The organism is Pseudomonas sp. NBRC 111133, from assembly GCF_001320605.1.
Lineage (GTDB): Bacteria > Pseudomonadota > Gammaproteobacteria > Pseudomonadales > Pseudomonadaceae > Aquipseudomonas > Aquipseudomonas monteilii.
The window spans coordinates 1-57,671 of the sequence record NZ_BCBJ01000068.1 but is presented as its reverse complement, the minus strand read 5'-3'; the positions used below and the strand labels follow the sequence as shown (position 1 = coordinate 57,671).

Here is a 57,671-nt window from a genome sequence, read left to right as displayed (position 1 = left end):
GACGCCTTTGCGCCATCAGCAGCGGCTCCACTTCCGGGTCGTAGGCGCCATTGCGCTGCTTGACCAGGTCGATCCACGGGTAGGCTTCGCAACGCGCTTCCACCCGTTGGATCAGCTGTTCGGTGGTACAGATGAATTCAGCCGGGTTGCCGCCGTAGACAGTGCCTGGCGGTACATCCTTAGTCACTACCGCGCCGGCAGCCACGATCGATTCCGGCCCGATGGTCACACGGGGCATGATGATCGCACCGTGGCCGATGAAGCAGTTGTCCTTGATATCGATGAACCCGACTGAATCCAGGTGCTTGCCGAAGCGATGCTCGATCAGCAATACCACCCCGTCATGACCGATCAGCGTGCAGTCGGAAAGGCCCACACTATTGCCAATGCGTACCAGCGACGGGTCGAGGAACTTGCAGCCTGTATTGACAAAGAAGTTGGTGCCGACCGAGTGAAAGTTGCCCCAGCGGGCGAGGTAAGCGCCCCATTCAAGCCCTGAAGGCCTGCAGAACCGCCTGTAGAACGTGCCGCCCCGCCCGGTTGCATGGGCATAATGCGCCACTGCCTTGCGTATCCATCCCTTCATACTGCCTGGCCTCGCAATCAAATCCGTCTGGAATGTCCCTGAGGCGTTCCGGTCTCGTTCTTCTGGTTGCTGACCGCAGCGCTCTCAACCCGTGTACAACTAGCGTCACGCCACGGCGCCTCTGGCCGCCGTCATCTTGGCATTGAGGTGGTCGGCCAGCCGCACGGCAAACTGCAGCAGCGGCATGGTCGGGTTGGAGGCGCCGCCCTTGGCGAAAATACTGCTGCCGGCGATGTACAGGTTTTCGGTACCGAACACCTTGCAGTTGGTATCGACCACACCGTACTGCGGCGACGCGGCCATGCGCGTGGTGCCCATGTGATGGGCATGCGGGGCCATTTTCAGCGCGATCGACGTGTCGTAGACAAAGTCGTTGAGCTTGACAAAGCCCAGGTCCATGTCGGCGAACTGCTTGGCCAGCTCGCTGCCAATGCACTTGATGGTGTGCCGGTCATCGGCAGTCAGTGCCCAGTTGACATTGACCTTGGCAACGCCCAGTGCGTCCTTCTCGTCCAGCAGCGAAATACGGCTGTGCAGGTTGGGGAATTGCTCGATCATCGTACTGATCACGCCATCACCGGGGCAGCTGAACTTGGCAACGAACGCTACCTTGCTGGCGAAGCCCCAGTCACAGGCCAGGTTTTCGAGAAAATGTTTAACCTCGGCGGTACGCCCATAGGTTTGCACATCGGCCAGCAAGGCGGCGGTGACGTTGCCTTTGCCGGCCTTGTACTCATCGACGAAGGCATCGGTGGTGTAGTACTGGCGTGGCTCCGGGTCCTGCCCGGACTTGAGGATGAAGGTCCCCAGGTCGATGTTCAGGTGCTCCATGAAGCACCCGCCAACCAGCCCGTCCTTGTTCACCACGCCCGCGCCCACCAAGGTTTCACTGTTGAGCAACTGCCGGGCATTCTCGATGGCACCGGTGGCCAGAATGAAGTTGCTTGCCACCAGGCGCTGCCGATTGCGTTCGTAGTCGGACAGGATCACGGCGGCCAGGTGCCCGGACCCCTTGTCGAACTCCAGGTCCACGCAGTTGCAATTGATGAACACGTCCAGGCCTTTGGTCTGTTCAAGGGCCGTGGCGTATTTCTGCGCAAAGCGCGTGGGTGTGCTCAGCAGGAAACGATCGGGTTCGAAATCGCCACCGTTGAGGCCGGTATTCATGGCACGAAAATCCGCCCCGGCCGGCAGGTCGACGATATCCATGGCCGCAGGCAGGTAGCCTTCGATCTCCGAATAGGCGATGGGCCAGCCAGGCAGGTCGCCTGGCGGGGGGATAGAAAAGTCGGAGGGCGTAAAAGGACGACAGCGGCCAGCCCAATGGTTGGATGTACCGCCCAGGTAACGCAGGCGGGTTTCCTCGGCGTACAGTTCAAGGCCCGTGGACGCGCAGGCATACAAGCCTTGCGAGTGCGGCGCATACTCACGCCCGCCGCCCTCGGCGAGCAACACGCTCCAGCCCGCGGCGGCCAGGCGCAGGCCCAGGGTAATACCTGCCGGGCCGGCGCCGATGATGCAAAAATCGTAATGATCGCGCAGCACCTTCTGCTGCTGATAGTCCTTGATCATGCTGGCTCGTTCCGGAAGTAACGGGACGGCAATACCCAGCCGTTGATCACCACGAACCCCGGCTTTTCGACAGGTTTGCCAGCAACGGCTGCAGAAGCGCCGAATACGGCGCCACCGACGCCCAGCAAGACACAACTCTGGAGAAAGCCCCTACGCCCCAGTTGCGCATTACAAAAAATAAGCTTCCCCATGATCCCGTGACCTGTACCCATTGAATTTACACCCAGCACGCTGCATCACAGCCAGTTGAAAAAGGCCGTCAACAGCGCCCCGCACAGTGCCCCGACCAGTAGCATCGGCAGCACCACCAGCTCACGTTTGAGACTGAAGATACCTAGCTTGCAATTCACGTACACAACCAGCACCAGCGTGGGCACGGTATGTAGGGCAACACCCCAGATGGCCCATTCCACACCGCCAATCGCCAACAGCAACGGTAGCAGCCCCCACAGCGAGACTAGGCGGATGATGTTGTCCATGGCCTGATACTTGGTCAGGCCCAAGGCGATCCACACCTGATGAGCCAAGGTATAGCGCAATACGATGAACGACAGCGAAAGAATCGCCAGCATCGAGCCTGCCTCACTGTATCGCTCGTCGTACATCCAGCCGATCAGCAGAGGGCTGGCGGTCAGGAAGCCACCGCAGATGAACAGCACCAGCAGGTCGACCAGCAGGCGGAAGCGGTGATACAGCGCTTTAAGCCGCTCTTTGTCAGCGGCCCGGGCCGCTTCGCTGAAGGCAGGAAGCGCCACGGCGCCGACAATCTTCATCAGTGCGGTCTGCACCGCGCCCAGGATCAGCACGGCAATCGAATACACCCCCAGCTGCGCCGCCGACATGCTCGCACCAAACAGGATGCGGTCGCCGTACATGGCCAGCACGCCCACCATCGACGACAGCAGGATCCAGCGGCCAAACACGATCAGTTCGGTAAGCGCCGTACGGTCCCAGCGCAGGTGGTTGTTCGGCCCCTCCAACGCCGTGTGCCCCAGCACGGTCCAGGCCACGGCAGACACCAGGCCGGCAATGACCAACGCCCAGATGGAATGGGTCAGCAAGCCCAGCACCAGCATCACCACCAAGCCGGCTGCTTGGGACGCCAGGTCTACCAGTACCACACGCTTCTGTTGGAAAGTGCGTACCGCCACGTCTATCTTGGTGGACTGGAACCCCCAGATGACCGCCGACAGCCCGGTAACCGCCAGCACCATCGGCAACACGGGCGCGGCATAGGTGGAATCTGCCGGCCACAGTTCTTCGACCTGCGCCACCCAGGCACACAAAGCCAGCAACAGGGTCAGGCCGAACAGTACGAAGCCGCGGATGATCTGCACGGTCCATGCGGTATTGAGAAAGTCCGGGTCGTCACCCCGTTGGCTCTGGATGATGTTCTGGCGCAGGCCGACATCGGACAGCAGGTGCAGCAGTACCGAAACGGTGGTGGCAATGACCATCACCCCGAACATTTCCGGCAGCAGCAAGCGGGCCATGATCAGGTTGCCGCCAAGGCGCATGACCTGTGACGCCACCTGCGACACCAGGTTCCAGGACCCGGCCCTCATGGCCCGCTGACGCAGGCTTGCGGTGGCTGACACATCAATCGACGGCATGACTTCAATCTCTGACTGATTGGCTAAAAGTCACTATAGTTTCAATTAGCCACGATGCTAGCCGTTGCCCACCGAGGGAAAGGTGTACATAGCCGATGCCTGAACATTTTCGTGCGTTGATCGTCATCCTGTTTTTGGCGAGCGTGGTCTTCCTGCTTGCGCGGCGCCCTGCCACCGACCTGATTCCGCTCGCGGATTTCAAGCGCCGGCGCAACTTGTGGTTCCTGCTGACGGTGCTGGCTTTCGTCTCGCACAGCTTCTGGCTGTATCTGGGCGCGGGCGCGGTCATCCTGCTGATTGCCGGGCGCCGCGAACACAACCCCATGGCACTGTTCTACATGCTGTTGTTCCTCATCCCGCCTGCGTCAGTGCAGGTGCCCGGATTCGGCGTGGTCAACTACTTGGTCGACCTGAACCACATCCGCCTGCTCACCCTGTGCGTGCTGCTGCCCGCCGCGCTGCAGCTAAGCCGCCAGGCAGGCACCCTGCGCTTTGGCCGCACCTGGGCCGACAAGCTGCTGGCGGCTGGCCTGGTGCTGATGAGCGTGCTGTATTTGCGCGAAACCACCCCCACCGACACCCTGCGCCAGGCGCTGTACTTGTATGTCGACGTCCTCCTGCCGTATTACGTGGCCAGCCGCGGCCTGCGCCAGATAAGCGACTTCAAGGACGCCATGCTGGCCTTCGTGCTCACGTCCTTCGTCATGGCACTGATCGCCGTGGCCGAATATGTACGCCACTGGCTGCTGTACAGCGCCCTGGTCGATGCCATGGGCGTGCCTTGGAGCATGTCGGGTTACCTCAGCCGCGGCGGCGCACTGCGGGCCAGCGTCACCACCGGCCAGGCGATTGCCCTGGGCTATGTGATGAGTGTGGCGATCGGCCTGTTCCTGTTCGTCCAGGGCTATGTGCAACGCCCGCTGCACAAAGCCATGGGCGCCCTGCTACTGGCCGCCGGGCTGTTCGCACCGTTGTCACGCGGCCCGTGGATCGGCGTCGTGGTCATCGTGGTGGTGTTCATTGCCCTGGGCAAAGGTGCCGTCAAGCGCCTGGCGCTACTGGGCGCAGCCGGCATGCTGGCCCTGCCCTTGCTCACCATCGTGCCCGGCGGCGAAAAGGTGCTGGACTTGCTGCCCTTCATTGGCAACCTGGAAAAAGAAAACATCACCTACCGCGAGCGGCTGATGGACAACGCCTGGATCGTTATCCAGCGCAACCCGCTGTTCGGCTCGTTCGACTTCCGCAACACCCCGGAAATGCAGTCGATGATCCAGGGCGAAGGCATCATCGACATCGTCAACACCTACATCAACCTGGCGCTGCGGGTCGGGCTGGTGGGGCTCGGGCTGTTCGTGGCGTTCTTTGCCGTGGTACTGCGCGGGATCCGCAGGGCCATGCTCAGCTTCGCCGACAAGGATGATGAACGACGACAGCTCGGCCGGGTGTTGCTGGCGACACTGATCGGCATTCTGGTGATCATCTTCACCGTCAGCAGCATCACCTTCATCCCGGTGGTGTACTGGTCCATCGCCGGGCTGGGCGTGGCTTACATCCAGATGGTTCGCCGGCTGCACGACAGCCAGGCCATGGAACTGGCCGAACCCGGCCTACAACCCAGGTAATGTTCATGAACGTGCTTTCCCTGCGTCCTATCGTACGCCTTTCTGCCATTGCCGGCCTGGTCTTGCTGCCATTGGCCGGCTGGGGCTCCGGCTGGCAGGTCAGTGTCGACGAACAGAATGGGCTGCCCACCGTGACACACGGCGGTGGCCCGGTGATGAAGGCCAAGTTCGACTTCTGGGCCGCCAACTGGAGCTGGACCGGCTTCTATACCGACTTCAAGGTCAGTGGCCCCTATCAGTACACGCTGCGGGGCAAGAACAAAGAGCTGGACTTCGACCTGGCAGCTGATATCCGCAAGGAGCAAGCACAAACCCTGAGCTGGGCCTTCGACCTGGATGCCCATAGCCGGCAGACCGGGGTGATGGGTGGCGGCATGGTGTTCCAGTTCGACCCGGCGCAAATCGCCGGCGATATGGGTGCGCCCCAACTGCTGGCCGACAACCGCGGCTGGTCCTGGGGCAAGGCTGACCAAGGCCGGCGCATCGAGATGCGCTTCGACCCGCCGCTGGCCAAGGTGTATTTCGAGCGTGGCAACCCGTCCGAATTGCGTGCGTTCCTGTACAAAGACCTGATCAGCGCCGGCAAGCAACAACTCAAGGCTGTACTCAACGTGACCGGCGACATCGAGCTGGGGCCCACGCCCACTGAGCGCTTCGGCCTGGCCGACCCTGCCAGTTGGCCGGATGACCAGCTGGACTGGCGCACCTCGCCGGTGGACCTGTCGTTCCTCAACGCGGCGGAAAAACCCGCAGGCAAACATGGGTTCGTCAAGGCCGTGGGTGAACAACTGATGTTCGAAGACAACACCCCCGTGCGTTTCTGGGGCACCAACCTGTCTGCCTATTCGCTGTTCAAAAGCCCCGACGACGAAATTCGCCAACAGGCCAAGCGCCTGTCCGCCCTGGGGTTCAACCTGGTGCGCCTGCACCACCACGACTCGCCCTGGGTCAGCCCGAACGTGTTCGGCGACGGCACCCTGGTGCGCGACACCCAGCAGCTCAGCGCCGAGTCACTGCGCAAGCTCGACCTGTGGATCAAGGCGCTCAAGGACGAAGGCATCTACATCTGGCTGGACATGCACGTACAGCGCGCACTTACCGCCAACGACAACATTGACGATTTCGATGAGCTGCCCAAGAAGGATGACCGCGTCGACCTGAAGGGCTATGCCTATGTGAACAACAGTATTCAAGCGGCGATGAAGCGCTTTGCCGAGCAGTACCTGACCCATGTGAACGCGTACACGGGCCTTGCCTACAAGGACGACCCGGCCATCGCCGCCGTGCTGATCACCAACGAGAACGACCTTACCCAACACTACGGCAACGCCCTGATGCCGAACAAGGATGTACCGCGCCACAGCGAGCGCTACATGGCAGCGGCCAAAGCCTTCGCCAGGCAGTACAACCTGCCCGTCGACCAAACCTGGCACGCGTGGGAGCACGGCCCGTCGAAGCTGCTCCTCAACGACCTGGAACAGCGCTTCAACGCCGACATGATCGCTCACCTGCGCAGTGTGGGGGTAAAGGTGCCGATCGCCACCACCAGCACCTGGGGCGGCAATGGCCTGAGCGCATTGCCGGCCCTGACCGCAGGCGACGTCGTCGATGCCCACAGCTACGGCGCCATCAGCCAACTGGAGAAGAACCCGTTGACCAGCGACGGCATGATCGACTGGATCGCCGCCGCCCAGGTCGTGGGCAAACCGCTGACCGTCACCGAATGGAACGCCGAGCCTTTCCCACTGCCCGACCGCCACTCACTGCCGCTGTACGTGGCCGGCACTGCCAGCCACCAGGGCTGGGACGCGCTGATGCAATATGCCTACAGCCAGCAGGCCTTCAACCCGGGCTGGCGCACAGCGGACAACTGGCACGCCTACAACGACCCCGCGATGATCGCCACGCTGCCCGCTGCCGCCCTGCTCTATCGCCGTGCCGATGTGAAGCCTGCCACCACCCATTACGTATTCGCCCCGACGCCCGCCACCCTTTACAACCAAGAGATCACCCCACGAAACTCGCCTTTGTTGCGCACAGCCATGGAGAAGGGCCAACTGCAGATTGCCCTGCCGCAAACCCCGGAGTTGCCGTGGTTGAAACCGGCCGCCATTCCCGCAGGTGCGCAAGTGCTGCAAGACCCGGGGCAATCGCTGCTGGCCACCGATGCTACCGAGTCGGTAACCGACACCGGCGAGCTCAAGCGCAACTGGCAACAAGGCATCTACACCATCGATACACCACTGACCCAGGCCGCCACCGGCTGGCTGGGTGGCCGCTCGATCAGCCTGGGGGCCATTCAGGTGCAAACGAAAACGCCTTACGCCAGCGTCGCGGTACAGAGCCTGGACGGCAAACCGCTGGGCCAGTCACGGGAGCTGCTGCTGTCATTGGGTACCCGCGCCATGCCCAAGGCCGATGACAAGACGCCATTCAATGTCGAACCCTTCGAGGGCAGCCTGACCATCAAGGCGCCCGCCGGGCTGAAGCTGTTCGCGCATGATGCGCAGATCCAACTCAAGCCGCTGCCGGCAACGTACAACGACGGGCATTACGTCATTACGCTCGACGGCAACTACATGTCCAACTGGCTGTTCTTGAAATAGGGCATCTGGCCATCTACGCTCAAGTCACCTGTAGCTGGCCAATTCACCTGTACTGTTCAGGGACGGTTCACTGCGTCTGTAAATCAGCGGGTCACAGGAGGTGCGGATGAAGTTCCTGGTTGTCGGTGGCGCCGGCTACATTGGCTCGCACATGGTCAAGCACTTGATCGCTGCATGCCACGAGGTGGTGGTGGCTGACCTGGTTGCACCTGCACCTGGCGTCCAATGGGCCAAGCTGGATATCGCCGACGAGGCCGCACTGGATGTGTTGTTTGGCGTGTGCCGCTTTGATGCTGTCTTTCACTTTGCCTCGTTCATCCAGGTAGGTGAGTCGGTCAGCGCGCCTGGCAAGTACTACCAGAATAATGTCGCGGCCACCCTTAGCCTGCTGCAGGCCATGGTGAATGCCGGCATCAAGCATCTGGTGTTTTCTTCCAGCGCGGCCGTTTACGGTAACCCGCTCTATATTCCAATCGATGAAGCGCATACCAAGGGACCAATCAACCCGTATGGGCTGAGCAAATGGATGGTCGAGCAGATTCTCGAGGACTTCGACCGGGCCTATGGCTTGAAATCGGTTTGCCTGCGCTATTTCAATGCGGCAGGCGCTGACCCGGAGGGCCAGCTGGGAGAGCGCCACGAACCGGAAACCCACCTGATCCCGCTGATCCTTCAGGCTGCCTCGGGCCGACGCGAGGCGGTGACAGTGTTTGGCCGGGATTACGACACGCCGGATGGCACCTGTATACGCGACTACATCCATGTGGCCGACCTGGCGACGGCGCATGCACTGGCGGTGGACTATCTATTGGCGGGTGGCGATCGTACGGCGTTCAACCTCGGCAATGGCCATGGTTTTTCAGTGCAGGAAGTGATCGATACTGCCCGTGCGGTGACTGGGCGTGAAATCCACGTAATAGACGCCCCGCGTCGCGCCGGCGACCCGCCCCGGCTGGTGGCGGATGCCAGCAAGGCAATGAACGTATTGGGTTGGCGGCCGGAGTTTGTATCGCTGGAGCAGATTGTGCGGCATGCGTGGCAGTGGGAGTTGCAGCACCCCTGGACCCTGCATTAGGGCTGACATCCTTGGGGGCGCTGTGCGCCCCGAGGTCTTGAGCCTCAATAGTAGGTGCGCGGTTGCTCGTCAGCCTTGTTCAATACAGTCCCGATCAGGTTCACCTGCCCCAGGTGATGCAGGCAATCCTCGATTTCCTTCTTGTTGTTCATCCCGTTGGCCACCACCAGCAATACACAGTCGAACTTGGGTATCACGGTGATCGCATCATCAGAGCTAAGCAACGGTGGCAAGTCGAAAATACAGATGCGCGACTCGTAGCGGTTGCGCAAGTCGCTGATCAGGTTGTTCACCTTGGGCGACGACAGCATCTCGGTCGACAACGGCACAGGTACCCGTGTTGGCAACACGACAAAGCGCGGCAGGGTCGGGTTGACCAGGCACTCCTGCAGTTCGGCCTTGTCCGTCAAAAACTCGTTCAGCGCCTGTTCCATGGGCAGCCCCAGGCTGCTGCCGACCTTGGGCCGGCGCAAGTCGAAGTCCACCAGCAGCGCCGTCTTGGTGGTGTGGTGGGCGATGCTCATGGCCAGGTTGATCGCCAGCACCGTCTTGCCCGCCTCAGGTGTGGGTGAGGTGATGGCCAGGGTGCGCCAGCCGTTTTCGTCCATAAGCCTGAGTACCTGCGTGCGCAGCAGGTCGATCGGCCCATTCATGCTGGAGTTCTTGTTGTAGGCCACGATGCGGTGACGCTCAAGGTGCTCCGGGCGAAGCGGCACAACCTTGGTGTTCACGTAGTCGAACTGGCCAGGCACTTCCGCCAGTGCCGTCCCCGGGGCTGGTGACAAGGCCTGGGGAGTTCCCGGCGTCACCGGGTGAACGTTATTGCCAATAGCCGGCTTGATCCTGTCCATCACTGCTTTCCCTATGCAAACCGAGACATGACTTTGAACAACAGCACATCCAGTGGCATGTAGAACACGTGCACCAGCACTACCATGATAGCCGCCAGTACCAGCGCCGCCAGGATCAACCCGTTCCGCCAGCGTTTACGCCTGGCCACATCCGCTTTGGTATCGATGTACGGCACCGCCACCAACACGCGTTTGCCCAGCAGGTTTTCCAGGGCACCGACGCCGCGCACACGCTGGTTGAGCATTTCCAGCAGCATCACCAGCGCACCACCACCTGCCGGCGCCAGCACCAGCCCTAGGGCCGCGATTTTCTTGCGGTTGGGCTTGATCGGCTTCTCTGGCATCAACGGTGGCTCCAGCAGCACGAAGCGCTCGGCTTTGTTTTCCTGTTCCAGGCTTTCGGTAATCTTCGCGCCCATTTCCTTGGCGCGGATTTCTTCGTACTTCTTGCGGGCGTTGTCGTGGTCGCGCATCAAGGTCACCAGGCCACGTTCGACCTGCGGTGCTTCGAGGATCTCGGCCTCGTAGCCTTCCATCTTTTTGGTCAGTTCGCGCTTCTGATCGGCCAGCGAACTGATACGTTCCTGGGCTGCACTCATCTTGGCGCGCACGCGGGCAACGTCGAGGCTCACCGTGGAAGCCGCTGCCGTGCGACCACCCGTGGCTTCGAGTGCCTGAATCTTGCGTTTGATCGCCACCACATCCGGGTGAGCGTCTTTGTAGCGGGTCAGCAAGCGGGCGTATTCAGCCTTCAGGCTGGGCAGGTCCTCGGGCTGGTCGGCGCTCGCTGATTTACTGCCTTCGGTTGCCTTGGTGGCCAGGCCAGCATTGGCGGCAGACAATTCCAGCTCAAGGTAGCGCAGCTCTTCCTGGGCAGCCTTGTAGTCACGGTCGACTTCACGGAATTCCAGCTCCGAGCGTGACAGCATGTTCATGCGCAGGGTCTGGTGCTCGGGCAAGGCGTTGGCATGGGCTTGCTTGAAGTCGGCCAGCTGGTTTTCCAAGCTGGCCAACTCGGCGCCCAGCTTGTTGGCCTCCTGGGTGAGAAATTCGGTGGTTTCGTTGGCCCGCTCGGTGCGCTGCTTGAGGTTCTCGTTGAGGAACAGCGTCACCAGTTCGTCAGCCACTTCCTTGGCCACTTGCGCCTGCTTGTGTTCGAAGGACACATTGAACGCCACGGTGGCTTCACCCCGCCCGCGCACAAACGTGGTAAGGGTTTCGACCACGATAGCACTGCGCATCTGGTCGATCTTGTCGCTTTCGCTCAGGCGCTTGTCGGCGAACAGGTCGTACTTGCCGATGATGCGCAGCAGGTTCTCACGGGTCATCACCCGCTGGCGGATCACCTCGATGCGCTCATCGGCGAAGCTGGTGTTGTTGGTAGACACCAGCTCGGGTGAAATCTGCTGCGACTCCACCAGGATAGTGCCGGTCGACTGGTAGATCGGCGGCACCATCAACGCGACAGCCACGGTCGCGGCAAGAATGACTGCGGCACTCACCCCTAACACCAGGGCCCTGTCCTTGATAATGGCGATGTAATCCCTGAGGGAGAGTTCGTAGTCAGACTTCATGGGGCCACCTGCCTGAAGTTCAGATGTCGGGGTACCTGTACGTCAACGTCAAACCAACGATCGTCGCGGTTGCATCCGCTACATGGTCCTGCTGCCGTTCCTTGTACATCAGCGACAGGCGCAGGTCCCAGTACGGCGAAAACTGGCGGCTGGCCCATACGCTGTAAGTCTGCAACGTGTTGGGGCTCTGCCCCTTGCTGTCTTGCCAGGCCGCGTCCGCGCCCACCCGGTTCAGCTCGCTGACCGCGTAACTCCACACACCGCGTACCTGGTCCAGCTCGGCGAAGCCACCTTCGGCGCTGGCCACCGTGCTGCGTTCGGCAGTAAAACTGGCATCTGCGCGCACACCGGTGTACAGCAGCGATACGCCGCCCTCCCCGCGCCGGCCGCCTTCGTCACCGGATACTTCGTTGACGCCTACGTGCGCGTCGGCACTCAGGCGTTCCGAAAGCTGGTACTTGATCCCCACTGCTGGGGTGTAGCTATTGGAGGCTGTCGCGGTAAGGTCTTGCTCGGGCTCATACCGCCGCGCGCCGAAACGGGTGTAAAGGTCGGCCCGCTCGTTCCAGGCGTAGGTCCAAGTAAAGACGTTCGCCAATTCGTCGTAACCCGTCAGCGTACTGATGTCATAACGGGCACGGCTGTATGTGGTTTCGTTACTCAGGGTGCTGCGTTCGGTAACCGCCTGGCTCCAGTTGCCGGTCAGCGTATACAGCTTTTGTGTACCGTCGGTGGTGATCACACCAGTGTCCAGCACGGTTCCCGACAAGGTCGAGCTTTCGTTGTAGCGTGCCACCAGGCCAAAACGCCCACGCTCGGTCGTGCGCTGCCAGCCCAGGCTCAGGTCAGGGTCTTCCCGGTCCTTGACTATGTCCGTGTCGGATGAGCGCAACACATGCATGCCCAACCCCAACCTCAGTTCGTCACGGTCGAAGGTACCGATCAGGGTGTAGTCCGGCGCAATGATCGTGCGCGTTATGCCCTTTTCCCCCGACGTCAGCAACAAAGGGTTGCTGTCGTATTCGACGGATGTCGGTACCACCACCGTGGACTGCCAATTTGCCGCCAGGACCGCGTCCGTGAACGGCAACACCAGAATTGCCGTTGCAATGCGTGTTGTTTTAAGAAGAGGCATTAAAAGTTCTTATTAAAGGCAAGATCAAGGAACGACCAGCGTGTCGCCAGCCTGAAGTTGGATGTTGGTGGACATGTCCCGCCCAGACACCAGGTCCTTATATCGCACGGGCAGGATCTTTTGGGAAGCGCCAGTGCCACGGACCACCTTGATTTCGCTTTCGTCCGCAAACTTGTCCAGGCCGCCCGACATGCTCAGGGCCTGAAGCACCGCCGTAGGGCCTGCCATTTGCACCGGGCCCGGCTTGATCACTTTGCCTTGGACATAGACCAGGTTGCCGGCGATGCTCTTGACGACAACGCTGACGTTCGGGTCGGGGAGGAACTTTTCGAGTTTGGCAGCGACTTGCTTTTCAACTGCAGTGACATCCAGCCCGGCAACATCGATGCGCCCGGCCAGGGGGAAGGTAATACTGCCATCGGGAAGTACGGTGGCTTCTTGACGCAGGCTGTCTTCCTGCCACACCGAAACCATGACGACATCACCGGGGCTAAGCAGGTATGCCGCACTACTCGGGGCTGCGCTGCTGACGCCAGACCACACCGTCAGCATGCAGAATGCGGCAATCAATGAACGCTTCATGAGGGTCCCTCCGGCCAAATGGCCCGACAAAGAGCACTGAATGAGAACAGCACACCAACTCTCGCTCCGCTTCGCGACCGACATCCGCCGCGATGGCCCCTACCTTCCTGGAGGCCTTTACCTTGACGCTGTATACGCAGGCTGCAACGTACTGCAACCGTGGGCCTCATGGGCTAATGGGAATATAGCAACGGTTGGGGAATTCACAAGCCAGGCCCAAGGCTTGGGGCAACGCGTTGTACTTTATAAACGCGCCGATCAGGTTCAGATCTTTCTTCTGTTAGCCACCAGCACAAAGCCGACAACAGCAAACGCCAACAACCAGCCTGCGGTTGAAACAGGAATGATACTGTTTTGATTTACATACGAATCTGCTGCGCGAGCGGCACCACTCAGCAACACCAGCAAAAACATCGATTTGATAATCAGAGTCGTGCGCATACGCCCCTCCAAAAAACAGGAAAATCAATTAGTTATTGGCGTGGTGTGGCGGGAGTTGTTTCGCTGTTGAGTTGAGCTTATGGGCACAATGACACTACGTCAATGATCCGACACCATAATAAAATTCAATGGGAGATGGGCGATATCGTCAAAATATCGACACGCAGAATGTGCAGCGCCACGTTGTCGTAATGGCGGCTGTGGGTCACGGTCCAGAAGGCAGGGGGCCATGCCGCACGCCCGCTGCTGTTCATTCGTCCGCGTGGTGAACCACGACCAGCAACTGTGCCGGCTGCGCACTCACCGAGCGCAGCCGGTGGGGTGTCTGGGCGTTGAAATGCAGGGCATCGCCCTGTTCCAGCAGCACCCGCTCGTTCATGAAATCCACCTCGACCTGGCCGGCATGCACGAACAGGAACTCCTCGCCCTGATGCTCCTTGAACGTGGGGTCACTGAATTCGGAAGGCGGCTGGATCAGAAACGGCAACAGGCTGCGCTGCCCCACCTGGCTCGTGAGGGCCGCATACCCCGGCCCTTGCCCATCGCCGACCAAAGCCTGGCGTTCGCCATGGCGCACCAGGCTGTAGCGGCTCGCCCCTGTCTGTTCTTCGGCGAACAGCTCTTCAACATTGACGTTCAGCGCCCGCGCCAGCTTCAACGCGGCTGCGATCGAGGGTGTGTTGAGGCCACGCTCGACCTTGGACAGGTAGCTTTTGGTCATGCCGGTCTTTTCGGCCAGCATTTCCAGAGTCATCCCCAGTTTCTTACGCAGCAGTTTCAATCGGATAGACATGTGACGCGGGTTTCCCAGGCTGAGGCAGCCATGATACGCGTCTGAAAGCTGACGCCAAGCCTGAGCGCCCCTTTAACTACGGCATTACCGGCGGCACGTACTGCAGCGTCGTACCCAGTGCCCACAGCAACACCAGCACCAACGGCACATGCACCAGCAACTGGACGAAGGAAAAACCGATCAGGTCGCGCGCCTTGAGCCCTAGCACGCCCAGCAGCGGCAGCATGTAGAACGGGTTGATCAGGTTGGGCAGAGCTTCGGCAGCGTTGTAGATCTGCACCGCCCAGCCCAGATGGTACTGCAGGTCGTTGGCCACCAGCATCACGTAAGGCGCTTCGATGATCCACTTGCCACCGCCCGAAGGGATGAAGAAGCCCAGCACCGCCGAATACACGCCCATCAGCACGGCATAGGTGTCATGGGTGGCTATCTGGGTGAAGAACAGCGAGATGTGATGCGCAAGGGTCTGCTCATCCACACCCTTGACCTGGGTAAGGATGGCGGCAATCGAGCCATACAGCGGGAACTGGATCAGCACCCCGGTGGTGGTCGGCACAGCTCTCGCGACGGCGTCAAGAAAGCTGCGTGGGCGCCAGTGCAACAAGGCACCCAGCATGATGAACAACAGGTTGTAGGTGTTCAGCCCGGAAATCGCCGTGATCGCAGGTTTGGTGGCGAACTCCTGGTACAGCCAGCCAGCGGCCAGGGCCACCAGCAGCAGAATCAGGATCGGGCTGTGCTCCAGCCACTCCCCCGGGCGGGTACGTTGCGGTGCCGGTGGCGCGGTGAAACTGGGGTCAACACCGCAGTCTTCGGCGCTGCGCGCACTGTTTGGGCCGGGGGCCGTGGCGTAGGCAATCACCAGCGACACCACTACCAGCGCCGCCAGCATTACACCGGATTGCCAGAGGAAAATGGTTTCGGTGAACGGGATGACCCCGGTAATCGACAGGATCGAAGGGGGCAGGCTGGCCGGGTTGGCTTGCAGTTGAGCAGCCGATGACGACAGGCCCAGTGCCCATACCGCGCCCAGGCCCAGGTAGGCAGCAGCACCTGCGGCACGGTAGTCCATTTTCAGCTCGGTGCGCCGTGCCAGGGCGCGTACCAGGAGGCCACCGAATACCAACGACAGGCCCCAGTTGAGCAAGGACGCCAACATCGAGATCAGTGCGACCCAGCACACTGCCGAGCGACCATTCCCTGGGATGCGCGCCAGACGGTCGATCAGCCGTGCGGCAGGCGGCGAGCTGGCCACCACATAACCGCCGATCACCACGAAGGCCATCTGCATGGTGAACGGGATCAGGCTCCAGAAGCCATCGCCAAAGGCTTTGGCGGTGTCGGTCGGCTTGGCCCCCATGGCCAGCGCGCCGATGCACACCAACAGCACCGCCAGCGCGGCGAACACCCAGGAATCGGGGAACCAGCGTTCCGCCCAGTTGGAACAACGCAAGGCAAAGCGGGCGGAGCGGCTGTCTTGGATTTCAGCGGCCACAGTTGAATTCCTTTTATTGGTTTTATGATGTGAAACCGTGTTGCCAGGCAACACAAAAACCTGTGGGAGCGGGTTTACCCACGAATGCGGCGGTGAATGTACCGACGCATTCGCGGGTAAACCCGCTCCCACAGGGTAGGATCGCGTGATGCCTTAGAAGGTCATTTCCTTCACATCATCCGGCACGATCAGCTTGCCGGCGGTTTTCTCGATGATTTCCTCGACGCTCACCCCTGGTGCGGTCTCGCGCAGGATGAAGGCGCCGTCTTCGATTTCCAGGTAGGCCAGGTCGGTCAGCACTTTGCGGATGCAGCCAGCCCCGGTGAGTGGCAGGCTGCACTGCGGCAGCAGCTTGGACTCGCCGTCCTTGGAGGCGTGGGTCATGGTGACGATGATGTTATCGGCGCCAGCCACCAGGTCCATGGCACCGCCCATGCCCTTGACCAGTTTGCCCGGGATCATCCACGAGGCGATGTTGCCCTGCACGTCCACTTCGAAGGCGCCCAGTACGGTCAGGTCGACGTGGCCGCCGCGGATCATGGCGAACGACTGCGCCGAATCGAAAATCGAGGCACCGCGGCGGGCGGTGACGGTTTGTTTGCCGGCGTTGATCATGTCGGCATCAATCGTACTTTCGGTCGGGAATTCGCCCATGCCGAGGAGGCCGTTTTCCGATTGCAGCATCACATCCATGTCGGCGGGTACGTAGTTGGCCACCAGGGTCGGAATGCCGATACCCAGGTTCACGTAGTAGCCGTCCTTCAGTTCACGGGCGACGCGTTGCGCCATCTGTTCGCGGGTCAGTGCCATGGTCAGGATCTCTTTGTTGTTCTGGTGGATGGCGCTCAGGCCTTGACGGTGCGCTTTTCGATACGCTTTTCGAAGGTGCCGACGATAACGCGGTCCACATAGATGCCTGGGGTGTGGATCTCGCTGGGCAACAGCACGCCTGGCTCGACGATTTCTTCCACTTCGACCACGGTGATCTTGCCGGCGGTGGCCGCCAGCGGGTTGAAGTTTTGCGCCGTGTTGCGGTACACCACGTTGCCGTAGTGGTCAGCCTTCCAGCCCTTGACGATGGCGAAGTCGCCTGTAATGGACGCTTCTAGGATGTACTTGCGGCCCTTGAACTCGCGCACTTCCTTGCCGTCGGCAACCGGGGTGCCGTAGCCGGTGGCGGTGTAGAACGCCGGAATACCGGCACCTCCTGCGCGCATTTTCTCGGCGAGGGTGCCCTGCGGAGTCAGCTCCACCTCCAGCTCGCCGCTGAGCAGCTGGCGTTCGAACTCGGCGTTTTCGCCCACGTAGGAAGCGATCATCTTGCGGATCTGCCGGTCTTCCAGCAGCACACCCAGGCCAAAGCCGTCGACGCCGCAGTTGTTGGAGACCACGGTCAGGCCTTTGACGCCGCGCCGCTTGATTTCGCCAATGAGGTTTTCCGGGATGCCGCACAGGCCGAAACCACCGGCCAGTACCGTCATGTTGTCGGTCAGGCCTTCAAGGGCCTGTTCATAGGTTGCAACGCGCTTGTCCAGTCCGGCCATGCTGATCCGCCTTTTGTAGTTGTTGAACCGACGAAGCTGTCGGTGAGCGTGTGCAGACATCTTCACCGCAAGCGACTGATTTGTTAATTTTGTTTTCGTCATCGATTGATAACTTTTACAAAACAAAAATAGGCCCGTCATGAACGTCAAGCAACTGCGTGCTTTTGTCGCCGTGGCCAAGTACCAAAGCTTTGCCCAGGCCGGAGAGCACCTGCATGTCTCACAGCCCGCCCTCAGCCTGACCATCAAGGCGCTGGAAGAAAACCTCGGCGGTGCCCTGCTCAGCCGCACCACGCGCAGCGTCAGCCTGACCGCCGAAGGCGAAGTGCTGCTGCCACTGGCACGGCGGCTTCTGGCCGATTGGGACGACACCGAGGAGATGCTGCGCCAGCGCTTTACCTTGCAACTGGGCCGCGTGGCGGTGGCAGCCATGCCGGCGTTCGCCGGCAACCTGCTGCCCCACTCGCTCAAGGTGTTTCGTCAACGCTACCCCAAGGTCAACGTCACCGTGCATGACGTGATCAATGAACAGGTGCAGGAACTGGTGCGCCATCGCCGCGTCGAACTGGGCATCGGCTTCGAGCCGGACAACATCGACGGGCTGGACTTCCACCCGTTGTACATGGACCGTTTCGTCGCGGTGGTGCCTGCCGACTCGCCCCTGGCACTGCTGCCCGAGGTGAGCTGGGCACAGCTGATGGCCGAAGACTTCGTCGCCCTGCAACGCCCTTCGGCAGTGCGCCTGCTGATGGAGCAGAATGTGGCACCCCAGCACGGCAAACTGGCCGTGGCCTTCGAAAGCCACCAGTTGGCGACCATCGGCCGCATGGTCGCCAGCGGCCTGGGGGTCAGTGCCGTACCGGCGCTGTGCATCAACCAGATGCAAGAGCTGGGCGCCCGTTGCGTAACTTTGGTGGAGCCCACGGTCGAGCGGCGCATCGGCGTGATTGCCCTTAGCGAACACAAGCTTTCCACCGCAGCGCAAGCGCTGCTTGAGGTTTTGTATTCCAATACCCGGATCCCGGAGGTGACATGCGTTACGTGAAACTGGCAGGCTCGAGCGTTCCGGCCATTGGCCAAGGTACCTGGTACATGGGGGAAGACCCTGGCCGCAAGGCTGCCGAGGTCGCGGCCCTGCAACAGGGCATCGAGCTGGGCCTGGCCCTGATCGACACCGCCGAGATGTATGCTGAAGGCGGGGCAGAATCCGTGGTTGGCCAGGCGATTGCCGGGCGGCGCGACCAGGTATTTCTGGTCAGCAAGGTGTACCCGCACAATGCGAGTGCTCGCGGCATGGCAGCTGCCTGTGAGCGCAGCCTCACACGCTTGGGGACTGACTGCATTGACCTGTACCTGCTGCACTGGCGTGGCCAGCACTCGCTGGAAGAAACGGTCGATGCCTTCGAGCGCTTGCGCGAGCAAGGCAAGATCAAGCGCTGGGGCGTGTCCAATTTCGACGTAGACGACCTGCGCGAACTGCACAATCCTGACTGTGCCACCAACCAGGTGCTGTACAACCCGGCTCAGCGTGGCATCGAGTTCGACCTGCTGCCGTGGTGCGAAAAACGTGCGCTGCCGACCATGGCCTACTGCCCGCTGGCTCAGGCCGGGCGCTTGTTGCAGCACCCCGTGCTGGCAGAAATCGCCGAGCGCCATGGTGCTACACCGGCCCAGGTCAGCCTGGCCTGGGTGACCCGCAACGACGGGGTGATCGCCATCCCCAAAGCCGTGACACCTGAGCATGTGCGGCTGAATGCTGCTGCGGGGTTATTGACCTTGAACAGTGAAGACCTGCGAGCGATCGACCGGGCGTTCCCGGCACCGACGCGCAAGCAGCGGTTGGCGATGGTGTAAGCACCCAGCCTTGAACATCTTGGGGCTGCGTTGCAGCCCCAATCACTTAATGGAAGTCGCGGCTGCGCACATCCAGCCCCTGCAACAGTGGGCTAACATCCTCCAGCCGCCGCGCAATCAGGTGCCTCACCCCCTCCTCCTGCTCCAGCCGCCCACTGACCTTCAGTAGCTGCGACCCCACCAGCGCCCGCCGTTGCCGCTCGGCAAGCTCCCGCCACACGACCACGTTGACCATCCCGTGCTCATCCTCCAGTGTGACGAAGGTGACCCCACTGGCAGTTTGCGGCCGCTGGCGGCCCACTACCAGTCCGGCCACCGCAATGTTGTCGCCATGCGCGACACCTTGCAGCTCACTCGAACTGCGACACCCCAACGCCCTCAGGCGTGAACGTAACAAGGCCAGCGGATGCGGGCCGAGCGTAGTGCCCAAGGTCTGGTAATCGGCCATCAGGTCCTCACCCACGCTTGGCACAGGCAAATCAACTGCGGCTTCAGGCACTGCTTCCACCTCTGCGAACAAGGGCAACTGCGGCTGCACCGCCGCCACCTGCCAGCGTGCCTGATGGCGGTCGCTGGCCAAGGTACGCAATGCCCCGCCATCAGCCAGACGGGCACGGGCGCGTTGGTCGAGGCCAGCACGCAAGCAAAGGTCTTCGACGTCGCGCCACGGCCGTTGCGCCCTCGCCTGCTGCACGCGCCTGGCATCGGCTTCGGCCAGGCCACGCACCAGCCGCAAGCCCATGCGAATGGCCAACACACCTTGAGCATCAGGTTCGAGGGTACAGTCCCAGTCGCTGTGGCATACGTCGACGGGCCGCACCTCGATACCTTGGCGGCGCGCCTCCTGCAGCAACTGGTCCGGGCTGTAGAAGCCCATGGGCCAGCTGTTGACCAGCGCGCAGGTGAAGATTGCCGGCTCATGGCACTTCAGCCAGCTGCTGGCATAACACAGCAAGGCAAAACTGGCCGCGTGCGACTCCGGGAAACCATAGCTGCCAAAGCCCTTGATCTGCTCGAAGATACGCTCGGCGAACGCCAGTTCGTAACCATTTCGCAGCATGCCTTGCAACAGCCGCTCGCGGTGCGGCTCCAGGCCACCGTGGCGTTTCCAGGCCGCCATGCTGCGACGTAGCTGGTCGGCCTCGCCCGGCGTGTAGTCGGCTGCGACCATGGCCAGTTCCATCACCTGTTCCTGAAACAACGGCACGCCCAAGGTCCGTGCGAAGACTGCCTTGAGCTTCGGCGACGGGTAGGTCACCGGCTCCTGCTTCAGGCGCCGGCGCAAGTAGGGGTGCACCATGTCACCCTGAATCGGCCCCGGGCGGACAATGGCCACTTCGATGACCAGGTCATAGAACGTTCGGGGTCGCAGCCGAGGCAGCATGGCCATCTGCGCACGCGACTCGATCTGGAACACCCCCATGGTCTCGGCGCGGCTGATCATCGCGTAAGTGGCCGGGCATTCGCTGGGGATGGTCGCCAGGGTCAGCTGTCGGCCACGGTGGCGTTGCAGCAGGTCGAAGCAACGGCGCAAGGCACTGAGCATACCCAGCGCCAGCACGTCGACCTTGAGCAAACCGACCATGTCCAGGTCGTCCTTGTCCCACTGGATCACCGTGCGCTCCGCCATTGCTGCATTCTCCACCGGCACCAGCTGGTCGAGCGGCTGCTGGGAAATAACGAAACCACCCGGGTGCTGCGAAAGGTGCCGAGGGAAGCCGATAAGCTCACCCGCCAGCACCAGCACCCGGCGCAACGACGGGCTGCCGGCCTCGAAGCCGGCTTCTGCCAGTCGCTGGTCGTCGGGTATGCGGTCGCTCCAGCGGCCACAGCATTTGGCCAGGGCATCCACCTGATCCATTGGCAAACCCAACACCCGCGCCACATCCCGCACCGCACCCGCTGCATGGTAAGTGTTGACCACCGCAGTCAGCGCGGCACGGTGCCGGCCATAGCGGCGGAACACATACTGAATCACTTCTTCGCGCCGGTCGTGCTCGAAGTCCACGTCGATATCGGGTGGCTCGTTGCGCTCGCGCGACAGGAAACGCTCGAACAACAGGTGGTGCTCCATGGGGTCGAGCTCGGTAATGCCCAGCACGAAACACACCACCGAGTTGGCAGCAGAGCCACGCCCTTGGCACAAGATGCGCTGGCTGCGGGCGAAGGCGACGATGTCGTGCACGGTCAGGAAGTAGCTCTCGTAACCCAGTGCTTCAATCAGCGCCAGTTCCTTGGCCAGCACATCACGCACCTTGTCACTGGGCCCCTGCGGCCAGCGCAACCGCAGGCCCTGCTCGCACAGCGCGTGCAACCAGCTTGCCGGGGTGTGGCCCTGGGGCACCAGTTCGCGCGGGTATTGGTACTTCAACTCGCGGAGGTCGAATTGGCAGCGCTGGGCAATGGCCAGGGTTTCGGCCAACAGGTCGAACGGGTACAGCTCGGCCAGTTGCGCCAGGCTACGCAAGTGGCGCTCGCCATTGGCAAACAGAAAGCGCCCGGCTTCGGACACCTGGCAATGCTGGCGGATGGCAGCCATGCAGTCCTGCAAGGCACGGCGGCCGCGCACGTGCATGTGCACGTCGCCACAGGCCACGGCGCGGATCCCCACATCGGCCGCCAGTGCCCGTAGGCGTTGCAGGCGCATGGCATCGTCGTGGCCCCGGTGCAGGTGCACCGCCAGCCACAGGCGCTCATCGAACACACTTCGCAGCCACTCGCCGGTGGCCGTATTGTCACTGTCATCGGCCACCCACAAGGCCAGCAGACCCTGACCGTGCAGCTGCAGGTCGTCACGAAAAAGCTGGTATTCGCCCTTTTCTGCCCGCCGACGGGCACGGGTGATCAGTGCGCACAAGTTCTGGTAGCCGGCCAGGTTTTCGACCAGCAGCACCAGCTTGGGGCCGTCGTGCAACTGCACCTCGCTGCCGACGATCAGCCGCAACCCATGCGCCTTGGCGGCCTGCCAGGCGCGCACGATACCGGCCAGGGTACATTCGTCCGTGATCGCCAACGCCTGATAACCCTGTTCAGCTGCGCGGCGGAACAGCTCCTCGGCACTCGAAGCACCGCGTTGGAAGCTGAAGTTGGACAAGCAATGCAGCTCGGCATATCCCGACATGCTCATGCAAACCAGCCCTGCAACCACAGCGGGCCGGCCTGGCCCAGGTCGCGGTAGGCCCAGCCACGCAGGCCCTCACGGGTTTCGATGCGGTAGTAGTCGCGGCGCACATCGCCGCCATCCCACCAGCCCGATTCGATGCGTTCGGCATGGCCCTGCAACCGATAGCCGGCATCATCCAGCGCCATCGGTGCAGGCAGTAGCCAACCTGGGCGGCTGCCCGGGGCAACCGGCATGTTGCCTTTTGCGCCCTGCTCTGCCAGTTGCCAGGCGCATTCAGGGCGGTGATCTGCCGCTGCACGCACCCCCTTGACGGCCTCATCCCCCAGGCGGGCGCGCAGCCGCTCGCGCAATTGCTCCCAGGGTTGGGCCTGTTGTGCGCGTGGGTCGAACAACGGCTGATGCTGCGGCACGAAGGGCGGCAGGTCTTCGGCGACCAACCGCAGGTTGCGCACCGCTGCCGGTATACGCAGCGGCTCCAGGCGCCCACGGGCCAGTTCGAACAGCATCGCAGCATCGCGCTCAGCCGCCAGCAGGCCCACCTTGAGCAAGGTATCCGGCCCTTCGGCATGCTCCAGATGCAGGCAAAAGCGCTGCACGCCACAGTCGCGCCCGGCGAGAAATGCAGCCAGGTCGTTGAGCATGCGCCGCAGCGGGAACAGCAGCGCTTGGTGTGATTCAACGTCGAAATTCAGCTCCAGCCGGGTTTCGAAACGGTCCGGTGGCTGGTAGAAGTCCAGCCCCAGGTTGCGCAGGCCGAGCAACTGATCGAGGTGCAGCTGAATCTGGGCCGCAAAGCGCCTGGCCAAGGTATCGCGCGGCAAGGCCAGTACCTGGCCCAGTTGACGCAAGCCCATGCGGGCAAAGGCTTCGGCAGCCTCTGCCGGCAAGCCGATTCGCGTGATGGGCATGGCCAGCAACGCTGCGCGAGTTGCATCGGCATCGCTCACCGCCAAACCGTCGTGGCCATTGGCGAGCATACGTGCCGCCACCGGGTTGCTGGCCAGGACGATGCGTTGGCGCAAGCCCAGGTCTGCCAGTTCCTGGCGCAGACGCGCCTCGAACAAGGGCCACGGGCCGAACAGTTGCAGGCTGGAGCCTACTTCCAACAACAGCGCCCGAGGGTAATGCACGCTGACCTGGGCACTGAAACGGTAGGCCCAGGCCGCCAGCAACTGCTGCACCTGCTCGATGCGCTTGGGGTCGCTTTCGACACAGGTGAAGCCATCCGCCAGGGCACGCGCTGCGGTCAGGGTTTGCCCGGCCCGCAAGCCAAGTGCAGCGGCCGCCGGGTTGACCGCCTGCACCACACGGCGCTGGGTAGGCCCACCAACAAGCACCAGAGGCGTATCAGGGTCGTCACGCTCACGCAGGACGGTGTCCAGCGCCAGCTGCGGCAGCAGGATGCAGGCCCAGAGCATGGTGCATCAGCCCCGGCCCGGGCAGGCGATGGGCAGCGCTGGCGGCATGCCGCCACGGCTCTTCAGCACACGCCATTGCGCCGGGCGCGTGTCAACGGCAATGCGCAGTGCTGCAGGTGAAGGGTTGTGCGCCGCCTGCTGCGGCCTGCAGGCGAATGCCAGTGCCTGGCCGGTTTCAGCGGCCACCTGCAAGCGCCTCAGGGCGCGGTCATCGGCACGTTCCGGCCAGCATAGCACTGCCGCACAACTGCCCGAGCGCAGGCACTGTTCGGCGGCCCACAGGGCATCGGTGGGTTCGGCATCCACCTGTACCAGCCAGCGCAGGTCCACTCCCGCCGCCTGCCAGGCCGGTGCATACGGGATGAACGGCGGTGCCACCAGCACCACGCGGCTGGCGTCAGCGCTTAGCCGGGCCAGGGTTGGCCACAGCAACTGCAATTCGCCACAACCGGGGCTGGCCAGCAACAGCTCGCTCAGTGCGGCCGCTGGCCAGCCACCTTCCGGCAAGCGCTCGTCAAGGGCCGTATGGCCGGTGGGCTGCAACCCGAGTGGCCGCGCCTGGGCCTGCCGCCCGCGCCATACCCGGCGCTGGTCGAGCAGCCTGTCGAGGTCGACCACCGCGCCCATCAGTCACGCCTCAGCAAGCCGCAGAACACGCCTTCGATGAAAAACGCCTGTTCAGGCTTCACATCGATGGGCGCGTAGGCCGGGTTGCGCGGCAACAGCCGGTAATGGCTGCCTTTGCGTTGCAGGCGCTTGATGGTGACTTCACCGTCCAGGCGCGCAACCACGATCTGGCCATCGCGGGCGTCGGCCTGCTGAAGAATGCCGACCAGATCACCGTCGAAAATGCCATCGTCGATCATCGAGTCGCCACGCACCTTCAGCAGGTAATCCGGTGTACGGCGGAACAGACTGGGGTCGAGCAGCAATTGTTCGTGAATGCCCAGATCCGGGCCTATGGGGGCACCTGCCGCTACCTGGCCCAGCACCGGTACTTCGAGGATTTCTGGCCGGCGCAACGGTTCAGCCAGGCGGATGCCCCGCGCCTGGTTCGGCGTGACATCGATGTAGCCGGCCTGGCACAGGGCAGTGATGTGCTTGCGCGCGACGCTGCGCGAGGCAAAACCGAAGCGCGTGGCGATATCGGCCAGGCTTGGCGGCTGGCCATGGTTGGCAATGCGCTCACGAATGAATTCGAAAATGGCGCGGCGTTTGGGGGTTAGATTGTCCATGGAGCACATTTGTACTCTTTTCAGGGCACGCTGAACAGCCCCCTTTGTCGCCAGCTTTGGTTATGATCCCCTGGCTTGTGTTTTTTGACCTGGATATCTCATGCTGACCGCTCTGCTGTTCGACCTCGACGGAACCCTCACCGACACCGATACCCTGCACCTGCAAGCCTTTCGCCAGCTGCTGCGTGAGCACGATGGCCGCGAGCTTAGCCAGGCGCAGTTCGATGCCCAGGTCAGCGGCCGCGCCAACGGCGAGCTGTTCGCCGAGCTGTTCAGCGACGCCAGCGCCGAACAGTGCAAGGCGCTGGCCGACCGCAAGGAAGCGCTGTTCCGCGACATATCGCCTTCCCTTGAACCCATGCCGGGCCTGCTGCGCTTGCTGGCACATGCCCAGGCGCGCAGCATCGGCATGTGCGTGGTCACCAACGCACCCCGGCTGAATGCCGAACACATGTTGAATGCTATGGGCCTTGGCCAGCGCTTCGCGCATGTGCTGGTGGCCGAGGAACTGGCGCGGCCCAAGCCAGACCCGCTGCCCTACCTCACCGGGTTGCAGCGGCTGGGCGCCGAAGCCGCGCAAGCGCTGGCCTTCGAGGATTCATTACCAGGCGTGGCCGCGGCCAGTGGCGCAGGCATCTTCACCGTAGGCGTGGCCACGACGCAAACGCCGGAGCGGTTGCTGGCGGCGGGGGCCAAGCTGGTTGTGAATGACTTCGATGACCCGGCGTTGTGGGCATTGATCGAATCCATGCAATGACCGCCCAAGGCCGCCCATGCTGATCGACGAAGAACTCACCCTCAAAAAGCTGGAAACCTTCCTCGCCTTCATGCGCACCGGCAACCTCGGCCGCGCCGCGGCCGAGCTGTCCACCAGTGCGGTCAGTGTGCATCGCGCCATCCACTCACTGGAAAGCGCCCTGCGCTGCCCGTTGTTCAAGCACGAAGGCCGCCAGCTGATCCCGCTGGAAAGTGCTTACGTGCTGGAAAAGAAGGCCCGGCAGCTGATCCAGGACGCTGAGCAGATGGTGCGCCAGACCCGTGAGGCCGCCGGCTTCTATGCTGAGCGCTTCCGCCTGGGCGCGCTCTACTCGCTAACCGTGAAGACCGTGCCCAAGCTGGTCATGGGCCTGAAACTGCGCCGCAGCGAACTGAACATCGACCTCACCCTGGGCTCCAACATCGACTTGCTGCAGCGCCTGAAGAACCACGAACTGGAGGCCATTCTGGTCTCCCTTGATGAAAGCGTCAGCGACCCGGCCTGCGAGCAGTTGCCGCTGTTCTCCGACGATATCTTCCTCGCGGTCCCCACCGACTCGCCTTTCGCCGAGCAAGCCGAGGTGGACCTGGCAGACCTGGCCGACTCCACGTTCATTACCCTGACCCAGGGCTTCGCCACCCAACGCGATGGTGCACGGGTGTTCCAGCAGGCCGGCTTTGAACCGAAGGTGGCCATGCAGGTGAACGATATCTTCACATTGCTGAGCATGGTCAGCTCGGAGGTGGGCTTTGCCCTGCTGCCCGGGCGCATCGCCGCGGTATACGAGAACCGCGTCCGGTTGATTGCCTTGAAGCCGCAATATCGCTTGCAGCAGCATATCGGTGTGGTGTTTCTGAAAGCCCGGGAGCGGGAGCCGAACCTGCTGGCGTTGCTGGCGGAGTGCCGGATGTACAGCCTGGAGCGGTAAGCCAGTGTGCGCCATGCCGACCTTGCTGCCACGGTGCCAACGCCGAAACCTCAAACCGACAATGCCCGCTGCACCTCGCCCACGGTAGTCGCCAGGCTGTTCAGGTGCAGGTTCAACACCCGCTCGACCGGCGCCTGGTCCAGTGGCCAGTGTAAGGCAATGCTCCCGGCCAGGCGCCCTTCGGCACGCACCGGCAAGGCGATGGCGCGAATCAGGAACGGCAACCGCACCGGATACTCCCAGTGCCCTTCGGTCCGCTGGCCAAAGCCCTTGTGTGCGTCTTCCTCGATATTGCGCAGCACTGTGTCATCACCCAGCCGCTCGTGGGTCGCCAGGCGCTGCACTTCGTCCTCCGCCAGCTCACCCAGACAGGCCCGTCCCATCGCCGAATGGAACAGGCTGGCATGGTGCCCAACAATCTGGCAGGTGTGCGGATAGCGCTTGCGCAATACTTGGGGGATGGCACTTTCCATCACCTCCAGCCGTTCGCCGTCGAAGCACGACAGGTCCGCTACCAGCCCGGTGCGTTCGCTCAGCTCCAGCAGCATGGGCGCAGCGCTCTCCACGAGGCGCCGCTTGAAACGCAACTGGCGGTCGCCGAACAGGCGCCGCGCGCACAGCCGGTAGCGCCGGTCGCTCAGGCCACGGTACACCCAGCCTTGCTCCTGCAAGGTGGCAAGCATGCGCGATACCGTGGCCTTGGGCAGCGCCGTCAGGTAATGCAGTTCCTCCAGGCCCAGTGCCTGGTGTTCGCCCAACAGGTCGACAATGGCCAACGCCCGTTCCACGGAACGCACGCCGCCACTGTCTGCCGTGATGCCCATGGGTTTGACCTCCTTGTTGGGGGATGGTCAGCATAGCCAGCAAGATCCGCGCCTGCTCGCTGCTTTCATCAAACCTGCAGGCACTGGGGTGGGCAACGCTCCACCCACCGGGTGAGCTGTTCATGGGCATACGCCAACTGCAACACGGCATGGTCAGCCTGGGCCGGGCCTATGATTTGCAGGCCCATGGGCAACCCGGCCGCACTGAACCCGACCGGTACGCTGATGCTCGGCAAGCCGGCCAGGGTCGGCCCGATCACCACCTCCATCCAGCGGTGGTAGGTGTCCATCGCCCGCCCCCCAACCACCGTTGGCCATGGCTGGCGTGCATCGAAAGGGAACACCTGGGCCGATGGCAACAGCAGGAAATCGTAACGTTCGAACAGATGGGCCAACGCACGGTACCAGTCGCTACGGTCCAGCGAAGCCTGGTACAGCGCTGCCGCACTCAGTTGCAAGCCCCCTTCCACTTCCCACTGTGCCTCAGGCTTGAGCCGTGCGCGCTTGACCGGGTCGGCATAGGCCGCCCCGAGGTTGCCGTGCACCAGGAAGTGGCGATGGGTCAGCCAGCATTGCCACAACCGCGCGGGGTCGAATGCCGGCTGGCAAACCTCCACCCGGCAGCCCAGTTCGGCAAAATCGGCCAGCGCCGACTCGCACAGGCTCATCACCCCGTCATCCATGGGCAGGTAGCCGTTGTAATCACCCAGCCAGCCGACCCGCACGCCCCGGAAATCACGCTGCAAACCAGCAGCAAAGTCACGCCGACCTTCACTCAGCGACAGCGGTGCCCGTGCGTCAACGCCAGCCTGTATCGACAGCAACCGCGCCACGTCAACCACGCTACGGCCCATGGGCCCCTCGGTGGCCAGCTGCTGCACGAACAGTTCGGGCGCCGGCCCATGGGGCACTCGGCCCTGTGAGGGGCGCAGGCCGAACACATTGTTGAACGCCGCCGGGTTGCGCAGCGAGCCCATCATGTCGCTCCCGTCGGCGACCGGCAGCAGGCGCATGGCCAGCGCCGCTGCCGCCCCGCCACTGCTGCCACCGGCCACACGCTGCGGGTCGTAGGCATTGGTGGTGGTACCGAACAGGGTGTTGTAGGTTTGCGAGCCGAGGCCGAACTCGGGCACGTTGCTCTTGCCCACGATCAGCGCCCCGCTCGCCCGCACCCGCGCAACACTGATCGCGTCCTGCTCAGGGACCTGTTCGGCAAACAAGGGGGAGCCAAGGGTGGTGCGCAGCCCGGCAGTGGCTGCCAGGTCCTTGATCGCCTGCGGCATGCCATGCATCCAGCCCCGCGAATGGCCACGGGCCAGTTCACGGTCACGCTCATCGGCCTCGGCCAGCAGCGCTTCGGCCGGGCGCAGTGACACCAGCGCATTGACTACAGGGTTGCAGCGTTCGATGTGCAGCAGGTAGGCCTGCATCACGTCCCGACACGACACCTGGCGGGCATGGATGGCCTGGGACAATGCCTCGGCATCGAGGGCTACGATGGGGTCGATGGCTAGCGGCTTCACGGTTTTACTCCAAGGTTGAAGGCGGCAGGCTTGGCCAACCGAGGTGCTTCTTTCAGGCAGTAGGTACCCAGCAGCGTCAGCAGGCAGGCGAACAGCACATAAAACGAAGGCGCCACCGGGGTGCCGAGCACCTTGCTCAGCCAGGTCACGATCAACGGGGCAAAGCCGCCGAACACCATCACAGCCACGTTATAGGCCACCGACACACCGGTGGAGCGCACCTCAACCGGGAACTGCTCGGCCAATGCAGTGGGTGCCGGGCCGAAGAAGCCGCCGATGGCGGTGCACAGCAGCAGTTGCATGATCAGCAGGCGCTCCACGGACGGCGCGGCGGCCACCCACACATAAAGTGGGTAGACCATCACGAAGAACGCCAGCGTGAAGGCCATCAACACCGGGCGCCTCCCCAGCCGGTCAGACAGCGCGCCAGACAACGGAATCACCACGGTCATCAGCCCCACGGCCAGCATCTGCACCAGCAGCACCTGGTCCAGCGGCAGCCCGAGGTTCTTGTGGGCGAAGGTCGGCATGTTCACCAGCACCACGTAGAACGACACCGTCGCGCCACAGGCCAGGCCCATCGACACCAGCAGGCTGCGCCGGTGCTCACGCAACACCTGCCACAGGCTGGGCGACTGGCCCTTGGCCTGGCGGCGCGCTTCGACGAACTCTTCGGGCTCTTCCATGTGCTTGCGAATCCACAGCCCCACCGGGCCGATCAGCAGGCCGAGCACGAACGGAATGCGCCAACCCCAGCTGTCCAGTGCCTCAGGCGAACACAGGTGCGTCACCAGGGCGACCATCGCCGCCCCGGAAAACACCGCCAGGCATTGCCCCACCAGTTGCCACGAGCCATACAGCCCCTTGCGGTGGGCCGGCGCGCTTTCTACCAGAAACGCTGTCGCGCTGGCGTATTCGCCACCGGTAGCAAAGCCCTGCAGCATGCGGGCCACCACGATCAGCATCGGCGCGGCCATGCCTATGGCCAGGTAATCGGGGGCAAAAGCGATCATGGCGATCGACACGGTCATCAGCCGGATGATCATCTGCATGGCCGCCTTCCGGCCCTTGCGATCGGAATACATGCCCAGCAACACGCCACCCACCGGGCGCATGAAAAAGCCGACGCCGAAGGTAGCCAGGGCCATCAGCAGCGAGGCGTACTCATCGTCGGACGGGAAAAACTGCCGGGCAATGATGCTGGCCAGAAAGCCATACACGATAAAGTCATACCACTCCAGGGCATTGCCGATAACGGCAGCGACCACCTGCCGGGTACGCGACACGCCAGTGCTCGAAGTCTGCATAGGGGAACACTCCACACAATGATTGGGTGATCACCCGGGCGCGGTCGCACCCGGGTTCCAGCGGCAGTCGTAAATGGGAAGGTCAGGCGGGCGCGAGCCAGCGCTCTGCCAGCGCGCCCCAGTAGGCGGCGCCGGTCAGCAGGATGTCGTCGTTGAAGTCGTAGGCCGGGTTGTGCACCATCGGCCGCGATACCCCATTGCCGATGAACAGGTAAGCGCCCGGGCAACGTTGCAGCATCCAGGCGAAGTCTTCGCTGCCCATCAGCTTGCGGGTGTTGGCATCCACCGCCTCGGCACCCAGCAGTTCCACCCCGACCTGCGTGGCGAAGGCGTTCTCTGCGCCATGGTTGACCAGCACCGGGTAAGCCGGACGGTGTTCGATGCTGGCACTGCAGCCAAAGCTTTCGGCCTGGCTGACAATGATCGCCCGCACCCGTTCCAGGGTCTGTGCCCGCACCTCGGCGTTCAGCGCGCGCAGGCTAAGCCGCAGCAGGGCCTGCTGCGGGATCACGTTGGCCGCTTCACCGGCCTGCAGGGCACCCACCGTGACAACAGCCGCTTCCTGCGCATCGATATTGCGCGCCACCACGGTTTGCAGCGCCATCACCACACTGGCTGCCGCCACCAGCGGATCGACGGTCAGGTGTGGCATCGAGCCATGGCCGCCAACCCCGTCGAGGGTCACCGTCAGCAAGTCTTGCGAGGCCATCATCGGGCCCTCGCGAAAGCCCAGGTGCCCGGCTGGCAGGCCCGGCATGTTGTGCATGCCGAACAGTGCATCGCAAGGGAAGTGCTCCAGCAAGCCGTCGGCCAGCATCGCCTCGGCGCCGCCCTGGCCCTCCTCGGCCGGCTGGAAGATCAGCGTCAGCGTGCCGTCGAACTGCCGGGTCGCCGCCAGGTAGCGCGCGGCGCCGAGCAGCATGGTGGTGTGACCGTCATGGCCGCAGGCGTGCATGCAACCCTGGTGCTGGCTGCTGTACGTCGCACCCGTGGCCTCGTGGATGGGCAGCGCGTCCATGTCGGCGCGCAGGCCCAGACGGCGTGGGCTGCTGCCATTGCGTAGCACGCCGACCACGCCAGTCTTGCCGATGCCGGTGTGCACCTCATAGCCCCACGCATCAAGCAACCGGGCGACCAGCGCCGACGTGCGGTTTTCTTCAAAACCCAGTTCCGGGTGAGCGTGGATATCGTGACGGATCGCGTGCAGCTCGCTTGCCACATCGTCAAGCCAGGCCAGGATGTGCTGATGTCGGGACATGTAGAGTCTCCTCGCGCGGGTGGTTTCCCGTTCTTGTTGTTCGCCTTGAGGTCACGACGGCAGAGGCAGGTCGTGCTTGCGAACAGATAAGCGCGAGGAGCGATGAAGCACAATCAAATCTGGTTTCACAGCGTGGAACCGAAAGCGCCGATCAGGGCTGCCATTGCTTGCAACGGCAAGCACTACTTCATGGCGGGGAAGCGAACTAATAATACTTGTTCAGGCAAGGGGTCGAGGACGGCCGATTCCTGGCCACGTAATCGGTTCCAGCCGGTGGCTTCCTTGATGGACTCCAATACCAACTTGCCCAGTGGCAATCTGTTCGATCTGGCTTCCTGATAAGTCGATCTGACATCGTTGAACAGCTGCCTCAGCTTGCCCACTCCTGCGAGAGAGCTTGCGGCTATTCCGGCCCCGGTCATCAGTTCAGCTCCCACTGACTCAAAGGGCGCTGAAAAAGAAAACACTGCACTGGGTGCCTTGACGACGGTACCCGCCAGGCCGCCGACAAATATCATTGCATTATTGGTACGGCTTGAATTGTTGAACTCCTTCGGTATTGGCGTTCCGTTGGCCTTGGCAATTGAACGTTTGACGATTGCTTTGGATGCCTTGTTCAGTGAAGACAACATACCCACCGTTCCCCAGACAAGTCCTGTTGCTTGCCCGACTACCCGTGTGGGCGAATGACCATCACGGTCGACATTGTTAACCGGGTCCCCCGTACAGTAGGCATAGGCATTAAGCCCACCACGACCAAACGGGCTGAATGCATCCGGGCTGTGAAAACGCATTGTCCCGGTTTGATAGGCACGCTTGCCGTTGCCAAGTAAATAACCCTGCGGCAGAAGCGCGCCAGCCTCTCCGGCAAAGGCCAACAACGGGCAGCCCTTGCCCCCCTGATAGCCATAGGGTGTATAGGGCCGCAACAGAACGTTATTACTTGTGTGCACGGAGGCCTGTTGGTCAATGGCCAATAAATATGAAGCTCGCATGTTTTTCAGTTCCTGTTAGTGTTACTTGCCCCTTCACACTAACCCCACCATCCTTAATCAATAACTCGCAGAATTGCTGAGCGGAAACATTACCCACACACGATGGCTGCAATAGCTGTTACCTTGGGCGCACTGTTCCGAAACAGCCAAGGACTGCGTCATGCCCCCACGCCCAACCACCCCAAACGGCTTCGTCCGTGTGCGGGGCGCCCGCGAGCACAACCTGAAGAACATCGATGTCGATATCCCCCGCGATGCGCTGGTGGTGTTTACCGGCGTATCTGGCTCAGGCAAATCGTCACTGGCCTTCTCCACGTTGTACGCCGAAGCCCAGCGCCGCTACTTCGAATCAGTGGCGCCCTATGCCCGGCGCCTGATCGACCAGGTTGGCGTGCCAGACGTAGATGCGATCGAAGGCCTGCCTCCAGCCGTGGCCCTGCAGCAGCAACGTGGCACACCCAGTGCGCGTTCCTCGGTGGGCAGCGTGACCACCTTGTCCAGCTCGATCCGCATGCTCTACTCACGCGCCGGCCACTACCCGGCCGGGCAAGCGATGCTGTATGCCGAAGACTTTTCGCCAAACACGCCCCAGGGCGCGTGCCCGGAGTGCCATGGCATGGGCCGGGTCTTCGAGGTGACCGAAGCGACCATGGTCCCCGACCCGTCACTGACCATTCGCGAACGCGCGGTGGCCGCGTGGCCGATGGCCTGGCAGGGGCAGAACCAGCGCGACATTCTGGTAACGCTGGGCTATGACGTCGATATCCCTTGGCGCGACTTGCCCCAGGCGCAACGCGACTGGATCCTGTTCACCGAAGAAACGCCTACCGCGCCGGTGTATGCCGGCCTGACGCCCGCGCAGACCCGCGCCGCACTCAAGCGCAAGCAGGAGCCTAGTTACCAAGGCACGTTCATGGGTGCCCGGCGTTACGTGCTGCATACCTTCATGCACTCGCAGAGCGCACAGATGCGTAAACGCGTGGCCCAGTACATGCGCCCCAGCCCTTGCCCGCTGTGCCAGGGTAAGCGATTGAAGCGCGAGGCGCTGGGCGTGACCTTTGCCGGCCTGGATATCGCCGAACTGTCGCACTTGTCACTGCAGGCGTTGGCCGAGGTGTTCCGCAAAGTGGCGGCAGCTGACTACCTGGCCCACCTGCAAGACGACCTGACCCTGGAAAAGCGCCTGGCGGCACAGCGCATCGCCAAGGAGTTGCTGGAGCGCATCGACACGCTGCTCGACCTTGGCCTCGGTTACCTGGCCCTGGAACGCAGCACCCCCACCTTGTCCTCGGGTGAGCTGCAACGCTTGCGCCTGGCCACCCAGCTCAACTCACAGCTGTTCGGTGTGATCTACGTGCTCGACGAGCCCTCGGCCGGCTTGCACCCGGCCGACAGCGAAGCGTTGTTCGACGCCCTGCAACGCCTGAAACACGCGGGCAACTCGGTGTACGTGGTGGAGCACGACCTGGACACCATGCGCCGCGCCGACTGGCTGGTGGATGTAGGGCCGGCTGCCGGCGAGCAGGGTGGCACCATCCTCTACAGCGGGCCGCCCGCAGGCCTGGCCGAGGTCGAGCCATCATGCACCCGCACCTACCTGTTCAATGCCCAGTCCCGGGCCACACACACGCCACGCCAGGCCCGAGACTGGCTCACACTTGAAGGCATTACCCGCAACAACCTCAACAACCTCAGCGCCGCCTTCCCGCTGGGCTGCTTTACCGCCGTTACGGGCATTTCCGGCTCGGGCAAGTCCAGCCTGGTCAGCCAGGCCCTGTTGGAGCTGGTCGGTGCGCACCTGGGCCATGCCGAGCAACGCAGCGAGCCCGAAGAACCAAACCTGGAGGACGCGCCTGAGCAGACCGGCAGTGGGCATGTCAGCGCTGGGCTGGACGGCATCAAGCGCCTGGTACAGGTCGACCAGAAGCCGATCGGTCGAACGCCTCGCTCCAACCTAGCCACCTACACCGGCCTGTTCGACCACGTGCGCAAGCTGTTCGCGGCCACTGAGCAGGCCAAGGCACAGGGCTTCGACGCAGGGCGCTTCTCCTTCAACGTTGCCAAGGGGCGCTGCGCCAATTGTGAAGGCGAAGGCTTCGTCAGCGTTGAGCTGCTGTTCATGCCCAGTGTCTACGCCCCCTGCCCGACCTGCCATGGCGCCCGCTACAACCCTGAAACCCTGGCGGTAAGCTGGCAAGGCATGAACATTTCCCAAGTGCTGCAGCTGACTGTCGAGCAGGCCCTGCAGGTCTTTGCCGAACAGCCACCGGCGCGGCGTTGCCTGCAAGTGTTGCAGGACATCGGCCTGGGCTACCTTCGCCTGGGCCAGCCGGCTACCGAACTGTCCGGTGGTGAAGCGCAACGGATCAAACTGGCGACCGAGCTGCAACGCACGGCCCGCGGGGCAACGCTGTATGTGCTGGACGAGCCCACCAACGGCTTGCACCCGCAAGACATCGATCGGTTGCTGGTGCAACTGAACCGCCTGGTCGACGGCGGGCACAGCGTGGTGGTGGTCGAACATGACATGCGTGTGGTAGCGCAAAGCGACTGGGTGATCGATATCGGGCCGGGTGCCGGCGATGCCGGGGGCAAGGTGGTGGTGAGTGGCACGCCGCAGGTGGTGGCTGGGTGTGCGGCAAGCCGCACAGCGGCGTTTTTGGCCGAGGCCTTGTAAAAGCGCGCATTGCCAGGTTCCAGGCAGGGCCACAGATTGCGATCAATTCTTGATTGCACCCCTCTCCCGGAACCTCGCGCCTGCCATGCCGCCCGCCGACCTACCCTCAACCTGCAGGTCCAGACGCTGTACACCGAGCACCACGGCTGACTGCAGGGTTGGCTAGGGCAGTTGCAGTAGGGCACCGCTGACCGAGGGCGTAAGCCGGCAATCGATCAGCGTCGACAGCTGGGCGACCGGCACCGGTGCGCGCACGCCTTACGACGAATCCATCACTCCCCCGGTGTATGGCCTGGTGATCAAGCCCTGCAAACATGTGTCGTTCGCAGCAGGACACCTTCAACATGGACGGCGAACAGGTCAACAAGGGGGTGGGGGTGGAGCTGAATGTGTTCGGTGAGCCGGTGGACGGCCTGCGGCTGCTGACCGGTGCGATGTTCATGCACACGATCTCAATGCCACCACAAAAACCAAGGCATGCACCTAGCAGCAGCAACCGCCGCTCAAGTACAGTCTGCCCATGGACAAGTACGCCCCACGCCAGTGGCTCCCCCACGAAAAACCCAGCCTGCCGGGCTCCCCCTCCACGCCCCTGCATTCGCCAGCCAAGCGCCTGGCCTACGGTGTGGTCGGCCTGCTGGTCGCAATCACCGGTGGCCTTGGCAACGCGTTGGTCACCGCCAACCTGGTGTTCCTGCAAGGCGCCTTGGGCGCGACCACGGCAGAAATGGCCTGGCTGCCTGCCGCCTACGTCATGACCAACGTGTCCATCAACCTGCTGCTGGTGAAGTTTCGCCAACAATTCGGCCTGCGTGCCTTCACCGAGGTGTTCCTGGTGCTGTACGCCCTGGTCACCTTCGCCCACCTGCTGGTCAACGACCTCAACTCGGCCATCGCGGTACGCGCGGCCCACGGCATGGTCGGTGCCGCGCTCAGCTCGCTGGGGCTGTATTACATGATCCAGGCGTTCCCGGCGCAATGGCGGCTCAAGGCAATGGTGCTGGGCCTGGGCGCCTCGCAGCTGGCACTGCCGCTGGCACGCATCTTTTCCGAAGACCTGCTGCAAATCGCCGAATGGCGTGGCCTGTACCTGTTCGAGCTGGGCCTGGCGCTGGCCGCGCTGGGTTGCGTGTTGATGCTCAAGTTGCCACCCGGTGACCGTTTCAAGACCTTCGAGCCCCTGGACTTCCTCACCTTCACCCTGATCGCCAGTGGCACAGCCCTGCTTTGCGCCGTGCTGTCGCTGGGGCGCATCGACTGGTGGCTGGAGGCGCCGTGGATCGGCGTGGCGCTGGCGGCCTCGATCGGCCTGCTCTTCAGCGGCCTGGCCATCGAGCACAACCGGCAGAACCCGTTGTTGATGACCCATTGGCTGGGCAGCGGTGCAGTCATTCGCCTGGCGCTGTGCGTGGTGTTGATCCGCATGGTCACGTCCGAACAGTCCACGGGCGCAGTCGGCTTTTTGCAGGCGCTGAACATGGGCAGCGAGCAAATGCGCACGCTGTACTGGATCATGCTGCTGGGTGCCTTGGCAGGCCTGGCCAGCAGCGCTCTCACCATCAACCCCAACCACTTGGTGATTCCGCTGTTCGTCTCGTTGCTGGCCATGGCTGCCGGCGCCTTCATGGACAGCAGCTCCAGCAACCTCACGCGCCCGGCACAAATGTACTTCAGCCAGTTTCTGCTGGCCTTTGGCAGCACCTTCTTTCTCGGCCCGTCGATGGCCTTGGGCATCAGCCATGTGCGCGCCAACCCACGCAACCTGGTGAGCTTTTCGGTACTGTTCGGCATCTGCAACAACCTCGGTGGCCTGATTGGCGCGGCGTTGCTGGGCACCTTCCAGACCTGGCGGGAAAAATTCCATTCCAGTCACCTGATGGACCGCCTCAGCTACCTCGAACCCTTGGTCAATGCGCGTGTGCAGAGCGGCGGCAGCGGTTACGGCGGCATCATCGCCGACCCGGCCCTGCGTAGCGAAGCCGGCATGCGCCTGCTGGCCAGCGCCGCCACCCGCGAGGCGAACATCATGGCCTACAACGACGTGTTCGTGCTGATTGGCGGTATCGCTATCCTGACAATGATCTGGATCTGCATCCGTAGCACCTGGCTCTGGTACACAAAACGCCAGGCCGCCCTCACCGACTCCACCCCCGGCGCGCCCAACCGATGACCGACGACACCCGCACCACGACCACCACCGCCATCGCCGAAACCCCGGAAGGTGCCACACCACCCAGCGAGCCTACCAGCCCGGTACGTTCGCGGCGGGTACGCATCCTCTCGTCAATCAGTTTCGCCTGTGTGGCCCTGGCCGGCATCCTGCTGGTGCTGTATGCCTGGCGCCTGCCACCGTTCGGCAGCGCCATCGAAAGTACCGAAAATGCGCTGGTACGCGGCCAGGTGACCATCATCGGCCCACAACTGAGTGGCTACATTGTCGACGTGCCGGTGCACGACTTCCAGTTCGTCAAGGCCGGTGACCTCCTGGTGCAACTGGACGACCGCATCTACAAACAGCGCCTGGCACAGGCCATTGCCCAACTGCAGCAACAACAGGCAGCACTGGCCAACAACCTGCAGCAGCGCAACAGTGCCGAAGCCACCATCGCCCAGCGCCAGGCGGCCATCGGCGATGCGATGGCCCAGGCGGTCAAGGCCAAAGCCGACCTGAGCCGCAACCAGGCGCTGGTCAACGACGGCTCGGTGTCGCGGCGCGACCTGGACCTGGCCCGTGCCAGCGAAGCGGCAGCGGTCGCCAGCCTGGCCCAGGCCAAGGCAGCGCTGGAAATCGCCCGCCAGGACCGTGAAACGGTGGTGGTCAACCAGGCCGCGCTGGAAGCATCGGTGGAGAATGCCAAGGCGGCCGTGGAACTGGCGCGCATCGACCTCGACAATACCCGCGTCACCGCCCCGCGCGACGGCCAGCTGGGGCAGATCGGCACACGCCTGGGGGCTTATGTGAATTCTGGCGCGCAGTTGATGGCGCTGGTACCCGACACCTTGTGGGTCATCGCCAACATGAAGGAAACCCAGATGGCCAATGTACGCATCGGCCAGCCGGCGACGTTCACCGTGGATGCCCTGAACCACCTGAAGTTGCAAGGGCATGTACAGCAGATATCGCCAGCCACCGGCTCGGAGTTCGCCCTGCTGCAGGCGGACAATGCCACCGGCAACTTCGTCAAGATTGCCCAGCGAATTCCAGTGCGCATTACTGTGGATGCCGGCCAGGACGACGCCAGGCGACTGCGCCCAGGCATGTCGGTGGTCGTCAGTATCGATACCCGAGGTGAGCCATAGCGATGCCGTCTTGCCACGATTGCGCCGCTCTAACCCGTGGGTTCTAATCTTCAGCCATCGGTTTTATCTTCGCCATTCAAGGACGTTTCACCATGTACAGGAAGATCATGCCGCTGGCGCTGCTGGCAACCCTGACAGGTTGCTCCGACAGCAGTGACACCCCCGAGGCCGGTTTCAGGAAAGCCGCCCAGGCCTACCTCGACACCCAGTATCCGCACTGCTTCGTCATCAGCTCATTTCCCACCAAGACCCAGGACTTCGACCTGCACGGCACCAACAAGGCGCTGCATGCCTTGGCCAGGGTGGGCGTGGTCAGTGAGAGGGAAATCTCGCGCACCGAGGTGCCTGCCCGGCTGTGGCAACCGGCACGTACGGACATCTACTATGCCTACGCGCTTACCGACGAAGGCCGCAAGTATTACAAGGCGGACCACGGCCTGTGCTTTGGCAAGGCGCAGGTAACAGCGATCGAACAGTTCAGCGCGCCAAGCGAAGCCACGGGACAGAAGACATCGAATGTGACCTATGCCTACACGATTACCGGGCTACCGGCATGGGCCGGTGATGAACAGGTCAAAGCCAGCATTGCCGAACTGGGCAAGGCTGTGGCCAGTCATGATGCGCCGCTCAAAGATACCCGGGCCATGGTGCTGACCCATCAGGGATGGCAACTGCGGGACAGGTAGTGGCTTGCCGGGTTTGCCCTGCAGCACTGGCTTGTCTGCCACAGACACATTCATGTCGCCCACAGACTGCGGCGTCTCGTCGCATACCACTGCCCCTTGGGCAAAACTGCGCAAGCCCGTAGAATCGCGCCTCCTTTTCGCCCGTCGCCTTGAACGGTGGCAACCGGCAGCAATGACAGAGTCCGTGCCTGAACACATGAATGCACATGTGAAATAGGCTCAACCCTCCCCGCGCGGCCCATTTCCCAAAGGGCCCAGCGGTTGAGTCTTGCCCAGGTCGCATCCGTGTAGCCACTCGCCCCTTGCCGGGTCGGGCCGGTGTGCGCGTCCGAGAAGGCGCTCATTCCGCTCATCCAACTAGAGGTACGTATGTCTCCGCGTTTGCTGGCCATGGCGCTGGCGCCCCTGCTCGGGTTGTTCATCATTGCCCTGGGCAACGGCTTCATGTCTTCCCTGACCACCCTGCGCCTGGGCGCTGCCGGTGAATCAGCCACCACCATCGGTATTGTCTCGTCGACCTACTTCATCGGCCTGACCCTGGGTGCAATCTTCAACGACCGGCTGATCTTGCGCATCGGCCATATCCGCGCCTACACCAGCTTCGCTTCGCTGATCGCCGCGACCATCCTGCTGCAAGGGTTGTTCTACGACGTCACCTGGTGGTCTGTGCTGCGCCTGATCAACGGCTGGGCAGCGGTCGGCGTGTTCCTGGTGATCGAAAGCTGGCTGCTGCTGGCCGGCGACGCCAAGATCCGCGGCCGCCTGCTTGCGCTGTACATGATCGCCTTCTACGGCGCCGGGGTAATCGCCCAGGCCGGACTTGGCGAAATCACGCAGCTGGGTGACACCGCCCCCTTCATGCTGGCTGGCGTGCTGGCTTCACTTTCGGTGCTGCCCATCGTGATCTTGCCGCGGGTATCGCCCCTGCTGGACCAGGTCGAACCGCTCAAACCCCGCCAGCTGCTGGGTGTGGCACCGTCGGGCCTGGTGGGCTGCTTCGGCTCGGGCGTGGCCATTGCCGGGATCTATTCCCTGCTGCCGCTGTATTTGCAACGCATCGGCCTGGAGGTGGGCGAGGTCGGTAACATGATGGCTTGGGTGATCCTCGGCGCCATGCTGCTGCAATACCCGGTCGGGCGCTGGTCCGACCGCAAGGACCGCCAGGATGTGCTGATCGCCCTGGCCGCGCTGTGTGTGGTGCTGTCACTGGTCACGGTGTTCCTGCCGTCGGACTCGTTCCTGCTGCCAGCCATGCTCTTCCTGCTGGGGGGCGGCGTGTTCACGCTGTACCCGGTGGCGGTCAGCCACGCCGCCGACCGGGCACCGTCCGATGCGCTGGTACCGATGATTCAGGGCCTGCTGCTGATCAACTCGCTGGGCTCCGCCATGGCGCCGGTCGCCATGTCGCCGATGATGACCGAATTTGGCGAGGCCGGCCTGTTCTGGGCCTTTGCCGTGGTCAACCTGGGCATGGTGTGCTTCTTCATGTGGCGCCGTGGCAAACGCCCGGCGGCGGAGCACCCGGCGCCGTTTACGGCTTCGACCACGTTCTCGCCAACCGGCGCCGAACTGCGCGTGACCGAAGACCTGATGCACGCCGCGCAGGAGCATCCGCCGCTGGAGCCGGTAGAAAACCCGGCACCAGCACAGCGCTCGGAATATCATTGATCCCAGGGGCCGCTTTGCGGCCCCTGAAGTTACCGCTCGTCGCCCAAAGCGCACCCCGCTCCCCGCACTTGGCCAAACGAATGACAGACCATCCGCAAAGGAGACTTTCCATGATCCGCATTCGTCCGCTCTCCCTGTACCTCGCGCTGGCCCTGGCCAGCCTCACCGGCACCGCCTTCGCTGCCACCAACACCGATACACACACCAACACCGACGGTCGCCCACAGACCGATCAGTCTGGCGGCAAGACGGCGGGTGAGGGCAGCAGCGTCAACAGCCCCGGCAGTGGTAAAAGCAACGACAGCAGCGACACCGGCAGCAACACCGATGCCGCCGACGGCGCGAGCGGTGGCTCCAACAGCACCGGCGAGGCGACCGGCTCCGGTGCGGGGCACACCGGAGGCACTGCAGAGGACCAAGACAGCCACTAGGTCGGGCGTTATGGCCATTGAACCAACCAGTACAAAAACTAATGATCAACCCAATAGCATTTATCCATTGAATGGCCCGAACGAACTGAAGTAAGCTCGGGCTCATTCACTGGAGAGCAACATGCCGAAACACACCCGCAACCACGCCAACCACACCGGTCGCACCCTGCGCCCTGTGCTGGCCGTTGCCGGCTGCGTGGCACCTGCCAGCTATTACTTTGGGTATTGGTTTAGCCACTAGGCGCCGATACCCACACGGCGCCCACCTTCGAGGGGCCGCCGAACATGAGAATACTCAAACCCCCGGTCGGCTCCCCGACCGGGGGTTTTGCTTTTCAGGCCTTTGAACAACACCGATTCACATTGAGGACAGATTCATGAACTACGCCACTTATTACTACGCAAACACCTATGCCTGGCGATTTAGCCAATCCCGTTCGGGCCAGCCTGCCGCCTCCGACCGGTCTTCCACAGGTGGCAATGCAGCAGCCAATACGAATTCAACGATCTGTCGAACACCTCGATAGGGCCGACCACGCGGGCCAGAACCCGCCGTCCGCCCAGGGAAAAACGCCATGCAAGCTTCCAGCCTCGCCCTGCCCCTGACCCAGCCGCAAGCAGCCAACACCACCGTCAGCAAGCGCCTGCCCAGCCCGCACCTGCTCAAGCAGCAAATGCCGCTGTCCAGCGAACTCACCCAGCAAGTCCATGCCCACCGCCAGGCCATCCGCGACATCCTCGAAGGCCGCGATCCGCGCCTGTTGGTGATTGTCGGCCCCTGCTCGATCCACGACCCTCGCTCAGCCCTGGAATACGCCGACCGCCTCGCCGCTCTCAGCCGTGAAGTCAGCAACAAGCTGCTGCTGGTGATGCGCGCCTACGTCGAAAAACCGCGCACTACCGTGGGCTGGAAAGGCCTCGCTTACGACCCGCACCTCGATGGCAGTGACGACATGCACTCGGGCATCGCGTTGTCCCGTGGGTTGATGCTGAGCATGATCGAACGCGGCCTGCCGATCGCCACCGAGCTGCTGCAACCGATGGCCGCCGGCTACTTCGACGACCTGCTGGCCTGGGCCGCAATTGGCGCACGCACCACCGAATCGCAGATTCACCGGGAAATGGTCAGTGGCCTGGAGCTGCCAGTCGGCTTCAAGAACGGCACCGACGGCGGCATCGCCATCGCCAGCGACGCCATGCGCAGCGCCGCCCACCCGCACCGCCACTTCGGCATGGATGCGCAGGGCCACCCGGCGATCATCGAAACCCTGGGCAACCCGGACACGCACCTGGTACTGCGCGGTGGCCACAAAGGCCCCAACTACGATGCCAACAGCATCGCCATGGCCCGTCAGGCACTGGCCAAGGTTGGATTGCACGCAAGCATCATGGTCGATTGCAGCCACGCCAACAGCGGCAAGGACCCGGCGCGTCAGCCCGCCGTGTTCAACGATGTGCTGGCGCAGCGCCTGGCCGGCGATCGCTCGATCATCGGCGTGATGATCGAAGGGCACCTGTTCGATGGCTGTCAGGCGCTGGGCAAGGGCGCACTGAAATACGGCGTGTCGATCACCGACGGCTGCCTGGGCTGGGCCTCGACCGAAACCCTGTTGCGCGAAGCGGCACAAAAACTGTAAGGCGAAGCTTGCAAGCCTGGCGAGACATACCCCAAGCAAGTGCGCTAGGCTTGCCTTTTTACCCCAAGGAGCAGTACCCATGGCCCGTGCAACCGCCCGCCACATCTTGGTCGCCACCGAAGATAAGTGCAACGAACTCAAAGCCCAGATCGAAGCAGGCGCCGACTTCGCTGAAATCGCCAAAGCCAACTCCACCTGCCCGTCCAGCCGTCAGGGCGGTGACCTGGGCTCGTTCGGCCCAGGCCAGATGGTCAAGGAATTCGACACCGTGGTGTTCAGCGCACCGGTCAACACCGTGCAAGGCCCGGTGAAAACCCAGTTCGGCTACCACCTGCTGGAAGTGACCAGCCGCCAGGACTAAGTCCTCGCAGCCGATGAAAGTCCGTGTGGGAGCGGGCTTGCCCGCGAATAGGCCAGACCAGACAACCTTGTTGCCTGGGCCGACGCATTCGCGGGCACGCCCGCTCCTACAGGGTTTGTGGGGCCTGTTCTTGCTTTGTCTGGCTTTCAATACCCAAGCCGCCCCCACCCACGCACTCACCGTCTACGGTGAAGCCCCCCGCTACAACGCCAGCTTCCAGCACTTCGACTACGTCAACCCCAACGCCCCCAAGGGCGGCATCCTGCGCCGCTCGGCCATCGAGATCGGCCAGTTCGACCACATTCTGCCATACATCGACAAAGGCATTGGCGTCAGCGAAGTGGATGGCCTGTTGTATGCGCCACTGGCCGTGCGCTCCTTCGATGAACCCTATACCGTCTATGGCCTGATCGCCCATAGTATGGAGCGCGGCCCCGACGATGCCTGGCTGCGTTTCAATATCGACCCGCGTGCCACCTTCGCCGATGGCAAACCGGTGCGCGCCGACGATGTACGTTTCACCTTCGAGCTGTTGATGAACAAAGGCAGCCTCAAGTACCGCACCCAGTTCGCCGAGGTCACTGGCGTGACCGTGGAAAACCCGCACAGCGTGCGCTTCGACTTCAAGCCCGGGCACGGTCGCACCCTGGCCCTGGACCTCGCCAGCCTGCCGGTACTGCCCGAACACGACTGGCAGCAACGCGACTTCGCCAACGGTGCCGGCTTTGACAAGCCAGTCGGCAGCGGCCCTTACCGCATCGGGCGCATCGACAACGGCCGCAGCATCACCTTCGAACGCGACCCCACCTGGTGGGCGCGCGACCTCCCCGCCAGCCGTGGCCGCTACAATTTCGACACGCTGCGCATCGAGTACTTCGGCGATACCGAGGTGGCCCGGCAGGTGCTCAAAGGCGGGGGTTACGACTACAACCGCGAGTTCTCCGCCACCGCTTACACCCTGGGTTACAACGGCGCGCAACTGGAGGATGGTCGCCTGCAACGCGCCCACCTTGGCCCGGCCAAACCGCAAGTAGCCCAAGGCTTCGTGTTCAACCTCGACCAGCCGCAGTTCAAGGACCGCCGGGTGCGCCAGGCGCTGGGCATGTTGTGGGACTACGAGTGGAGCAACCGGCAGATGATGCGCAATATGTACATCCGCCAACAAAGCGTGTTCTCCAACACCCCGCTGGCGGCCCGCAAGCTGCCGGATGCCGGCGAGCTGAAGCTGCTTGAGCCGTTGCGCGGCAACGTACCGGAAGAAGTGTTCACCACCGTGTTCAGCGCCCCGGTCACCGACGGGTCCGGGATCATCCGCAAACAACAGTTGCAGGCCCTGGCCCTGCTTGAACAAGCCGGTTGGCACCCCGAAGGCGACCGCCTGGTGAACAGCGACGGCACACCGTTGGCCTTCACCTTCCTCAACGGCCAGTCGGGCATGGAGCGCCTGCTGCTGCCGTGGAAGCGCAACCTGGCCCAGATAGGCGTCACCCTGAACATCCGCAATGTCGACCCTGCCCAGTACGTCAACCGGCTGATGGCGCGTGACTACGACATGATCGTCACCGGCTACCCGGTTACCCTGTCGCCGGGTGCCGAGTTGTACAACTACTTTGGTTCGGCAGCCGCCCACGACCCCGGCTCGAACAACCTGATGGTGCTGCAAGACCCGGCCGTGGACCGCCTGATCGATGGCCTGGTGCGTGCCGACACCCAGGCCGACATGCTGCAGCACGCACGCGCCCTGGACCGAGTGCTGCAATGGAACTACTACTGGATCCCCAACTACTACCCGCCAGGTAGCTCCACCGCCTGGTGGAACCGCTTTGGCCTGCCCAAGGTCCAGGCGGCCTATGACGAAGGCCTGGACACCTGGTGGGAGATAAGCCCCACCCCGCTGACCAACGCGCAAATGGCTGAACGCCAGAAGGCCTTGCCATGACCACCTACATCCTGCGCCGTCTGTTGTTGATCATCCCGACCTTGCTGGCGATCCTGCTGGTCAACTTCGCCATCGTCCAGGCTGCGCCGGGTGGCCCGGTAGAACAGGCCGTGGCGCGCCTGCAAGGGCTTGGCGGCGGCGCACCCGGCGCACGGGCCGAAGTGGTGCACGGTGACTCCCGCGCCACACGAGGCCTGGACCCGAAACTGATCGAGGCGATCAAGCGCCAGTACGGTTTCGACAAGTCCGCCCCCGAGCGCCTGTGGCTGATGCTGGGCCAGTATGCCCGGCTGGACTTCGGCAACAGTTTCTTCCGCGGCACCACGGTCACGGACCTGATCCTGGACAAGTTACCGGTGACCCTGTCGCTGGGTTTCTGGGCCACGCTGATCACCTACCTGGTGTCGATCCCGCTGGGCATTCGCAAGGCGGTGCGCCACGGCAGCCGCTTCGATGCCTGGAGCAGCGCGCTGATCGTGGTCGGCTATGCCCTGCCCTCGTTCCTGTTCGCCCTGCTGCTGATCGTGCTGTTCGCCGGTGGTACCTCGCTCAACTGGTTTCCGGTGCGCGGCCTGGTTTCGGATAACTTCGATGAACTCAGCCTGCTGGGCAAGGTTGCCGACTACTTCTGGCACCTGGTGCTGCCCGTCGGCGCCTTGGTGATTGGCGGTTTCGCGACCCTCACGTTGCTGACCAAAAACGCCTTCCTCGACGAGATTTCCCGCCAATACGTGGTCACCGCCCGGGCCAAAGGCCTGAGTGAACGCCGGGTGCTGTATGGCCATGTACTGCGCAATGCCATGCTGCTGGTGGTAGCGGGGTTGCCGCAGGCACTGATAACGGTGTTCTTCGCTGGATCCTTGCTGATCGAAGTGATCTTTTCGCTCGATGGCCTGGGCCGCATGAGCTATGACGCAGCGGTGTCGCGGGATTACCCGGTCGTGTTCGGCACGCTGTTCATCTTCACCCTGGCGGGCCTGTTGATCCGCCTGATCGGGGACCTGTCGTACACGTTGCTCGACCCTCGCATCGACTTCGATACGAGGGCGCACTGATGCTTTCCCCCGTCTCGCGCCGTCGCCTGCAACGCTTTCGCCGCAACCGCCTGGGCTGGGTCTCGCTGTGGCTGTTCGCCGGCCTAATGCTGTTGAGCATGTGCGCAGAGCTGGTGGCCAACGACAAACCACTGCTGCTGGGCTACAAGGGCGAGCTGTACATGCCGGCACTCAAGCGCTACACCGAGCAGCAGTTTGGTGGCCAGTTGCCGTTCCAGCCCGATTACCGCAGTGCGTATGTGCGCCAACTGATCGCGGAACAAGGCGGCTGGATGCTGTTCGCGCCCATCCCGTTCAGCGCCGACACCCCCAACTACGACCTGCAAGTCCCCACCCCCAGCCCGCCAAGTGCAAGCAACTGGCTGGGCACCGACGACCAAGGGCGCGATGTGCTGGCGCGGGTACTGTACGGCACGCGGGTATCGCTGCTGTTCGCGTTTGCCCTGACCGTCGTCAGCGTGCTCATTGGCGTGATAGCCGGCGCGTTGCAGGGCTACCACGGCGGTTGGGTCGACCTGCTCGGCCAGCGCCTGCTGGAGGTGTGGTCAGGCTTGCCGGTGCTGTACCTGCTGATCATCCTCAGCGGCTTTGTCGAACCGGATTTCTGGTGGTTGCTGGGGATCATGGCGCTGTTCTCCTGGCTGACGCTGGTCGATGTGGTACGGGCCGAGTTTCTGCGTGGACGAAACCTGGAGTATGTCAAGGCAGCCCGGGCGCTGGGCCTGCCGGACAGCCAGGTGATGCTGCGGCACATCCTGCCCAATGCCATGAACGCAACCCTGACCTATGTGCCGTTCATGCTGACCGGGGCGATCACCACCCTGACTGCGCTGGATTTTCTCGGGTTCGGCATGCCGGCCGGGAGTGCTTCGCTGGGAGAGCTGGTGACCCAGGGCAAACAGCACCTGGAGGCGCCGTGGCTGGGCTTTACCGCGTTTTTCGCGCTGGCGGTGATCTTGTCGTTGCTGGTGTTTATCGGGGACGCCTTGCGTGAGGCGTTCGATCCCCGAGGATAAGTTTGCAGGTCTGGCCTCTTCGCGGGCGCGCCCGCGAAGAGGCCAGACCTGCTTATACAATGATTCAGGATGTTTACCCATGCACCACAACGACAGCCTCAAGAACTACCCCCAGGTACGGCAACTGGCAATTCACTCGCTGTTCGAGATCATCGAGCAGTCCAGCGAAGGCACGGTCATCGTTGACCGCAATGCACGTATCGTCTGGATGAACGAACGCTACGCCCGGCGCTTCGGCCTGGCCGATGCCGCCAGAGCCATCGGCCAGCCATGCGAGGCGGTGATCCCAGGCAGCCTGATGCGCGACGTGGTGAGCAATGGCCGGCCAATCCTGCTGGACATGCTCGACACCTCGAACGAGCCCCTGGTGGTGATGCGCCTGCCGATCCACGACGACCAGGGCGCACTGATCGGTGCCATCGGCTTTGCACTGTTCGACGAACTGCGCAGCCTGTCGCCACTGCTTAAACGCTACGCCAGCATGCAGCAGGAGCTGGCCTCGACCCGCTCGCAACTGCGCGCCCGACAAGCCAAGTACAGCTTCGCACAGTTCGTGGGGAGCTGCGCTGCCAGCCTGGAAGCCAAGCGCCGCGCCCGGCGCGGTGCGGGCAGCGATTCGCCGGTGTTGTTGCTGGGCGAAACCGGTACGGGCAAAGAGCTACTGGCCCATGCCATCCACGCGGCGTCGGCGCGGGCGCACAAAGCCTTCGTCAGCATCAACAGTGCAGCGATCCCTGAAACGCTGCTCGAAGCCGAATTTTTCGGCACCGCGCCGGGTGCGTTTACCGGCGCCGACCGCAAGGGCCGCAGTGGCAAGCTGCAGTTGGCCGAAGGCGGCACGCTGTTCCTCGACGAGATCGGCGACATGCCGCTAGCCCTGCAGAGCAAGCTGCTGCGCGTACTGCAGGAAAAGGAATACGAGCCGGTTGGCTCGAACCAGATGCTGCGCAGCGACGTGCGCATCATTGCCGCCACCTCCATCGACCTGCAGGCAGCCATGGCCCGTGGGGCGTTTCGCGCCGACCTGTATTACCGGCTGAATGTGCTGCCGATCGACGTGCCGCCGCTGCGGGAGCGTCTGGAGGATTTGCCAGCGCTGTGCGAGACCATACTGGGTGAACTGGGCAGCCAGTACGAGCTGGAGGCTGATGCGCAACAACTGCTGGCGCGGCATGCATGGCCGGGGAACATTCGCGAGCTGCGCAATGTGCTGGAGCGCGCGACATTGCTGGCGGATCAGCCACGGTTGGGGGTGGCGGACTTGCGTGCGGCATTGGGGCCGTTGAGCCCGATAGCGGCCGGGCCGGTGCGACAGACATACCGGGAGGCCTGCGAGGCATTCGAGCGCAAGTTGATTGGCGAGGCCCTCGCAGAATGCGAGGGCAATGTGCCGCAGGCTGCTCAGGCATTGGGGCTAGGACGGTCGACCCTGTACAAGAAGATGGTTGCACTTGGTCTCTGATTAGAGACTATAGTTTCCATGTTGAGACTATCGCGAGGGCTTTGCCCTTGTGCCTCGGCGGGACGCAACGCGAAACAAAAATCTCGAATTAGAGACAAATATTTCAAAACAAACAAAAAATACTTATAAATCAATATCTTATATTTTGGCACGATTCCCGCTATCTCCTGCACACCGATAAAAACAAGACTCACCCAGGAGACCCTCCCCGATGACCGTGCTCATCGCCCTCGCCGCTCTGGCCCTGCTGATGCTGGCTGCCTATCGCGGTTACAGCGTAATCCTCTTTGCCCCCATCGCCGCCCTCGGCGCCGTCCTGCTCACCGACCCCTCTGCCGTGGCCCCCGCGTTCACCGGGGTGTTCATGGAGAAAATGGTGGGCTTCATCAAACTCTACTTCCCGGTGTTCCTGCTGGGCGCTGTGTTTGGCAAGTTGATCGAACTGTCCGGCTTCTCCCGGTCGATCGTTGCCGCCGCCATCCGCCTGCTCGGCACCCGTCAAGCGATGCTGGTCATCGTGCTGGTCTGCGCCCTGCTCACTTACGGCGGTGTCTCGCTGTTCGTGGTGGTGTTCGCGGTGTACCCGTTCGCCGCCGAAATGTTCCGCCAGAGCAACATCCCCAAGCGCCTGATCCCGGCCACCATCGCGTTGGGTGCATTCTCTTTCACCATGGACGCCCTGCCGGGCACCCCACAAATTCAGAACATCATCCCCAGCACCTTCTTCAACACCACCGCCTGGGCGGCGCCATGGCTGGGCCTGATCGGCACGTTGTTCGTGTTCTTTACCGGCATGGCCTACTTGCAACGCCAACGCAACAAAGCCCAGCGTGCAGGTGAAGGCTATGGCACCGACTTGCGCAACGAACCGGAAACCGCTGCCGACCTGGCCCTGCCCAACCCCTGGCTGGCCCTGTCCCCGCTGATACTCGTGGGGGTAATGAACCTGTTGTTCACCCACTGGATCCCCCAGTGGTACGGCCCCAGCCACAGCCTGCAACTGCCCGGCATGAGCGCGCCAGTGCAAAGCGACGTGGCCAAACTCACGGCCATCTGGGCAGTGCAGGCAGCATTGCTGGTGGGCATCCTGATGGTGCTGGTGTGTGCCTTTGGCGCCATCCGCACGCGCCTGGCAGAAGGCACCAAAAGCGCGGTGGGGGGTGCTTTGCTGGCGGCCATGAACACCGCTTCCGAATATGGCTTTGGTGCAGTGATCGCCTCGCTGCCAGGCTTTCTGGTGCTGGCCGATGCCCTGCGTGGCATCCCCAACCCGCTGGTCAACGAAGCCATCACCGTGACCTTGCTGGCCGGCATCACAGGCTCCGCTTCGGGCGGAATGAGCATCGCCCTGGCGGCCATGGGCGACACGTTCATCGCCGCCGCCCATGCCGCCAACATCCCGCTCGAAGTACTGCACCGGGTGGCCGCCATGGCCAGCGGTGGCATGGACACCCTGCCACACAACGGCGCGGTGATCACCTTGCTGGCGGTGACCGGCCTGACCCACCGCGAGACCTACAAGGACATTTTCGGTATTACCCTGATCAAGACCCTGGCGGTGTTCGTGGTCATCGCCACCTTCTACGCCACCGGCATCGTCTAAGGAGCTATGCATGACCCTCAAAGGCAAGACTGCACTCGTCACCGGTTCTACCAGCGGCATCGGCCTGGGCATCTCCCAGGTGCTGGCCCGCGCGGGCGCCAATATCGTGCTCAACGGCTTTGGCGACCCGGCAGCGGCGCTGGCCGAGATCACCCGGCACGGGGTGAAAGCGGTTCACCACCCGGCCGACCTGTCGGACGTGGCCCAGATTGAAGCGTTGTTCGCACTGGCCGAACGCGAATTCGGTGGTGTCGATATTCTGGTCAACAATGCCGGCATCCAGCATGTAGCACCGGTGGAGCAGTTCCCGCAGGAAAGTTGGGACAAGATCATCGCCCTCAACCTGTCGGCCGTATTCCATGGCACGCGGCTGGCGCTGCCGGGCATGCGCGCGCGCAACTGGGGGCGCATCATCAACATCGCGTCGGTACATGGCCTGGTCGGTTCGACTGGCAAGGCAGCCTATGTGGCGGCCAAACATGGTGTGGTCGGCCTGACCAAGGTGGTCGGGCTGGAAACGGCCACCAGCAATGTCACCTGCAATGCCATCTGCCCAGGCTGGGTGCTGACCCCGCTGGTGCAGAAGCAGATCGACGACCGTGCTGCCAACGGTGGCGACCCGCTGCAGGCACAGCATGATCTGCTGGCCGAGAAGCAACCATCGCTGGCGTTCGTCACCCCCGAACACCTGGGTGAGCTGGTACTATTCTTGTGCAGCGAGGCCGCAAGCCAGGTTCGCGGCGCCGCCTGGAACGTCGATGGTGGCTGGTTGGCCCAATGACGGGCGGCCTGGGCCTGGCAGTGGTCTCGTATTCGATTATTTGCAAGGAGGCCTTATGCGCCCTACCCCGATGCCCGCGATTCTGGCCCTGACCCTGGCTGCCGCAGCCCCTGTGATGGCAGCCAGCCTGAAGGACGTCGCCCCCTACCCCGAGGCAGAAAAAGGCTTCACCCGGCAGGTGATTCACCTGCCGGCACAGGCTGATGAGTCGGCCTATAAACTGGAAATCCTCGCTGGCAAGACGCTGCAGGTGGACTGCAATCGCCAACGCCTGGGCGGCAACCTGGAAGAACGCACCCTGGAAGGCTGGGGCTACAATTACTACCGCCTGGACAAGGTCAGCGGCCCGGCCAGCACGCTGATGGCCTGCCCGGATGGCAAGAAGACTGAGGCCTTCGTGCCGGTGGTCGGTGACGGCTTCCTGCTGCGTTACAACAGCAAGCTGCCGGTAGTGCTGTATGTGCCCAAGGATGTCGAAGTGCGCTACCGCGTGTGGTCGGCATCGCAGGACGTGCAGAAGGCTAAAGTAGAATAAACAGCCTGCGCGGTCACTGTAGGAGCGGCTTCAGCCGCGAACACCGGCAACGCCGGTGCCATGCACCGCGCCGGCTTCTTCGCGGGTAAACCCGCTCCTACAGGGGACTTCCTTCATCTGCCCCACAGATGACAAGCCCGCGGTTGGCAGTAACGGGAGGAAACGCATGAACGATGTGCTCTGGCGCCCCTCCACGGCGCAGGTCAAGGCCAGCCGGATGGATGCCTTCCGCCGACGGGTCAACCTGCGCTACAACCTGCAACTCACCGACTACCAGGCGCTGCACCGCTGGAGCATCGAACAGCGGCCCGCCTTCTGGCAGACCCTTGCCGACTATTTCCACGTGCGCTGGCACACCCCGGCGAGCCAAATGCTGAGTGAAGGGCCACAAATGCCCGAAGCGCAGTGGTTCGCCAACGCCACCCTGAACTTCGCCGAACACCTGCTGCGCCGTCGCGACGACCGCCCGGCCGTTGTTTCCATACGCGAGGATGGCCACCGCCAGGCGCTCACCCACGCCCAGCTGGCCGCCCATGTAGCGGGGTTGCAAGCGGCGTTCAAGGCCGCAGGCATCGTCGCAGGCGACCGTGTGGCTGCCGTGATGCCCAATACCTGGCAAACACTGGTGGCCATGCTTGCCTGCACCAGCCTCGGCGCGATCTGGTCGACCTCTTCGCCCGAGTTCGGCGTGAATGGCATCATCGACCGTTTCGGCCAGATTACGCCCAAACTGCTGATCGTCTGTGCCGGCTATCAATACGCTGGAAAAGACATCGATCAGGTGGCCAAGGTCAACCATGTGTGCGAGCAGTTGCCAGGCCTGGAGCAGCTGATCGTAGTACCTCATACCCGTAGCGGCACTCGCCCCGACGAGTTCCACGCGGCCCGGGTGAGCCTGTGGGATGACGTCTACCAACCCGGTGGCGAGCCGCGTTTCACCCCGCTGCCGTTTGACCACCCGCTGTGCATTCTCTACTCCAGCGGCACCACCGGCGTGCCCAAGTGTATCGTCCACCGCGCCGGTGGCGTGTTGCTGCAGCACCTCAAGGAACACGGCCTGCACAACGACCTGAAAGCCGATGACGTGTTGTTCTACTACACCACCTGCGGTTGGATGATGTGGAACTGGCTGGCCAGCGGCCTGGCCATAGGCGCCACGCTGGTGCTGTACGACGGCTCGCCGTTCCACCCCGGACCCGAACGGCTGCTGGACTTGATCGACGCCGAGGGCATCCACGCCTTCGGGACCAGCGCCAAGTACCTGGCAGCGCTGGAGCAGGCGGGCCTTGAGCCTGCAGCCAGCCACAACCTGGCCAGCCTGCGGTTGCTGCTGTCCACCGGTTCGCCGCTGTCACCCCACAGCTATGACTACGTGTACAGCAAGATCAAGGCTGACCTGTGCCTGGCGTCCATGTCGGGCGGTACCGACATTGTCTCGTGCTTCGTGCTGGGCAACCCGACCCTGCCAGTGCGCCGTGGTGAAATCCAGTGCATGGGCCTGGGCATGGCGGTGGAAGTGTGGAATGAGCACGGCCAGCCGGTGCTGGACGAAAAAGGCGAGCTGGTGTGTACCCGCAACTTTCCCTGCATGCCGTTGGGGTTTTGGCACGACCCGGACGGCAGCCGCTATTACGACGCCTATTTCAGCCAGTACCCGGGGGTTTGGGCCCAAGGCGACTATGCCGAACAGCGCACTCATGGCGGCCTGGTGATTCACGGCCGCTCGGATGCCGTGCTCAACCCGGGCGGCGTGCGCATTGGCACGGCGGAGATCTACCGCCAGGTGGAGAAAGTCGAGCAGGTGCTGGAAAGCGTGGCCATCGGCCAGGACTGGAAAGGCGATGTGCGTGTGGTGCTGTTCGTACGCCTGCAAGACGGCCTGCAGCTCAATGAGGCCCTGCGCCAGCGCATTCGCCAGGTGATACGCCAATTCACCACCCCCCGCCATGTGCCGGCGGTGATTGCCCAGGTCAGTGACATACCACATACCATCAGCGGCAAGCTTGTGGAGTTGGCGGTTCGCAATGTGGTGCATGGCTTACCGGTGAAGAACACCGACGCGCTTGCCAACCCGCAAGCGCTGGAGCAGTTTCGAGATCGCGTGGAGTTGCGCGAGCAGGCATAATGCCGCCCTTTTTCCCCGAAGCACAGGTACCCCATGAAAGCCCAAGCCCGCCACATCCTGGTCAAGACCGCTGACGAAGCCGAAAAGCTCAAGCAGCGCATCGCCAACGGCGAGGCTTTCGACGTACTGGCCAAAAAGTTCTCCATTTGCCCGTCAGGCAAACGCGGTGGTGACTTGGGCGAAATCCGTCCGGGCCAGATGGTCGGTGCCATCGACCAGGTAATCTTCAAAAAGCCGCTGCGCGTGGTGCACGGGCCGATCAAGAGCAAGTTCGGCTACCACCTGGTGCAAACCTTCTACCGCGATTGATGGCAGCGGGCCACCTGACATTTTTGCCAGTTGTTCCGTCACCTTACAATACATACAACACAGGCAGGGCCGAAGCGACGCTTTAGGTAGTGGACCCTTCAATGGACACGGAAACCTGCCTATGCGCTGCCCTCGCCTGCTGCTGCCTGCCGCATTCCCCCTACTTACCCTGCCTTTGCTGGCTCACGCTGAATCCCTGACCGTTTCATCCGGTGACAATCTGGGTGCCCTCGTGCAGACGAATGCGGCCGACACGTTCACCATCGGCGGCGGCACAGTTCTGACATTGCAGCAAGGCAATGGCCAAGACACGTTCACCATGACCGGTGGGACTATTACGGACGCGTTTGAAGATGGTGACATCGCCGACTTCCAGGGCGGCAGCATTGGCCGGATAGATCTCAAGCTTGCTGACAACATTCTCAATATTTCCCAAAGTCTCGGGATTGAAACCCTCGTTGTCGGCAACGTCGTCAGTGGGCTTGGCAATGACACGATCACCATGACCGGCGGCACCATCGGCGGTGATATCAGCACCAGTAGCGGCCTAGACAATATCACCCTCAGTGGTGGCACGCTCAAAGGTGAGATACGTGCCGGCAACGATAACGACATTTTTACCTGGTCGGGCGGGCGCATCGGCGGCCCGGTAAGAATGGGGCCAGGTGACGGCCAAGGAAATATCATCGGTCTCGACTCGAAGACATTGGTCACTGACCTGGATGGGGGCCCCGGCAGCGATAGCCTGGTGTTCGAAAAAAGCCAAATAGACGGTGGCGCGCAGTACGTGAACTGGGAGGCCATAGGCCTGTTCGATGACAGCCGTCTCACGCTCGACGACACATTGACCCTCGGCGACGACGGCACCGGCACAGGTGCCCTGATCATCGATGACAGCAGCGCACTGCTGTCCCGTCAAGGCACGATCACCGCGAAGGGCAATGGCCAAAGCGCTTCAGTGCTGAATGCCGGGATGATAGACCTCAGCACGGGCAATGACGCCCAGGGCCGACTGACTATAAACGGCAATTACGAGGGCGATAACGGTCTGCTACGTGTCAACAGCGTACTTGCCGGTGACGATGCAGCGTCTGACCGACTTGTCGTCAGTCGGCCTGCATGGCGGCGTGCAATACACCGCCAACCTGGACAGCCGCCAGCAGGAAGCCAGCGGCGTGAACCTGGGCGTGCGCTGGCAGTTCTAGCGGCGTGCCGCCAGCAAGCCGAGGCCGGCGCAGCCCAGCAGGGAGGCGCTAACCCGGTTGAACAGGCGGCGCGGGCCAGGCTGGCTGAACCAACGCTGCATGTAGGCGCCCAGGCCTGAGTAAATGGCAATGGCCGCCCATTCCAGCAGCAGAAACAACACACCCAGCCACAGGAACTGCTCGCTCACCGGGGTGGCGCTACCGACCGAGACGAACTGCGGCAGGAAGGCGGTGAAGATCAGGATCGCCTTGGGGTTACCTAGCGAATGGTAATATAGATTTTAAAATAGCCTCCCGCCCATCCCTCAAACCGGCCTTAAACCGTATCCATTGCTCAGGATGCCTTCCCTGCTATACTGTATATACATACAGATAGCGAGTACTGACCATGACGGCCGACATCATTACTTTCCCGATACCGAGCAAAGACGAAGAGATCCCGAGGGAGATGGAAGAATTTTTCGCGGACCTTCCCTTAGGTTTCCGTTCAGAGCATTGCGAGCCTTCACGCCTAGCCCTTAAGTGGAGTGTAGAAGCACTCGCATTTCGTTCGGGTGTTTCACCAGATGCGATCCGCACGGTCGAGCTCGGAGATGAGCTGCGGCGCGTCACAATGCAGGCGCTCGCTTTTGCGCTTGAAGCGGAAGGGCTCATTTTCTTCCCCGGGCACCCTCCCCTGCGTTCTGACGACTGCCGAGGCGCTACACCTGATCCCAGAACCAGAGGCGACTATCACCTGATCGAATGATAGAGCGATCGAGGGCTGGGCGAGCCAACCGGATTTTTACTGAGCTATACGGCTCGCCTTTTCAGCGCTACGACCCTCCACGATAGCCAAACCGCGGCTGTATTGAGCCTAACAAGCGGGATAGAGATTTGAACCCGCCCGATGATCTCAATAGGCCGCAAGAGGCCAGCATAAACGGCTATTCTGGATTGCCGGATGGCCTGCATAGGCCTAAGACGCCCTAGGATTTGCCCTAATTTTGCCCTAAGAATTATCACCCCTGGAGCACACGCATGGATGACCAAGCCTCAACCACTGCTGACACCCTTGAGCTGCTGCATTTGAACCAGGTCGCCATCAGAGCAGCTCTGGAGGAGCTCTCGCTGTGGGTTAGTCATCGCGGCTCGGTTCAAATACATGAAAACGTCATGGCCGCCTTAAAGACCCTCGATATCCACGCTGAGGCGATCTCAGCCGGGGTAGAGCGCCTGCGGGCGTAACCGAACCCGCAGCCAGGGCTTTACACGCGCCGCTGACAGAGTCCACACATGAAACGCGACAATGATGGATTGAGGCTATTTTCCTGTAGCGCCCGTATTGCCTTGCTTCAAACCCTTTGACTCCATGACCGTACCAATTTCGTACCTATTGGAATCGGATTCAGTAAGATTTCTGTTGACAAGGCACCATGGCTATTTGATATCAATATAGGCAGGCTTGGATCCCGGGTCACCTATAAAATGGCCAACGGTGTTACGCAAATACGAAAATGATAGCGTTACGCGGACACATCCAACCACCTCAATATTTACCTCCTCAAATCTTCACTTTCGAATTACAGGAAGGTCTGGATGACCGCAAAAGATAAGAACTCAAACGCGCTTGGTATACAGAAATCAGTAACCAAAGGAGAGCGTGAGACGCCCGAAAAAACCTGCTTCGTCATGATGCCCATAGCTGACATGGACGGATACGACGCTGGACATTTCAGAAGGGTGTACGAATATCTTATCAAGCCAGCATGCGCCATCGCTGGGTACACAGCTCAACGAGCTGACTTTGTGGCAGCAAGCAACTACATCATCATTGATATCCTCAAAAAGATTATCGAAAGTGACATAGTTATATGCGACTTAAGCGGACGAAACCCCAACGTATTATATGAGCTTGGGGTACGTCAAGCTTTCAACTTGCCTACAGTCTTAATCAAAGACTCAATCACCGCAAGAATTTTCGACATTCAAGGACTCCGCACGACAGAGTACAGCCACACTTTGCGAATTGACGAAGTTCAAGAAGATACCTCGAAAATTGCGCTCGCTCTTACTGAAACTGCAGATGCACCGAACGACATAAACTCCATGATACAGCTTTTAGGCACGCAACCTGCTCAGCTGCCTCATAAGATCGAGGTATCAGAAGACACGAGCCTTATTTTAGCG

Annotated in this window: 47 protein-coding genes and 5 pseudogenes (1 of these 52 running past the window's edge); 30 read left to right on the top strand and 22 right to left on the bottom strand. The window is 62.4% G+C overall.

Translation table 11 applies throughout. The annotated features are described in order from the left end of the window. From APH36_RS15380 to APH36_RS15365, 3 genes are all read right to left on the bottom strand, one after another. Window positions 1–586, bottom strand: the 5' portion of a protein-coding gene (locus tag APH36_RS15380) for an acyltransferase (protein WP_060499347.1). It extends 32 nt beyond the left edge of the window; only the first 586 of its 618 coding nucleotides appear in the window; the start codon lies at window positions 584–586; the stop codon falls past the left edge of the window. A gap of 105 nt (window positions 587–691) precedes the next feature. After that, window positions 692–2,158, bottom strand: coding sequence for an FAD-dependent oxidoreductase (locus APH36_RS15375; protein WP_060499346.1), 1,467 nt, complete (start codon window positions 2,156–2,158; stop codon window positions 692–694). A gap of 236 nt (window positions 2,159–2,394) precedes the next feature. Further along, complete coding sequence (locus tag APH36_RS15365) at window positions 2,395–3,771, bottom strand: oligosaccharide flippase family protein (RefSeq protein WP_060499344.1); 1,377 nt, start codon at window positions 3,769–3,771, stop codon at window positions 2,395–2,397. Window positions 3,772–3,866: 95 nt separating this feature from the next. Here APH36_RS15365 and APH36_RS15360 point away from each other — a divergent pair, with 95 nt between their 5' ends. The 3 genes from APH36_RS15360 (at window position 3,867) to galE (ending at window position 9,074) form a co-directional block, all read left to right on the top strand. Beyond that, entirely contained in the window at window positions 3,867–5,393 is a 1,527-nt protein-coding gene (locus APH36_RS15360) for an O-antigen ligase (RefSeq protein ID WP_060499343.1), read from the top strand. A gap of 5 nt (window positions 5,394–5,398) precedes the next feature. Beyond that, a complete protein-coding gene (locus tag APH36_RS15355) occupies window positions 5,399–7,999 on the top strand; it encodes a cellulase family glycosylhydrolase (protein WP_060499424.1) in 2,601 nt (866 codons plus the stop codon). A gap of 106 nt (window positions 8,000–8,105) precedes the next feature. Further along, window positions 8,106–9,074, top strand: a complete 969-nt coding sequence (gene galE, locus APH36_RS15350; protein WP_060499342.1) for a UDP-glucose 4-epimerase GalE — start codon at window positions 8,106–8,108, stop codon at window positions 9,072–9,074. A 44-nt stretch (window positions 9,075–9,118) separates the two neighbouring features. Here galE and APH36_RS15345 read toward each other — a convergent pair whose 3' ends face one another. The 9 genes from APH36_RS15345 to APH36_RS15305 all read right to left on the bottom strand — a co-directional run bounded on the left by APH36_RS15345 (window position 9,119) and on the right by APH36_RS15305 (window position 17,489). Continuing rightward, window positions 9,119–9,925, bottom strand: coding sequence for a CpsD/CapB family tyrosine-protein kinase (locus APH36_RS15345; RefSeq protein WP_060499341.1), 807 nt, complete (start codon window positions 9,923–9,925; stop codon window positions 9,119–9,121). A gap of 11 nt (window positions 9,926–9,936) precedes the next feature. Continuing rightward, window positions 9,937–11,499 carry a Wzz/FepE/Etk N-terminal domain-containing protein gene (locus APH36_RS15340; protein ID WP_060499340.1) on the bottom strand — a complete coding sequence of 521 codons (1,563 nt, stop codon included), beginning with the start codon at window positions 11,497–11,499 and terminating at the stop codon, window positions 9,937–9,939. Between the two features lie 19 nt (window positions 11,500–11,518). Further along, complete coding sequence (locus APH36_RS15335) at window positions 11,519–12,634, bottom strand: hypothetical protein (protein WP_060499339.1); 1,116 nt, start codon at window positions 12,632–12,634, stop codon at window positions 11,519–11,521. A 24-nt stretch (window positions 12,635–12,658) separates the two neighbouring features. Then, window positions 12,659–13,216 (bottom strand): polysaccharide biosynthesis/export family protein, encoded by a 558-nt coding sequence (locus tag APH36_RS15330; RefSeq protein ID WP_060499338.1) that lies wholly within the window; start codon window positions 13,214–13,216, stop codon window positions 12,659–12,661. 264 nt (window positions 13,217–13,480) lie between these two features. Next, a complete protein-coding gene (gene eppA, locus APH36_RS32100; RefSeq protein ID WP_016487266.1) occupies window positions 13,481–13,657 on the bottom strand; it encodes an EPS-associated small membrane protein EppA in 177 nt (58 codons plus the stop codon). Between the two features lie 250 nt (window positions 13,658–13,907). Then, window positions 13,908–14,450: a helix-turn-helix domain-containing protein gene (locus tag APH36_RS15320; protein WP_060499336.1), complete on the bottom strand. Its 543-nt coding sequence runs from the start codon at window positions 14,448–14,450 to the stop codon at window positions 13,908–13,910. Window positions 14,451–14,526: 76 nt separating this feature from the next. Then, window positions 14,527–15,945 (bottom strand): short-chain fatty acid transporter, encoded by a 1,419-nt coding sequence (locus APH36_RS15315; RefSeq protein ID WP_016715302.1) that lies wholly within the window; start codon window positions 15,943–15,945, stop codon window positions 14,527–14,529. A 153-nt stretch (window positions 15,946–16,098) separates the two neighbouring features. Beyond that, window positions 16,099–16,755 (bottom strand): CoA transferase subunit B, encoded by a 657-nt coding sequence (locus tag APH36_RS15310; RefSeq protein WP_012272371.1) that lies wholly within the window; start codon window positions 16,753–16,755, stop codon window positions 16,099–16,101. Between the two features lie 35 nt (window positions 16,756–16,790). Continuing rightward, the gene (locus APH36_RS15305) at window positions 16,791–17,489 is read right to left on the bottom strand and encodes a CoA transferase subunit A (protein ID WP_060499335.1); all 699 of its coding nucleotides are present in this window, start codon (window positions 17,487–17,489) and stop codon (window positions 16,791–16,793) included. Window positions 17,490–17,628: 139 nt separating this feature from the next. Between APH36_RS15305 and APH36_RS15300 the strand changes: the two genes are divergently transcribed. Further along, window positions 17,629–18,534 (top strand): LysR family transcriptional regulator, encoded by a 906-nt coding sequence (locus APH36_RS15300; RefSeq protein WP_060499334.1) that lies wholly within the window; start codon window positions 17,629–17,631, stop codon window positions 18,532–18,534. Then, complete coding sequence (locus APH36_RS15295) at window positions 18,522–19,343, top strand: aldo/keto reductase (RefSeq protein WP_060499333.1); 822 nt, start codon at window positions 18,522–18,524, stop codon at window positions 19,341–19,343. The genes APH36_RS15300 and APH36_RS15295 overlap by 13 nt, the downstream gene beginning before the upstream one ends. 46 nt (window positions 19,344–19,389) lie before the next feature. Here the strand turns inward: APH36_RS15295 and APH36_RS15290 are convergent, their stop codons facing one another. Genes APH36_RS15290 through lexA form a run of 4 tightly spaced genes read right to left on the bottom strand, consistent with a single transcriptional unit; the run spans window position 19,390 to window position 25,129 of the window. Then, the gene (locus tag APH36_RS15290; RefSeq protein WP_060499332.1) at window positions 19,390–22,470 is read right to left on the bottom strand and encodes an error-prone DNA polymerase; all 3,081 of its coding nucleotides are present in this window, start codon (window positions 22,468–22,470) and stop codon (window positions 19,390–19,392) included. Further along, entirely contained in the window at window positions 22,467–23,885 is a 1,419-nt protein-coding gene (locus APH36_RS15285) for a DNA polymerase Y family protein (protein WP_060499331.1), read from the bottom strand. Before APH36_RS15285 ends, APH36_RS15290 begins: the two co-directional genes overlap by 4 nt. Window positions 23,886–23,891: 6 nt before the next feature. Beyond that, complete coding sequence (gene imuA, locus APH36_RS15280; protein ID WP_060499330.1) at window positions 23,892–24,512, bottom strand: translesion DNA synthesis-associated protein ImuA; 621 nt, start codon at window positions 24,510–24,512, stop codon at window positions 23,892–23,894. Then, the gene (gene lexA, locus APH36_RS15275; RefSeq protein ID WP_060499329.1) at window positions 24,512–25,129 is read right to left on the bottom strand and encodes a transcriptional repressor LexA; all 618 of its coding nucleotides are present in this window, start codon (window positions 25,127–25,129) and stop codon (window positions 24,512–24,514) included. Before lexA ends, imuA begins: the two co-directional genes overlap by 1 nt. 91 nt (window positions 25,130–25,220) lie before the next feature. Between lexA and APH36_RS15270 the strand changes: the two genes are divergently transcribed. Next, window positions 25,221–25,877 (top strand): HAD family phosphatase, encoded by a 657-nt coding sequence (locus APH36_RS15270; protein WP_060499328.1) that lies wholly within the window; start codon window positions 25,221–25,223, stop codon window positions 25,875–25,877. A 16-nt stretch (window positions 25,878–25,893) separates the two neighbouring features. Continuing rightward, entirely contained in the window at window positions 25,894–26,805 is a 912-nt protein-coding gene (locus APH36_RS15265; RefSeq protein ID WP_060499327.1) for a LysR family transcriptional regulator, read from the top strand. Window positions 26,806–26,855: 50 nt separating this feature from the next. Here the strand turns inward: APH36_RS15265 and APH36_RS15260 are convergent, their stop codons facing one another. From APH36_RS15260 to APH36_RS30845, 5 genes are all read right to left on the bottom strand, one after another. Then, on the bottom strand, window positions 26,856–27,629 hold the full coding sequence (locus APH36_RS15260; RefSeq protein WP_060499326.1) for an IclR family transcriptional regulator: 774 nt from the start codon (window positions 27,627–27,629) through the stop codon (window positions 26,856–26,858). A 68-nt stretch (window positions 27,630–27,697) separates the two neighbouring features. Beyond that, window positions 27,698–29,152: an amidase gene (locus APH36_RS15255; RefSeq protein WP_060499325.1), complete on the bottom strand. Its 1,455-nt coding sequence runs from the start codon at window positions 29,150–29,152 to the stop codon at window positions 27,698–27,700. Continuing rightward, window positions 29,149–30,459 (bottom strand): citrate-proton symporter, encoded by a 1,311-nt coding sequence (locus APH36_RS15250; RefSeq protein ID WP_060499324.1) that lies wholly within the window; start codon window positions 30,457–30,459, stop codon window positions 29,149–29,151. The genes APH36_RS15255 and APH36_RS15250 overlap by 4 nt, the downstream gene beginning before the upstream one ends. An 82-nt stretch (window positions 30,460–30,541) precedes the next feature. Beyond that, window positions 30,542–31,717, bottom strand: coding sequence for a M20 aminoacylase family protein (locus APH36_RS15245; RefSeq protein ID WP_060499323.1), 1,176 nt, complete (start codon window positions 31,715–31,717; stop codon window positions 30,542–30,544). Window positions 31,718–31,899: 182 nt separating this feature from the next. Then, window positions 31,900–32,712 (bottom strand): RHS repeat-associated core domain-containing protein, encoded by an 813-nt coding sequence (locus APH36_RS30845; RefSeq protein ID WP_082426401.1) that lies wholly within the window; start codon window positions 32,710–32,712, stop codon window positions 31,900–31,902. Window positions 32,713–32,872: 160 nt separating this feature from the next. Here APH36_RS30845 and APH36_RS15235 point away from each other — a divergent pair, with 160 nt between their 5' ends. The 20 genes and pseudogenes from APH36_RS15235 to APH36_RS33055 all read left to right on the top strand — a co-directional run. Then, entirely contained in the window at window positions 32,873–35,389 is a 2,517-nt protein-coding gene (locus APH36_RS15235; RefSeq protein WP_060499321.1) for an excinuclease ABC subunit UvrA, read from the top strand. 85 nt (window positions 35,390–35,474) lie between these two features. Next, window positions 35,475–35,536 (top strand): annotated as a pseudogene (locus APH36_RS33220) (RNA polymerase subunit sigma); the annotation flags it as partial. A 31-nt stretch (window positions 35,537–35,567) separates the two neighbouring features. Beyond that, window positions 35,568–35,838, top strand: a pseudogene (locus tag APH36_RS32700) (TonB-dependent siderophore receptor); the annotation flags it as partial. Between the two features lie 71 nt (window positions 35,839–35,909). Continuing rightward, window positions 35,910–37,559 (top strand): MFS transporter, encoded by a 1,650-nt coding sequence (locus tag APH36_RS15230; RefSeq protein WP_060499320.1) that lies wholly within the window; start codon window positions 35,910–35,912, stop codon window positions 37,557–37,559. Further along, window positions 37,556–38,689 carry an HlyD family secretion protein gene (locus APH36_RS15225; RefSeq protein WP_060499319.1) on the top strand — a complete coding sequence of 378 codons (1,134 nt, stop codon included), beginning with the start codon at window positions 37,556–37,558 and terminating at the stop codon, window positions 38,687–38,689. Before APH36_RS15230 ends, APH36_RS15225 begins: the two co-directional genes overlap by 4 nt. A gap of 92 nt (window positions 38,690–38,781) precedes the next feature. Beyond that, a complete protein-coding gene (locus APH36_RS15220) occupies window positions 38,782–39,375 on the top strand; it encodes a hypothetical protein (protein WP_060499318.1) in 594 nt (197 codons plus the stop codon). A 369-nt stretch (window positions 39,376–39,744) separates the two neighbouring features. After that, window positions 39,745–41,043, top strand: a complete 1,299-nt coding sequence (locus APH36_RS15215) for an MFS transporter (protein ID WP_060499317.1) — start codon at window positions 39,745–39,747, stop codon at window positions 41,041–41,043. 110 nt (window positions 41,044–41,153) lie between these two features. Then, complete coding sequence (locus tag APH36_RS15210; protein ID WP_060499316.1) at window positions 41,154–41,474, top strand: hypothetical protein; 321 nt, start codon at window positions 41,154–41,156, stop codon at window positions 41,472–41,474. A 575-nt stretch (window positions 41,475–42,049) separates the two neighbouring features. Beyond that, entirely contained in the window at window positions 42,050–43,111 is a 1,062-nt protein-coding gene (locus APH36_RS15205) for a 3-deoxy-7-phosphoheptulonate synthase (protein WP_060499315.1), read from the top strand. Between the two features lie 79 nt (window positions 43,112–43,190). Further along, entirely contained in the window at window positions 43,191–43,472 is a 282-nt protein-coding gene (locus APH36_RS15200; protein WP_054884552.1) for a peptidylprolyl isomerase, read from the top strand. Window positions 43,473–43,611: 139 nt separating this feature from the next. After that, window positions 43,612–45,411 (top strand): extracellular solute-binding protein, encoded by a 1,800-nt coding sequence (locus APH36_RS15195; protein WP_060499423.1) that lies wholly within the window; start codon window positions 43,612–43,614, stop codon window positions 45,409–45,411. Next, entirely contained in the window at window positions 45,408–46,466 is a 1,059-nt protein-coding gene (locus tag APH36_RS15190; protein ID WP_060499314.1) for a microcin C ABC transporter permease YejB, read from the top strand. The genes APH36_RS15195 and APH36_RS15190 overlap by 4 nt, the downstream gene beginning before the upstream one ends. Further along, window positions 46,466–47,482 carry an ABC transporter permease gene (locus APH36_RS15185; RefSeq protein WP_060499313.1) on the top strand — a complete coding sequence of 339 codons (1,017 nt, stop codon included), beginning with the start codon at window positions 46,466–46,468 and terminating at the stop codon, window positions 47,480–47,482. Before APH36_RS15190 ends, APH36_RS15185 begins: the two co-directional genes overlap by 1 nt. Before the next feature lie 79 nt (window positions 47,483–47,561). Continuing rightward, window positions 47,562–48,944 (top strand): sigma-54-dependent Fis family transcriptional regulator, encoded by a 1,383-nt coding sequence (locus APH36_RS15180; protein WP_060499312.1) that lies wholly within the window; start codon window positions 47,562–47,564, stop codon window positions 48,942–48,944. 211 nt (window positions 48,945–49,155) lie between these two features. Beyond that, window positions 49,156–50,547, top strand: a complete 1,392-nt coding sequence (locus tag APH36_RS15175; RefSeq protein ID WP_060499311.1) for a GntP family permease — start codon at window positions 49,156–49,158, stop codon at window positions 50,545–50,547. Window positions 50,548–50,557: 10 nt separating this feature from the next. Further along, window positions 50,558–51,328, top strand: a complete 771-nt coding sequence (gene hbdH, locus APH36_RS15170) for a 3-hydroxybutyrate dehydrogenase (protein WP_060499310.1) — start codon at window positions 50,558–50,560, stop codon at window positions 51,326–51,328. Window positions 51,329–51,383: 55 nt separating this feature from the next. After that, the gene (gene eco / locus APH36_RS15165; protein WP_060499309.1) at window positions 51,384–51,863 is read left to right on the top strand and encodes a serine protease inhibitor ecotin; all 480 of its coding nucleotides are present in this window, start codon (window positions 51,384–51,386) and stop codon (window positions 51,861–51,863) included. 166 nt (window positions 51,864–52,029) lie between these two features. Continuing rightward, window positions 52,030–53,988 (top strand): acetoacetate--CoA ligase, encoded by a 1,959-nt coding sequence (locus APH36_RS15160; RefSeq protein WP_060499308.1) that lies wholly within the window; start codon window positions 52,030–52,032, stop codon window positions 53,986–53,988. Window positions 53,989–54,021: 33 nt separating this feature from the next. Continuing rightward, complete coding sequence (locus tag APH36_RS15155) at window positions 54,022–54,297, top strand: peptidylprolyl isomerase (RefSeq protein ID WP_016715601.1); 276 nt, start codon at window positions 54,022–54,024, stop codon at window positions 54,295–54,297. A gap of 121 nt (window positions 54,298–54,418) precedes the next feature. After that, window positions 54,419–55,396: pseudogene (locus tag APH36_RS33055) on the top strand (autotransporter outer membrane beta-barrel domain-containing protein); the annotation flags it as partial. Window positions 55,397–55,498: 102 nt separating this feature from the next. Here APH36_RS33055 and APH36_RS30835 read toward each other — a convergent pair. Continuing rightward, window positions 55,499–55,765 (bottom strand): annotated as a pseudogene (locus tag APH36_RS30835) (LysE family transporter); the annotation flags it as partial. Window positions 55,766–55,890: 125 nt separating this feature from the next. Here APH36_RS30835 and APH36_RS15145 point away from each other — a divergent pair. From APH36_RS15145 to APH36_RS15135, 3 genes and pseudogenes are all read left to right on the top strand, one after another. Further along, entirely contained in the window at window positions 55,891–56,250 is a 360-nt protein-coding gene (locus APH36_RS15145; RefSeq protein ID WP_306303034.1) for an XRE family transcriptional regulator, read from the top strand. Between the two features lie 272 nt (window positions 56,251–56,522). Further along, window positions 56,523–56,729: a hypothetical protein gene (locus APH36_RS15140; protein WP_060499307.1), complete on the top strand. Its 207-nt coding sequence runs from the start codon at window positions 56,523–56,525 to the stop codon at window positions 56,727–56,729. 351 nt (window positions 56,730–57,080) lie between these two features. Continuing rightward, window positions 57,081–57,671, top strand: a pseudogene (locus APH36_RS15135) (hypothetical protein); the annotation flags it as partial.

Bases quoted from the DNA above. Each gene is read 5' to 3' on its own strand.
- APH36_RS15245 (WP_060499323.1), bottom strand. From the start codon at position 31,717: ATGTCCCGACATCAGCACATCCTGGCCTGGCTTGACGATGTGGCAAGC.
- APH36_RS15185 (WP_060499313.1), top strand. From the start codon at position 46,466: ATGCTTTCCCCCGTCTCGCGCCGTCGCCTGCAACGCTTTCGCCGCAAC.
- APH36_RS15260 (WP_060499326.1), bottom strand. From the start codon at position 27,629: ATGGGCATCACGGCAGACAGTGGCGGCGTGCGTTCCGTGGAACGGGCG.
- APH36_RS15190 (WP_060499314.1), top strand. From the start codon at position 45,408: ATGACCACCTACATCCTGCGCCGTCTGTTGTTGATCATCCCGACCTTG.
- imuA (WP_060499330.1), bottom strand. From the start codon at position 24,512: ATGGGCGCGGTGGTCGACCTCGACAGGCTGCTCGACCAGCGCCGGGTA.
- APH36_RS15270 (WP_060499328.1), top strand. From the start codon at position 25,221: ATGCTGACCGCTCTGCTGTTCGACCTCGACGGAACCCTCACCGACACC.
- APH36_RS15145 (WP_306303034.1), top strand. From the start codon at position 55,891: ATGACGGCCGACATCATTACTTTCCCGATACCGAGCAAAGACGAAGAG.
- APH36_RS15180 (WP_060499312.1), top strand. From the start codon at position 47,562: ATGCACCACAACGACAGCCTCAAGAACTACCCCCAGGTACGGCAACTG.
- APH36_RS15285 (WP_060499331.1), bottom strand. From the start codon at position 23,885: ATGCTCTGGGCCTGCATCCTGCTGCCGCAGCTGGCGCTGGACACCGTC.
- APH36_RS15155 (WP_016715601.1), top strand. From the start codon at position 54,022: ATGAAAGCCCAAGCCCGCCACATCCTGGTCAAGACCGCTGACGAAGCC.
- eppA (WP_016487266.1), bottom strand. From the start codon at position 13,657: ATGCGCACGACTCTGATTATCAAATCGATGTTTTTGCTGGTGTTGCTG.
- galE (WP_060499342.1), top strand. From the start codon at position 8,106: ATGAAGTTCCTGGTTGTCGGTGGCGCCGGCTACATTGGCTCGCACATG.
- APH36_RS15330 (WP_060499338.1), bottom strand. From the start codon at position 13,216: ATGAAGCGTTCATTGATTGCCGCATTCTGCATGCTGACGGTGTGGTCT.
- APH36_RS15220 (WP_060499318.1), top strand. From the start codon at position 38,782: ATGTACAGGAAGATCATGCCGCTGGCGCTGCTGGCAACCCTGACAGGT.
- APH36_RS15295 (WP_060499333.1), top strand. From the start codon at position 18,522: ATGCGTTACGTGAAACTGGCAGGCTCGAGCGTTCCGGCCATTGGCCAA.
- APH36_RS15140 (WP_060499307.1), top strand. From the start codon at position 56,523: ATGGATGACCAAGCCTCAACCACTGCTGACACCCTTGAGCTGCTGCAT.
- APH36_RS15160 (WP_060499308.1), top strand. From the start codon at position 52,030: ATGAACGATGTGCTCTGGCGCCCCTCCACGGCGCAGGTCAAGGCCAGC.
- APH36_RS15265 (WP_060499327.1), top strand. From the start codon at position 25,894: ATGCTGATCGACGAAGAACTCACCCTCAAAAAGCTGGAAACCTTCCTC.
- eco (WP_060499309.1), top strand. From the start codon at position 51,384: ATGCGCCCTACCCCGATGCCCGCGATTCTGGCCCTGACCCTGGCTGCC.
- APH36_RS15305 (WP_060499335.1), bottom strand. From the start codon at position 17,489: ATGGCCGGACTGGACAAGCGCGTTGCAACCTATGAACAGGCCCTTGAA.
- APH36_RS15200 (WP_054884552.1), top strand. From the start codon at position 43,191: ATGGCCCGTGCAACCGCCCGCCACATCTTGGTCGCCACCGAAGATAAG.
- APH36_RS15205 (WP_060499315.1), top strand. From the start codon at position 42,050: ATGCAAGCTTCCAGCCTCGCCCTGCCCCTGACCCAGCCGCAAGCAGCC.
- APH36_RS15340 (WP_060499340.1), bottom strand. From the start codon at position 11,499: ATGAAGTCTGACTACGAACTCTCCCTCAGGGATTACATCGCCATTATC.
- APH36_RS15175 (WP_060499311.1), top strand. From the start codon at position 49,156: ATGACCGTGCTCATCGCCCTCGCCGCTCTGGCCCTGCTGATGCTGGCT.
- APH36_RS15235 (WP_060499321.1), top strand. From the start codon at position 32,873: ATGCCCCCACGCCCAACCACCCCAAACGGCTTCGTCCGTGTGCGGGGC.
- APH36_RS15320 (WP_060499336.1), bottom strand. From the start codon at position 14,450: ATGTCTATCCGATTGAAACTGCTGCGTAAGAAACTGGGGATGACTCTG.
- APH36_RS15360 (WP_060499343.1), top strand. From the start codon at position 3,867: ATGCCTGAACATTTTCGTGCGTTGATCGTCATCCTGTTTTTGGCGAGC.
- APH36_RS15230 (WP_060499320.1), top strand. From the start codon at position 35,910: ATGGACAAGTACGCCCCACGCCAGTGGCTCCCCCACGAAAAACCCAGC.
- lexA (WP_060499329.1), bottom strand. From the start codon at position 25,129: ATGTGCTCCATGGACAATCTAACCCCCAAACGCCGCGCCATTTTCGAA.
- APH36_RS15335 (WP_060499339.1), bottom strand. From the start codon at position 12,634: ATGCCTCTTCTTAAAACAACACGCATTGCAACGGCAATTCTGGTGTTG.
- APH36_RS15290 (WP_060499332.1), bottom strand. From the start codon at position 22,470: ATGAGCATGTCGGGATATGCCGAGCTGCATTGCTTGTCCAACTTCAGC.
- APH36_RS15345 (WP_060499341.1), bottom strand. From the start codon at position 9,925: ATGGACAGGATCAAGCCGGCTATTGGCAATAACGTTCACCCGGTGACG.
- APH36_RS15300 (WP_060499334.1), top strand. From the start codon at position 17,629: ATGAACGTCAAGCAACTGCGTGCTTTTGTCGCCGTGGCCAAGTACCAA.
- APH36_RS15375 (WP_060499346.1), bottom strand. From the start codon at position 2,158: ATGATCAAGGACTATCAGCAGCAGAAGGTGCTGCGCGATCATTACGAT.
- APH36_RS15250 (WP_060499324.1), bottom strand. From the start codon at position 30,459: ATGCAGACTTCGAGCACTGGCGTGTCGCGTACCCGGCAGGTGGTCGCT.
- hbdH (WP_060499310.1), top strand. From the start codon at position 50,558: ATGACCCTCAAAGGCAAGACTGCACTCGTCACCGGTTCTACCAGCGGC.
- APH36_RS15355 (WP_060499424.1), top strand. From the start codon at position 5,399: ATGAACGTGCTTTCCCTGCGTCCTATCGTACGCCTTTCTGCCATTGCC.
- APH36_RS15225 (WP_060499319.1), top strand. From the start codon at position 37,556: ATGACCGACGACACCCGCACCACGACCACCACCGCCATCGCCGAAACC.
- APH36_RS15365 (WP_060499344.1), bottom strand. From the start codon at position 3,771: ATGCCGTCGATTGATGTGTCAGCCACCGCAAGCCTGCGTCAGCGGGCC.
- APH36_RS30845 (WP_082426401.1), bottom strand. From the start codon at position 32,712: ATGCGAGCTTCATATTTATTGGCCATTGACCAACAGGCCTCCGTGCAC.
- APH36_RS15310 (WP_012272371.1), bottom strand. From the start codon at position 16,755: ATGGCACTGACCCGCGAACAGATGGCGCAACGCGTCGCCCGTGAACTG.
- APH36_RS15215 (WP_060499317.1), top strand. From the start codon at position 39,745: ATGTCTCCGCGTTTGCTGGCCATGGCGCTGGCGCCCCTGCTCGGGTTG.
- APH36_RS15210 (WP_060499316.1), top strand. From the start codon at position 41,154: ATGATCCGCATTCGTCCGCTCTCCCTGTACCTCGCGCTGGCCCTGGCC.